The 57184-nt window shown below is 68.2% G+C and carries 50 protein-coding genes, 1 tRNA gene, 3 rRNA genes and 1 pseudogene (1 of these 55 cut by a window edge); 34 read left to right on the forward strand and 21 right to left on the reverse strand.

From position 1 onward, the window contains the following. Positions 1-272: 272 nt before the first annotated feature. On the forward strand, positions 273-506 hold the full coding sequence (locus JOD52_RS05805) for a MerR family transcriptional regulator (RefSeq protein ID WP_204409053.1): 234 nt from the start codon (positions 273-275) through the stop codon (positions 504-506). A gap of 11 nt (positions 507-517) precedes the next feature. Here the strand turns inward: JOD52_RS05805 and JOD52_RS05810 are convergent, their stop codons facing one another. The 5 genes from JOD52_RS05810 to JOD52_RS05825 form a co-directional block, all read right to left on the reverse strand. Further along, positions 518-1303, reverse strand: coding sequence for a hypothetical protein (locus JOD52_RS05810; protein WP_204409054.1), 786 nt, complete (start codon positions 1301-1303; stop codon positions 518-520). Beyond that, positions 1300-2253, reverse strand: a complete 954-nt coding sequence (locus JOD52_RS05815; protein ID WP_204409055.1) for a MarR family transcriptional regulator — start codon at positions 2251-2253, stop codon at positions 1300-1302. Before JOD52_RS05815 ends, JOD52_RS05810 begins: the two co-directional genes overlap by 4 nt. 414 nt (positions 2254-2667) lie before the next feature. Continuing rightward, complete coding sequence (locus tag JOD52_RS16950) at positions 2668-3291, reverse strand: HNH endonuclease (RefSeq protein ID WP_259884977.1); 624 nt, start codon at positions 3289-3291, stop codon at positions 2668-2670. A 33-nt stretch (positions 3292-3324) separates the two neighbouring features. After that, positions 3325-3861 (reverse strand): DUF262 domain-containing protein, encoded by a 537-nt coding sequence (locus JOD52_RS16955; protein WP_259884976.1) that lies wholly within the window; start codon positions 3859-3861, stop codon positions 3325-3327. Next, the gene (locus JOD52_RS05825) at positions 3858-4559 is read right to left on the reverse strand and encodes an adenine-specific methyltransferase EcoRI family protein (RefSeq protein ID WP_204409056.1); all 702 of its coding nucleotides are present in this window, start codon (positions 4557-4559) and stop codon (positions 3858-3860) included. The genes JOD52_RS16955 and JOD52_RS05825 overlap by 4 nt, the downstream gene beginning before the upstream one ends. A gap of 77 nt (positions 4560-4636) precedes the next feature. Here JOD52_RS05825 and JOD52_RS05830 point away from each other — a divergent pair, with 77 nt between their 5' ends. After that, positions 4637-5266, forward strand: coding sequence for a CPBP family intramembrane glutamic endopeptidase (locus JOD52_RS05830; RefSeq protein ID WP_239551806.1), 630 nt, complete (start codon positions 4637-4639; stop codon positions 5264-5266). 12 nt (positions 5267-5278) lie between these two features. Here JOD52_RS05830 and JOD52_RS05835 read toward each other — a convergent pair whose 3' ends face one another. From JOD52_RS05835 to JOD52_RS05860, 7 genes are all read right to left on the reverse strand, one after another. Continuing rightward, positions 5279-6859: a DUF1846 domain-containing protein gene (locus JOD52_RS05835; RefSeq protein WP_376983658.1), complete on the reverse strand. Its 1581-nt coding sequence runs from the start codon at positions 6857-6859 to the stop codon at positions 5279-5281. Between the two features lie 52 nt (positions 6860-6911). Further along, positions 6912-7274, reverse strand: a complete 363-nt coding sequence (locus tag JOD52_RS05840) for a hypothetical protein (protein WP_204409057.1) — start codon at positions 7272-7274, stop codon at positions 6912-6914. Further along, positions 7265-7396 (reverse strand): hypothetical protein, encoded by a 132-nt coding sequence (locus JOD52_RS17450; RefSeq protein WP_275579092.1) that lies wholly within the window; start codon positions 7394-7396, stop codon positions 7265-7267. The genes JOD52_RS05840 and JOD52_RS17450 overlap by 10 nt, the downstream gene beginning before the upstream one ends. A 4-nt stretch (positions 7397-7400) precedes the next feature. Then, positions 7401-8147, reverse strand: a complete 747-nt coding sequence (locus JOD52_RS05845) for an ATP-binding protein (protein WP_338124028.1) — start codon at positions 8145-8147, stop codon at positions 7401-7403. After that, positions 8144-9706, reverse strand: coding sequence for an IS21 family transposase (gene istA / locus JOD52_RS05850; protein ID WP_204408388.1), 1563 nt, complete (start codon positions 9704-9706; stop codon positions 8144-8146). Before istA ends, JOD52_RS05845 begins: the two co-directional genes overlap by 4 nt. Before the next feature lie 133 nt (positions 9707-9839). Then, positions 9840-10868 (reverse strand): acyltransferase family protein, encoded by a 1029-nt coding sequence (locus JOD52_RS05855; protein WP_239551807.1) that lies wholly within the window; start codon positions 10866-10868, stop codon positions 9840-9842. After that, on the reverse strand, positions 10865-11515 hold the full coding sequence (locus JOD52_RS05860; protein WP_204409058.1) for a 2'-5' RNA ligase family protein: 651 nt from the start codon (positions 11513-11515) through the stop codon (positions 10865-10867). The genes JOD52_RS05855 and JOD52_RS05860 overlap by 4 nt, the downstream gene beginning before the upstream one ends. A 131-nt stretch (positions 11516-11646) precedes the next feature. Between JOD52_RS05860 and JOD52_RS16960 the strand changes: the two are divergent. After that, positions 11647-12758 (forward strand): annotated as a pseudogene (locus tag JOD52_RS16960) (AI-2E family transporter). A gap of 50 nt (positions 12759-12808) precedes the next feature. On the opposite strand, the gene JOD52_RS05875 reads toward JOD52_RS16960, so the two are convergent. Both JOD52_RS05875 and JOD52_RS05880 read right to left on the reverse strand, forming a co-directional pair. Then, positions 12809-13102: a DUF3253 domain-containing protein gene (locus tag JOD52_RS05875; protein WP_204409061.1), complete on the reverse strand. Its 294-nt coding sequence runs from the start codon at positions 13100-13102 to the stop codon at positions 12809-12811. A 43-nt stretch (positions 13103-13145) separates the two neighbouring features. After that, positions 13146-13484 carry a hypothetical protein gene (locus tag JOD52_RS05880; RefSeq protein ID WP_204409062.1) on the reverse strand — a complete coding sequence of 113 codons (339 nt, stop codon included), beginning with the start codon at positions 13482-13484 and terminating at the stop codon, positions 13146-13148. A 41-nt stretch (positions 13485-13525) separates the two neighbouring features. On the opposite strand from JOD52_RS05880, the gene JOD52_RS05885 reads away from it, so the two are divergent. From JOD52_RS05885 to JOD52_RS05895, 3 genes are all read left to right on the forward strand, one after another. Continuing rightward, positions 13526-14287, forward strand: coding sequence for an alpha/beta fold hydrolase (locus tag JOD52_RS05885; protein WP_204409063.1), 762 nt, complete (start codon positions 13526-13528; stop codon positions 14285-14287). After that, positions 14284-14829, forward strand: a complete 546-nt coding sequence (locus tag JOD52_RS05890) for a LysR substrate-binding domain-containing protein (protein ID WP_017823851.1) — start codon at positions 14284-14286, stop codon at positions 14827-14829. Before JOD52_RS05885 ends, JOD52_RS05890 begins: the two co-directional genes overlap by 4 nt. Positions 14830-14912: 83 nt before the next feature. Continuing rightward, positions 14913-15383: an S-ribosylhomocysteine lyase gene (locus JOD52_RS05895; protein WP_204409064.1), complete on the forward strand. Its 471-nt coding sequence runs from the start codon at positions 14913-14915 to the stop codon at positions 15381-15383. A 6-nt stretch (positions 15384-15389) separates the two neighbouring features. On the opposite strand, the gene malQ is transcribed toward JOD52_RS05895, so the two are convergent. Both malQ and JOD52_RS05905 read right to left on the reverse strand, forming a co-directional pair. Further along, positions 15390-17510: a 4-alpha-glucanotransferase gene (gene malQ, locus JOD52_RS05900; protein WP_204409065.1), complete on the reverse strand. Its 2121-nt coding sequence runs from the start codon at positions 17508-17510 to the stop codon at positions 15390-15392. A 36-nt stretch (positions 17511-17546) separates the two neighbouring features. After that, a complete protein-coding gene (locus JOD52_RS05905) occupies positions 17547-19190 on the reverse strand; it encodes a phospholipid carrier-dependent glycosyltransferase (protein WP_204409066.1) in 1644 nt (547 codons plus the stop codon). A 72-nt stretch (positions 19191-19262) separates the two neighbouring features. Here JOD52_RS05905 and rsmI point away from each other — a divergent pair, with 72 nt between their 5' ends. Then, positions 19263-20114: a 16S rRNA (cytidine(1402)-2'-O)-methyltransferase gene (rsmI, locus tag JOD52_RS05910; protein ID WP_204409067.1), complete on the forward strand. Its 852-nt coding sequence runs from the start codon at positions 19263-19265 to the stop codon at positions 20112-20114. A 271-nt stretch (positions 20115-20385) separates the two neighbouring features. Here the strand turns inward: rsmI and rpmF are convergent, their stop codons facing one another. Next, positions 20386-20556, reverse strand: coding sequence for a 50S ribosomal protein L32 (rpmF, locus tag JOD52_RS05915; RefSeq protein ID WP_017823843.1), 171 nt, complete (start codon positions 20554-20556; stop codon positions 20386-20388). 252 nt (positions 20557-20808) lie between these two features. Here rpmF and JOD52_RS05920 point away from each other — a divergent pair, with 252 nt between their 5' ends. Genes JOD52_RS05920 through JOD52_RS05930 form a run of 3 tightly spaced genes read left to right on the forward strand, consistent with a single transcriptional unit; the run spans position 20809 to position 23650 of the window. Then, positions 20809-21750: a TatD family hydrolase gene (locus tag JOD52_RS05920; protein ID WP_204409068.1), complete on the forward strand. Its 942-nt coding sequence runs from the start codon at positions 20809-20811 to the stop codon at positions 21748-21750. After that, positions 21735-22718, forward strand: coding sequence for a 16S rRNA (adenine(1518)-N(6)/adenine(1519)-N(6))-dimethyltransferase RsmA (gene rsmA / locus JOD52_RS05925; RefSeq protein WP_204409069.1), 984 nt, complete (start codon positions 21735-21737; stop codon positions 22716-22718). Before JOD52_RS05920 ends, rsmA begins: the two co-directional genes overlap by 16 nt. After that, positions 22715-23650: a 4-(cytidine 5'-diphospho)-2-C-methyl-D-erythritol kinase gene (locus JOD52_RS05930; RefSeq protein ID WP_204409070.1), complete on the forward strand. Its 936-nt coding sequence runs from the start codon at positions 22715-22717 to the stop codon at positions 23648-23650. The genes rsmA and JOD52_RS05930 overlap by 4 nt, the downstream gene beginning before the upstream one ends. 54 nt (positions 23651-23704) lie before the next feature. Here JOD52_RS05930 and JOD52_RS05935 read toward each other — a convergent pair whose 3' ends face one another. The 3 genes from JOD52_RS05935 to JOD52_RS05945 all read right to left on the reverse strand — a co-directional run bounded on the left by JOD52_RS05935 (position 23705) and on the right by JOD52_RS05945 (position 26837). Then, positions 23705-25537: an ABC-F family ATP-binding cassette domain-containing protein gene (locus tag JOD52_RS05935; protein ID WP_204409071.1), complete on the reverse strand. Its 1833-nt coding sequence runs from the start codon at positions 25535-25537 to the stop codon at positions 23705-23707. Positions 25538-25617: 80 nt separating this feature from the next. After that, positions 25618-26154, reverse strand: coding sequence for a MarR family winged helix-turn-helix transcriptional regulator (locus tag JOD52_RS05940; RefSeq protein ID WP_204409072.1), 537 nt, complete (start codon positions 26152-26154; stop codon positions 25618-25620). Positions 26155-26189: 35 nt separating this feature from the next. Then, complete coding sequence (locus tag JOD52_RS05945) at positions 26190-26837, reverse strand: TetR/AcrR family transcriptional regulator (protein WP_031307184.1); 648 nt, start codon at positions 26835-26837, stop codon at positions 26190-26192. 81 nt (positions 26838-26918) lie between these two features. Here JOD52_RS05945 and JOD52_RS05950 point away from each other — a divergent pair. From JOD52_RS05950 to JOD52_RS06020, 15 genes are all read left to right on the forward strand, one after another. Then, positions 26919-26990, forward strand: a tRNA-Gln gene (locus JOD52_RS05950). Between the two features lie 69 nt (positions 26991-27059). Beyond that, positions 27060-28574 (forward strand): bifunctional UDP-N-acetylglucosamine diphosphorylase/glucosamine-1-phosphate N-acetyltransferase GlmU, encoded by a 1515-nt coding sequence (glmU, locus tag JOD52_RS05955; protein WP_204409073.1) that lies wholly within the window; start codon positions 27060-27062, stop codon positions 28572-28574. Beyond that, on the forward strand, positions 28571-29551 hold the full coding sequence (locus JOD52_RS05960) for a ribose-phosphate diphosphokinase (RefSeq protein ID WP_204409074.1): 981 nt from the start codon (positions 28571-28573) through the stop codon (positions 29549-29551). Before glmU ends, JOD52_RS05960 begins: the two co-directional genes overlap by 4 nt. A 318-nt stretch (positions 29552-29869) precedes the next feature. Further along, entirely contained in the window at positions 29870-30373 is a 504-nt protein-coding gene (locus tag JOD52_RS05965; protein WP_204409075.1) for a DoxX family protein, read from the forward strand. 329 nt (positions 30374-30702) lie between these two features. Then, the gene (locus JOD52_RS05970) at positions 30703-31350 is read left to right on the forward strand and encodes a 50S ribosomal protein L25/general stress protein Ctc (protein WP_204409076.1); all 648 of its coding nucleotides are present in this window, start codon (positions 30703-30705) and stop codon (positions 31348-31350) included. Between the two features lie 174 nt (positions 31351-31524). After that, positions 31525-32139 (forward strand): aminoacyl-tRNA hydrolase, encoded by a 615-nt coding sequence (gene pth / locus JOD52_RS05975; RefSeq protein WP_204409077.1) that lies wholly within the window; start codon positions 31525-31527, stop codon positions 32137-32139. Then, positions 32136-35714, forward strand: a complete 3579-nt coding sequence (mfd, locus tag JOD52_RS05980; RefSeq protein WP_204409078.1) for a transcription-repair coupling factor — start codon at positions 32136-32138, stop codon at positions 35712-35714. The genes pth and mfd overlap by 4 nt, the downstream gene beginning before the upstream one ends. Beyond that, positions 35711-36547, forward strand: a complete 837-nt coding sequence (locus tag JOD52_RS05985) for a MazG nucleotide pyrophosphohydrolase domain-containing protein (protein WP_017823830.1) — start codon at positions 35711-35713, stop codon at positions 36545-36547. Before mfd ends, JOD52_RS05985 begins: the two co-directional genes overlap by 4 nt. Positions 36548-36613: 66 nt before the next feature. Then, positions 36614-37897, forward strand: a complete 1284-nt coding sequence (gene eno / locus JOD52_RS05990) for a phosphopyruvate hydratase (protein ID WP_017823829.1) — start codon at positions 36614-36616, stop codon at positions 37895-37897. A 17-nt stretch (positions 37898-37914) separates the two neighbouring features. Beyond that, positions 37915-38571, forward strand: a complete 657-nt coding sequence (locus tag JOD52_RS16965) for an FtsB family cell division protein (protein ID WP_239551808.1) — start codon at positions 37915-37917, stop codon at positions 38569-38571. Next, complete coding sequence (locus tag JOD52_RS06000) at positions 38568-39146, forward strand: DUF501 domain-containing protein (RefSeq protein ID WP_017823826.1); 579 nt, start codon at positions 38568-38570, stop codon at positions 39144-39146. Before JOD52_RS16965 ends, JOD52_RS06000 begins: the two co-directional genes overlap by 4 nt. Next, positions 39143-40090, forward strand: a complete 948-nt coding sequence (locus JOD52_RS06005) for a Ppx/GppA phosphatase family protein (RefSeq protein WP_204409079.1) — start codon at positions 39143-39145, stop codon at positions 40088-40090. Before JOD52_RS06000 ends, JOD52_RS06005 begins: the two co-directional genes overlap by 4 nt. A 90-nt stretch (positions 40091-40180) precedes the next feature. Further along, a complete protein-coding gene (locus tag JOD52_RS06010) occupies positions 40181-41557 on the forward strand; it encodes an NAD(P)/FAD-dependent oxidoreductase (protein ID WP_204409080.1) in 1377 nt (458 codons plus the stop codon). Positions 41558-41777: 220 nt separating this feature from the next. Then, entirely contained in the window at positions 41778-42569 is a 792-nt protein-coding gene (gene nagB / locus JOD52_RS06015) for a glucosamine-6-phosphate deaminase (RefSeq protein WP_017823823.1), read from the forward strand. Positions 42570-42655: 86 nt separating this feature from the next. Further along, positions 42656-44224, forward strand: a complete 1569-nt coding sequence (locus tag JOD52_RS06020; protein ID WP_204409081.1) for an NCS2 family permease — start codon at positions 42656-42658, stop codon at positions 44222-44224. A 282-nt stretch (positions 44225-44506) separates the two neighbouring features. Here the strand turns inward: JOD52_RS06020 and serC are convergent, their stop codons facing one another. Continuing rightward, positions 44507-45700: a phosphoserine transaminase gene (serC, locus tag JOD52_RS06025; RefSeq protein WP_239551809.1), complete on the reverse strand. Its 1194-nt coding sequence runs from the start codon at positions 45698-45700 to the stop codon at positions 44507-44509. Between the two features lie 120 nt (positions 45701-45820). On the opposite strand from serC, the gene JOD52_RS06030 reads away from it, so the two are divergent. The 9 genes from JOD52_RS06030 to JOD52_RS06070 form a co-directional block, all read left to right on the forward strand. After that, positions 45821-46519 carry a demethylmenaquinone methyltransferase gene (locus JOD52_RS06030; protein ID WP_204409082.1) on the forward strand — a complete coding sequence of 233 codons (699 nt, stop codon included), beginning with the start codon at positions 45821-45823 and terminating at the stop codon, positions 46517-46519. A 440-nt stretch (positions 46520-46959) separates the two neighbouring features. Further along, positions 46960-48478, forward strand: a 16S ribosomal RNA gene (locus JOD52_RS06035). A 342-nt stretch (positions 48479-48820) separates the two neighbouring features. Next, a 23S ribosomal RNA gene (locus JOD52_RS06040) occupies positions 48821-51880 on the forward strand. Positions 51881-51999: 119 nt separating this feature from the next. Beyond that, a 5S ribosomal RNA gene (gene rrf, locus JOD52_RS06045) occupies positions 52000-52116 on the forward strand. The 16S, 23S and 5S rRNA genes sit together here, the layout of an rRNA operon. A gap of 1001 nt (positions 52117-53117) precedes the next feature. Then, complete coding sequence (locus JOD52_RS06050; RefSeq protein ID WP_204409083.1) at positions 53118-53285, forward strand: hypothetical protein; 168 nt, start codon at positions 53118-53120, stop codon at positions 53283-53285. A gap of 60 nt (positions 53286-53345) precedes the next feature. Next, positions 53346-53804 carry a hypothetical protein gene (locus JOD52_RS06055; RefSeq protein WP_204409084.1) on the forward strand — a complete coding sequence of 153 codons (459 nt, stop codon included), beginning with the start codon at positions 53346-53348 and terminating at the stop codon, positions 53802-53804. Beyond that, complete coding sequence (locus tag JOD52_RS06060; RefSeq protein WP_204409085.1) at positions 53747-54487, forward strand: hypothetical protein; 741 nt, start codon at positions 53747-53749, stop codon at positions 54485-54487. The genes JOD52_RS06055 and JOD52_RS06060 overlap by 58 nt, the downstream gene beginning before the upstream one ends. Before the next feature lie 132 nt (positions 54488-54619). Next, complete coding sequence (locus JOD52_RS16970) at positions 54620-56350, forward strand: hypothetical protein (RefSeq protein ID WP_239551810.1); 1731 nt, start codon at positions 54620-54622, stop codon at positions 56348-56350. Next, positions 56347-57184, forward strand: the 5' portion of a protein-coding gene (locus JOD52_RS06070) for an HAD-IIA family hydrolase (protein ID WP_204409086.1). It continues 179 nt past the right edge of the window; the window shows 838 of its 1017 coding nt (coding positions 1-838); its start codon is at positions 56347-56349; its stop codon lies beyond the right edge, outside the window. Before JOD52_RS16970 ends, JOD52_RS06070 begins: the two co-directional genes overlap by 4 nt.

The following is a 57184-nucleotide window of genomic DNA, read 5'->3' on the forward strand; positions in this document are numbered from 1 at the left end:
TGCACTGAGTTCTGCGGAATCACTCAGTTTGTCACTCAGTTGTTCGGGTTCTGTAGGGTTCGCTCCGTCGATCTGAGGCTCGGATCACATATGGCCCTTCACGAGGTGGTCGATTCGAGGCGCTCGGAGGGTGTGACCCTGATCACCTGCGATGAGGTCGTCGAGAGGAACTGAGTGACGTGGACGGCCCGGAGTCACTCAGTCGGGACGGCCCGTCCACAGTGCGCGGCGGCCGGGTGCCAGCTGCGACCGGCGCTCGTACGCTCGGCCCCATGAACCCCTCGGATCCACCTTCGCCACCCCGCCGCTTCGTGCCGCTCGAGCACATCATGGAGGAGCTCTCGATCTCCTACTCCCAGGCCCCCGCCCTCGTGCGCTCCGGGCAGCTGCGCGCGATCAAGGTCGGCGGCCGTGGCGTCTGGAGGGTCTCGCTGGACGCCTTCGAGGACTTCAGCGCCGAGCGCTACGCGGAGACCGCGGCGATGGTTGCCGAGAGCCAGACGTAGACCGAGGAGGGTCAGGGTGTCGCGACGTGCTTCACGAGGAGCGCGGCCATCCGGCTCCGATCGAGGTGCTTCGGCACGGGCATGAGCGAGGTCCGCTGCTGGAGTCGGCGGGGGAGCTGGCTGACCGCCCGCGCGGTGTCCAAGCGGACTCCCCTCAGATGCGTCTCTCCCAGCCTCCACGGGAGGTCAGGGTGAGCCTCGCGGATCTCGAGGAGCGTGTGCAGGTCCGCGAGGTCCCGGTCGTGCTGCAGGCCTCGTGCGGCCCACGCGTGGGCCTTGAGGATGAAGGCCCCCTCGAGCCCCGGGATCGGCACCCTGTAGGCGAGAGTCTCACCGGTGGTCAGGTGCGCGGTGACCGCTACGTGGATCGCCGGCTGCAGGAGGACGAAGGCGAGCTCGGGGAGGGTGTCGACCTGGCCGACACCATCGACCATCTGGGGCTTGATTCCCGTCGTGCTGCCCGTCCGCGGCAGCAGAAGGTTGATCTCGACCTGTCGCTCCTCGTCGACGGCCTTCGTGTACACGTTGCCGCGCTCCTGTACGAAGTCCTGGTCCTTCAGTCGGTCGACGATCGGTCCAACCACTTCGACATCGCTCACGGCGGCGTCCGCGTCGACCGTCGTGCGCTGCACCGCCAGTTCGGCGGGATGGGCGAGGAGCAGCAGGCGCACCATGTGGCCGCCGACGATCCGGTAGTCGGTCGTCTGGGCCGCTTCGGCGACGGCCTGCTGGCCGAGGTAGCCAAGGTCGTCGGCGTTGCTCCACGAGTGGGTCTCGAGCTCGATGCTCGCCGTCACTGCGCACCTCCCTCGAGAATCACCGTGCGGAGTGCCGCAGCTGCCTGGTCGCTGTCCGGATCGTCGCTGTGGAGCAGCTCCCAGAGGACCAGGACCGGATCGGCGACGAGATGCGGCACGCCGTCGGGACTCTCCCTACCCGTCACCCAGAGCGTCCGGTCGCGCGGAGTGCAGCAGATCAGCGTCGCTTCAGCCAGTGGAGCCGGCACGAAGCCCTCCCCGCCGAGATCCATCGGTCCGCGGAGGTAGATCCGGCTTCGCGTGGGGAGCTTCCACGGGGCATGGTGATCGGCGGCGACGTCGCCGCCGACGACCGGGTCGAGCTCGAGGCTGTGCGCCAGGGACACCGCGGTGCTCGTCTGCTGCGTCACGGGTTCCAGTCCGTACCAGCCGAACTCCTTGCCGCCCGGTCCCGGGTACTCCTCGAGGAACAGGTCCAGCCACCCCGCGGGATCCGCTGGACCCATGCCATTGAGCGTCCGAAGTGCTCGGGAGACCGCCTGTTGGGTGACTCCGAGTCGTGCGGCGAGTTCGGCCTGGTCTGGCAGCGATCCGCCGCGGATCAGCTCGCGCAAGAGCGCCCACCTCACCCAAGCCGGCCGACCCGCACGGCGGGGAGCTGAGAGGACGGGGGTCGGCTCCTCTGCGCGATAGGCGACCCCTTCGCGGTACAGACGCAGGGGGTTCTCGGTGAGGATGTCGATCTCGCCAGCTGCGGCGCGCTGCGTCACGTCTCGGGTGGCCCTGGAGCCGATCAGCAGCGTCCGGGCGTGCCCTGTGGTGGGACCCCTGCCGAGGCGTCTCACCGTCCGGGCGTCGAGCCTCTCGACAGGGTCCGTGGGAATGAACGCGAGCGTGCCGCCCGAGGCATCGCGCAGCATCCAGAGGTCATCCCCGGCCCCGTAGATCAGGTCCAGACCCAGCTCGCGCAGTACGCTCGCGACATCCATCGCGACCCCTCCTACCGTCGGCACAACAATCCTTGTCCCAATGTACGTGACAGAGGTTGTTTGACGGAGGAAGGTGTGATGGTGTAATCGAAACCTGCGCGTACATAGGTCCGTCCAAGGTGATCACGCACCAGTGGTGGTCCCTCGAGGACTCGGTGCTGGGCCACGCCTTCGTCGTTAAGGTTAACGCGCCCAGTGTCTGGGGCTCCCGGGATCAGACGACACCCCAGCCGCCCAACCCTTGTGACCCCGTGCCAACAGCGCAAGTCAGCCGACAGAACCACGTCCCTGACCCTGGTGACCACGATCCGCTGTCACCACCCTGTCCCCGGAGTGCGGGTCACCGGCGGGTATGAGGAGAGCCCCTCCGATCTCGTGATCGAAGGGGCCTTCTCGGTGCCGTCGGCAGTCGCCCTACTTGTTGCCCTTGGTCCGGTTGTGGGACTTGCAGAGCATCTCGCAGTTGGCGAGCGTCGAGAGGCCACCCTTCGTCCACGCCGTCACGTGGTCGGCCTCCATCTCCTTCGCGGTGTAGATCCTGCTGCGGTTCGCGTTGGTGCCGCTCGCGCACACAGGGCAGTTCGAGACGTCCTTCTTCTTCGCTTCGTCGGTCTGGCGCTTGTACGCGGCCGCCTTGGTCTTGGCGTCGAAGATCCGTACGTCCAGGAAGGTCTGATCGCTCTTGCCGCCGAGCAGGTACTCGTAGATCCCCTTGCGGGAGTTCACCGCGGGATCCTCGAGCAGCTCTGCCGCATCGGCCGTCATCTGGCTCGAGCGGTAGGACTGGTGCTTGTAGGTCTCGTAGAGCCGGCGCCACTCGAGTCCTTGCATCGACTTGTCCGGGGGAGCGGTGAAGATGCCGCCGACCCACTCGATGACGGTCTCGAAGTACGTGCGCAGTTCACGAGCATCGGAGTCATGACGGTGGACGGCCATGTACCCGTCGATCTTCTTCCCCTGGGCAGAAGCGGCCCAGTCGAGCGAGACCCACGACAGCGCGACCTCGAGGACCTCCTGGCGCTTCGGGTCGCCCTTCACGTACGCAGCCCACTTCTGCTGGACCGCGCTCTGCTAGTTCGAGAACACCTGCTTCGCCGCCGTGACGAAAGGGCCGGAGTAGATCGCGTTCCGCAGCTCCTGCGTCGTGAGCGGCACGTTCGCGATGTTGATCGTCTGGAACCACTCCTTGATCTCCGCCTCGGTGCCCTCACAGACGTAGACCAGCAGATCGCTCTGCAGGATCCTCTCCTGCTCCTCCGGCGGAAGCGAGGAGAAGGTCTGCTCGCGGCCGTCGCGCATGATGGCGAACTTCCCCGTCGTGAACCGACCGACCGAGGTGATCCGCTGCTGGCCGTCGAGCACCTCGAGGTGCGGTGCGGAGGTCGCTCCGGTGTCGACGAAGTAGATCAGGCCCAGCGGGTAGCCCTTCAGTAGCGAGTCAATGACTGCGACGTCCCGCTTCCCGTCACCGTAGATGTAGTGCCGCTGGTACTCGGGCTGGATCACGAGGTCGCCGCCCAGCCCGAAGAGGCCACGCCCCTCGAGCTCGTTGAAGATGAACCCCTCGAGAACCTCGGCGACGGTGTAGTGGCGGAGTTCGGTCTTCACGAGGCGATCTCCTCGGAGGCGACGTTGCGGTGACGGATCAGGATGCGCTTGCAAACCGCCTGCTTCGTACTCAAGATGCCAAGCTTGGTCCGTCCCTGGCTTCCGACGAACTCGGGTCCGAGGGGTGTGATGCCGAGATCCGCGCCCAGTCGCCCCTCGCTGTTACCGATGATCTCGAACTGGTCAGGATTGTACCTGTCAAGGAATGTGATGGGTACGCCCATCACGCCGGGGTAATCAGAGGGGATTGCGTCCGTGAACGGCACTTCGATCGCATCATAGTTGGCGTAGCGCTGATATTCCGTTTCGCCGTCAAGCTTCTTGATCAGCTTCTTGTTGAAGATCAGGTTGTCCTCCGTTGACATGAGCTGAAGGGGCTCATGTCGTCGGCCGTGATCGATGCTCGTGAACCAGCAGGCGTTGCCAAGACGCGTGTAGTCCCGCTCCTCGTCCGAGGGGTAGCCCAGCTTCTCCGCCTTCAAGCGATCCGACTCCGAGATAATCGACCCCTTGGGGACTCCGAACACCATGCCAGTGCTGTTGGCGGTAGCACCCTTCCAAAGCCTATTGGCCCTGATGTGCGGGAAGACCTCGGCATACGTGATCGCGTTATTGCTACCGACGATGGAGAACTTGGTGTTCCCATCGATAAGCCACGTGACGAAGTCTCGGAGCCACCCTGCTCGGTTACAGCGCACTGCTCATCCCCGGCCTGCTCCTGCTGGGGGTGTGCTTCTGGCTGGCCCGATCGGACCGGGACCCACTGCTGCGCATCATGGTGCTCATCCTCGGGTTCATCCTGATCCGCGATGCGATGACACCGACAGGATTGTGGGAGTTCGGTCTGGTGGACGGTGTCGTGCCGTGGCTGCGGATGCCCGACGACCCGCTGGTGCTGGTGGCCTTCGGTCTGGGCAGCATGATCCTGGTGCTGGCCACGCTGCAGGACCGCGGTCTCAAGGAACTCGTGCACTGGGGGACCTTCGACCTCCGTACCATCGGTCTGGGCATCCTGGGCGGGGTGCTGGCGGCGGCACCGATCCTGGCACTGTCTGCTGGTGCGCTGATCCAGGAGCGCGGAGGTGAGGTCGCCCTCGGTATCCTCCCTGCGCTGCTGTTCATGGCGCTGGCCGGGAACCTCGGTGAGGAAGTGTTCTTCCGCGGCTACCTACAGGGCCGCCTGGAGCAAGCTATGCCTGCCGTGCGGGCTGCGCTGCTGTCGGCCGTCCTCTTCGCGGCCTGCCACGCCTTCCTCGCCACCACCGTGACCGACGTGGGTTGGCCGCTGCTGGCGTTCACCCTGTGGGAAGGACTGATCTGCGCCTTCCTGCGGCTGCGCTGGGGCGTGATCCCGGCGGCGATCGCCCACGGGCTGGCGATCTTCCTGCTCAGCAGCGGGCTCTGAAGCAGGGCACGATCAACGCTTCTGGTACAGCGCCTTGCGCTGGAAGCGTGGCTCGGAGGTGACGTGGATGCCCAGCTGGCGGAAGATCCCCTCGTCCACCGACCCCAGGATGGTGGTGGTGTGCACGTCGCAGCCTTCCAGGCTGCGTAGCTGCGCGAGCGCCAGGCGGGCGTTCTCGTCGGTCGCGGCGGAGACCGACAGGGCGATCAGCACCTCGTCGGTGTGCAGGCGGGGGTTGCGTGATCCCAGGTGCTGGGTCTTCAGAGTCTGGATCGGCTCGATCGAGGCGGGGGAGAGCAGGTGCACCGCATCGTCGAGCCCCGCCAGGCGCTTCAGGGCGTTCAGCAGCATCGCAGCGGAGCACCCCAGCAGCGCGGAGGTCTTGCCGGTGATGATCGTGCCATCGGCCAGTTCGAGGGCGGAGCCGGGATGCCCGGTGGCCTCCTGGACGGCGAGCGCGGGAGCCACTACGGCGCGATCCTCGGTGCGGCAGCCTGCCTTGCTCATCACCATCGCCACCCGCTGGGACACGTCGTCCTCGCGATCGTGGATCCGCTCGTCCACCAGCACCTTGTAGTAGCGGCGGATGATCTCCTGCCGGGCGGCGTCACGGCACACCTCATCGTCGACGATGCCGCGGCCGGCCATGTTCACCCCCATCCCGGTGGGGGAGGCGTAGGGGGAGGTGCCGGTGAGCTCGGTGAGCAGGGAGCGCACCAGGGGGAACACGTCCACGTCACGGTTGTAGCTGGTGACCTGGGTGTCGTGGGCGGCCAGGTGGTACGGATCGATGAGGTTGCGGTCGTCCAGGTCCGCGGTGGCGGCCTCGTACGCGAGGTTCACCGGGTGCTCCAGCGGGAGGTCCCAGATCGGGAAGGTCTCGAACTTCGCGTAGCCGGAGCGGATGCCGCGACGGTGGTCGTGGTAGATCTGCGAGAGACAGGTGGCGAGCTTCCCGGAGCCGGGACCGGGGGCGGTGACCACGATCAGGTCCCGTGTGGTCTCGGAGTGCTCGTTGGCGCCCAGGCCCTGCTCGGAGACGATCCGGGTGGTGTCCTGCGGGTATCCGGGGATCACGCCGTGGCGCGCCACCTTGAGGCCCAGCCGCTCCAGGCGGGCGGCGAAGGCATGGGCCACATGGTTGGACTCCTCGAGCTGGGTGAGCACCACGTGCTCCACCAGGAACCCGCGCTCACGGAACACGTCCACCAGGCGCAGCAGATCGTCCTCGTAGGGGATGCCCAGGTCAGCGCGCACCTTCTGGCGCTGCAGGTCCTTGGCGTTCAGGCAGATCAGGATCTCCAGCTCGTCCCTGAGCCGTTCGAGCATGGCGATCTTGTTGTCCGGGGTGAAGCCTGGCAGCACGCGGGAGGCGTGCAGGTCGTCGAAGAGCTTCCCACCCATCTCGAGGTACAGCTTCCCGCCGATCTGCACACGCCGGGCCTGGATGTGCTGGGACTGCAGCTCGATGTACCGCTGCCGGTCGAAGCCCACCGGCCGCGGGTGCGCCGCGCCGCCAGGGTCGGTGCTCCCCGGGCCGCTCCCGGTCGGCGGAGTGGGCGGGACCGGGGCGGCGGGGGCGGTGTCAGTCACCCGGCCACGCTAGCAACGCCCCGGGGCCGACGGGGGCAGGCAGGGCTGCCTCTCATCCCACACTGCGATCCTCCGGGTCGCCGCCCGAGGAACGGTCGTCCGAGGAAGCGATGCCGGGGGAGCGAGGTCCGATGGGCATCCTCACCACCCCGAACCCGAGCAGCCCGGCCACCGGCAGCAGCGGCCACACCCAGTTGATCCCGTTGCTGCCCACCATCCCGGAGGTGGCCATCACCGCGAGTCCCGCGCACACCATCACCGCGGCCGTGAGGGGTCGCCACAGGGCCGGGGCCGGGCGGTCGTCCGGTTTCGGGTCCTCGAAGCGGCCCATCACCAGCACGATCACGCCGGTGATCGCCAGCAGCACCAGCGCCCACAGGGGGCGGCTGGCCCACCAGGCGCCGCTCAGCGGCACCGGCAGCAGTGGCTGAGTATTCGTAGTCGTGGGAGCCACCGAATCTTGCTCTTGGGGACCGCCGATCGTGCCGACGGGGGCCAGTAGCCGCCGCGGTGGGGACCACTGGCTCCCGCCGGCATCGGGTCACTGGGGCAGTGCGGTGTGTTCTCGCATGTTCCTGTCGCCGGTGTCGATCCAGATTGTGTTGTGCACGATGCGGTCCATGATCGCATCGGCGTGGACTGCTCCACCGAGCCGGGCGTGCCAGTCCTTCTTCGGGTACTGGGTGCAGAACACGGTCGAGCCGGTGTCATAGCGGCGCTCGAGCAGTTCCAGCAGCATCGAACGCATTCCCTCGTCAGGATGGTCCAGCAGCCACTCGTCGATCACCAGCAGCGAGAACGTGGAGTACTTCCGCAGGAACTTCGTCTGGCCCTGCGGCTTGTCCTTTGCCAGGGCCCAGGCCTCTTCGAGGTCGGGCATTCGGATGTAGTGGGCTCGGAGCCGGTGCTGGCAGGCCTGCTTCGCCAGCGCGCAGCCGAGGTAGGACTTCCCTGAGCCGGTGAAGCCCTGGAAGACCACGTTCTGTTGCCGCTGGATGAAGGAGCAGGTTGCCAGTTGCGCGATCACGTTCCGGTTCAGTCCCCGTTCCTCGACCAGATCCAGCCGCCGCAGGTCCGCTCCGGGATAACGCAGCCCCGCCCGGCGGATCAGACCCTCGACCTTTCCATGATTGAAGATGGAATGCGCCTCGTCCACGATCAGCTGGAGCCGTTCCTGGAACGACATCCCCAGCACGTGAGCCTCATCCTGGGCATCGATCGCGTCCAGCAGCGCGGTCGCGCCCATCTCGCGCAGCTTCCGCTTCGTGTCGTTATCGATCACGCTCACCGGACACCTCCGGCGTAGTAGTCGGCGCCACGGACGTATCCGCCGTCTTCCGCGGGTTCCTCGCGGGGTGGACGCAGGGCGGCGACCTTGTCCTGCCCGGTGGCCAAGATCGGGTGCAGATGCGCATAGCGCGGTGAACGGACCCGTCCCGTCAGCGCGAGTGCGCAGGCCGCCTCGACCCGATCTACGGAGAAGCGGCGAGAGAGCCGTAGCACCGCCAACGCGGGATCCAGGCCCTGTTCCACGATCGGCACGGACTCGAAGATCCGCTGGATCACGATCACCGTGGCCGGCCCGACCCGATCTGCCCACGCCCGCACCCTCTGCGCGTCCCAGGCCTGGAAACGCTCGCCCGCAGGTAGGTCCGCGTCGTTGGTGCGGTACTCATTGCTCGCGGTCTCCGGGAGCAGCAGGTGACTGGTCAGTCGCTGGCTGCCCTGATAGATCTCCAGCGTCCGGGCCGTGATGCGCAGATCGACCTTCGCGCCGATGTGCGCGAACGGCGCGGAGTAGAAGTTCCGCGCGAACGTGACGTGCCCGTTCCTGCCCACTCGTCGTCCGTAGTGCCATGTCGAGATCTCGTAGGGCACCGCCGGCAGCGGCGTCAGCAGCGGCCGCTCCTCCGCGTCGAACACGCTGGCGCGGGATCCGGGCCGCTTCTGGAACGGCTCCGCGTTATAGGCCTCCATCCGCTGCCCGATGGCGGCTGCAAGTTCGGGCAGGGACGTGAATCGCTGATCCCGCAGCCCGGCGATGACCCAGGTCGCGACGTGCGCGACGGTGTTCTCCACGCTCGCCTTGTCTTTCGGTTTCCGCACCCTCCCCGGGAGCACCGCCGCCGAGTAATGCGCTGCCATCTCGCGATACGCATCGTTCAGGACGATCTCGCCCTCGCGGGGGTGCTTCACCACACCGGTCTTGAGGTTGTCCGGAACGATCCTCGGGACCGTCCCGCCCAGCGCCTCGAACATCGCTACGTGCGCTCGCAGCCAGGACTCCTGGCGCATATCCAGCGCCGGGAAGCAGAACGCGTAACGAGAAAAAGGCAGGCAGGCAACGAACAAGAACACCTTCGAGACCTCGCCGGTGACCGGATCGGCCAGCTCCATCGTGGGGCCGGACCAGTCGACCTCCACGCTCTGGCCGGCCTTGTGACCGACTCTCGAAGCGGCACCGGTGACCATGACGTGGTGCTGGTAGGTGCGGCAAAACCGGTCATACCCCATCGCCGGATCCCCAGCCGCCGTGGTCGCGTCGAAGTACTCGCCGTGCAACAGCTTCAGCGTCACGCCGACCCTGGCCATCTCTCGATGGACCTGTTCCCAGTCCGGCTGTGCGAACACGCTCTCGTGCTCGCCCCGGCCCGGGAACAACCGGGCATACACCTGCTCATCGGCGACGTCCGCGATATCGCCCCACCCGATCCCTGCAGCGTCAGCGGCCTCGAACACCGCCCTCACGGACTTGCGGGACATGCCCTGCGAGGACGAAATCGCTCGCCCCGACAGACCTTCTGCGCGCAGCTGGAGCACCAGCTTCGCCCTGATCTTCCGTACCATTCCAGATTGCTCCTTCCGCCGCGTGCCCTATACACACGGCGGAAGGAGCGTAGACAGAGCGGCCCCAACGACACCACTGGTGGTCCCGAACGACGCCACCGCTACGGCAGCGACGTGGCACCCGAACCCTCGATCAGCGGACCCCAGCGAGGCGAATATTCAGTGACTTCGCATCCAGGGCGAGCAGGAGGTGTGCGAGGCCCACCATGGCGGTGAGGTGCCACAGGAACCAGGTCATGATGCGTCGGTTCACCATCACGGTCACCAGCCAGATCCGGGGACGGCGCAGCAGCGCGGTGAGCGGCCTCTCCGCGAGCAGCACCAGTCCGGCCTGCATCATGCCCAGGAACGCCATGGTGACCCGGGTGGGGTTGGAGTTGCTGATCGCGTCACTGCCGGCGGTGATCATCGAGACCGGATAGGGCCCAGGACCCACCAGCAGCAGCAGGCCCACCGCGCCCACGGCTGCCAGGGCCAACCGTCGGCCGGCCCCGGCGAGCTTTCCGTCCAGCCAGGCGTAGCCGAACTGGTGGAAGCTGGCCCACACCAGCACGTAGTTGGGGTAGCCCAGCAGCGGCTGCTGGGTTGCGATGCTGAGCGCATCCACCAGTCCGGCAATCACGATGCCGCCGATGATCGAGTACCAGCCGAACCTCTCCCACAGCACCAGGCACGGCGGGGCGATCACGATCACCAGCAGGTAGGAGGCCAGGAACCAGGTGGGGATCAGCGCCATCTGGGAGGCCAGCCGCATCGTGTCCGCCGGTGCACCGGCAGCGAGCGCCACGACGCAGATCACCAGCCAGGTCAGCAGCAGCGGCAGCAGGGGGATGCCCAGGCGCCGCAGGCGGGTGCGCAGCCAGGATGCGTACCCCTCACCGCGACGACGCGCGGAGCGCCAGGACAGGGCATTGGAGTAGCCGCCCACCAGGAAGAAGATCGGCATCACCTGGAACACCCAGGTCAGCGGATGGGTCCAGCGGGCCGCATCGAGCACGCCGTGGGGCTGCAGCCCGCCGTCGGGATGCACCGCCATGATCGTCCAGTGCCCCAGCACCACCACGGTGATCGCGGCCGCCCGCAGGAAGTCCACCACCCGGTTGCGGGTGGCTGGGGTAGCGGCGTCGACCTGCTCGGCGCGGCTGAGGGCCCGGGTGCTCATCGCCGGCCGACGCCTTCCTGCCTCAGTACGTCCCAGCGGTACTCGTGCTCATCGCGGCCCAGGCGCATCAGGGTCAGGGTGGGCGCGGCCTCGATGGCTGCAGGGGAGGCATCGGCCAGGGGTACGAGGGCGTGAGCGATCGGTCCGGGATCGTCATCGGCGTTCACGTAGGACAGGGACAGGTGCGGCCAGAAGCGGCCCCAGTCCTGCTCCCCGATCACCTCGTCCACGGCGGCGCGTTGGATCCGGGCGAGCTCCTCGAGCCACGGGGCGGGCTCGGCGATGAGCATCACCGACTCGTGGGCCACGAGAACCGAGGTGAAGCGGATGGTCGGTGCCGGGCCCTGGGCCGCCAGCCGCTCCCAGTGGTCGAACACGCGCTTCCCCACGTCGGCGAGCTGCTGCTGGGTGACCTCGTCCTCGAAGCCGATGCCGGTCATGGTCAGGTGCAGTCCCCGGTCCGGCACGACGTCCAAGGACGCGAATCCTCCGAGGACCTCCCGTGCCCGGCTCGCGAACTCCCGCACGGCGGGGGCCTGTTCCATCGTGAGATGGAAGGTGTGCATACGCCGGCCCTCGCGCCAGCCCGGCCGCCACCACCAGTGGTCCCGGATGCGGTCGAGGTCCTCGGCAACTCTCAGCTCCATCTGCACATCATCGCGCATACGATCACCCCATGACTGCAGCCTCGGACCCAGCGCCCCAGCCCCGGCCCGGGTTCCCACGCGCCGTGCTGATCCTGCTGGCGCTCGCCGCGGGGGTGGTGGTGCTGCTGGGGATGCAGGCGTTCGCCGGGCTGATCGTGCCGGTGTTCCTGGCACTGAACCTGATCATCGCGGTGCACCCGGTGGGGCGCGCGCTCACCCGGCGCGGCCTACCGCCGATCGTCGGATCCTTGGTGACGATGCTGATCGTGCTGCTGGCCCTGGTGGGGTTCTTCGTGGCGATCGCCTGGGCGGTGGCGCAGCTGATCCAGCAGCTGCCCCGCTACGCCGATCAGTTCAACTCCATGGTGGGAGAGGTGCTCACGCGCCTTGCGGAGCTGGGCATCGGCCAGGAGCAGATCGACACCTGGCTGGCCGACTTCAACTTCGCGAGCCTGTTCGGCCTGCTGAACAGCGCCGTCAGCTCGGTCGGTGCGATCGGCGCACTGCTGGCCGCCACTTTCGCGACCATCATCTTCTTCGGACTCGACGCAGCCGGCCTGCCGCAGCGCCTGGCCCTGGTGCGGAGCGAGCACGCCCCCACTCACCGGGCCCTGCTGGACTTCGCGCTCAGCGTGCGCACCTACTGGATCGTGACCACCGTGTTCGGCGCCGTGGTGGCGGTGATCGACGGCCTGGCCCTGTGGGCCCTCGGGGTGCCACTGCCTGCGGTGTGGGCGGTGCTGCTGTTCCTGTGCAACTACATCCCCAACATCGGCTTCATCTTCGCGATGATCCCACCCACCTGATGGCGCTGCTCGCCCAGGGGCCGTGGACCGCCGTGCTGGTGGTGGTCATCTGCACCACGGTGGCCATGCTGCTGCAGGGCCTGGTCCAACCCCGCGTCACCGGCCGCGCCGTGGGGGTCAGTGCGAGCGTGTCGTTCCTGTCGGTGCTGTTCTGGTCCTGGGTGCTGGGAGCTGCCGGTGCGCTGCTCTCGGTGCCGATGACCCTGCTCGTCAAGGAGCTGCTGGTCGACGCGGACCCGCGGGCACGCTGGGCCAATGCGTTCCTCGCCGACACGGTGGACGCGGCGGTGGAACCACCGGCGAACCGGGTCGGGACCGGGCCCTCGCCCACGGAGTCAGCGGCCGGCGTCGAAGCTCACCCGGGCGCGGTCGAGGCAGTTGCCGCGCCGTCGGGCGGAGATCCCGATGCGGACGAGCCGGGGCGGCCGGCGGAGTGATCCCCACCCGCCGTCTCCAGCACCTCTCAGGAGCAGGTGCGCGGGATCGCTCAGGAGGCGGGATCGGGGTCCGGTCGCTCGGGAGACCCGGCCCAGGCGGATCCCCGTCGCAGTCGTACTGGCCCCCGCGCAGTGGCGATGTCGACGACGGTGCCACCCTGGGTGACCTCGATGGTGCCGGCTGTCGCCAGCGACGCGGCCACCTCACGCACCGGATCCATCAGCTCTCGCCAATGCTCGGATTCGAGCTCTCGGGCGACCTCCGACGGGCAGATGCTGGAGTGAGCGTCGCGTGCTCCCAGAATATCGATGGTGGTGCGCTCGATGTCTTCGCGGCTGGTCATACCGTGAGGTTACGACGATCACGCGCTCACGGGGAAGTGCTGATCAGCCGGGCGGGATCGGTCGGAAGCGACCGCCCATCCCGCGGGTGAGCAGCACGGCGAACAGCGGAGCAATGGTCGCCGTCGTCCCCTCGAGGTGATCGATCACCACCCGCAGCGCCTGACGGGCCGTCGCGTCCTCGTCGGCCCACGTGCTCGAGTCCACTGCGAACCGCAGCACCACGCGGCCGATGCGCTTCCCACCGACCAGCGGCGCCTCCACATCCCGCTTCTCCACCACGTGCAGGGTCCCCAGTGCCAGCTCCGCCTGCTCCATCACCTCGGCAGGGGTGATGCCGGGGCGCATGTCCCCGATCGGCAGGTGCATGCGGTAGCTGGGCATCCATCCAGCGTAACGACCCGGGTACGGAGCATGATGGGGTCATGAGCTCCGAGGCAGTGGTGCTGGTGCACGGCACACGCACCTCCCACAGCCAGTGGGACCGTCAGATGCCGGCCCTGCGTGCCGCCGGGTACACCGTGGTGGCGCCGGATCTTCCGGGACACGGGACGCGGCGCGGGGAGCCCTTCACCCTCGATGCAGCCATCACCGCCATCACGGACGCGATCGCGCTCGGCGCCACCTTGACCGGCTCCGATGACGGGGCTGCGGAATGCCGGGTGCACCTGGTCGGATCCTCCGTGGGCGGGATGCTCGCGATCCATGCCGCCGCTGCGCGACCTGCGGCGCTCGCCTCCCTCACCGTGTGCGGCGGGACCGTGCAGCCCACCCCTCGGACCGCACGCCTCTACGGACGGCTCCTCGAACTGGTGGACAGCCTCCCCGGTGGGGCCGACGGCAGCTCCCGACTGTTCGAGCTTCTGCTGGGCCCCGACGGCACCCGGGCCTACCTGCGGGGAGGACGAGCGCCCGCCGAGGTGGCGATGCCGTCATTCGATGCGGTCGCCTCACTGGACCTGCGTGCAGACCTGGCCCGTATCGAGGTGGCAGTGACGTTCCTGCACGGCCGCTTCGACCAGATGAGGGTGCACGAGAGGAGCTTCGTCGCCTCCACACGCAAGGGGCGGCTGGTCGTTCTGCCCTACGGCACCCACATGGTGAACCTCAACATGCCCGAGCGCTTCAACGCCGACCTGCTGCGGGTGCTGGCCCGGGCCTCCGCACCACCTACCCTGGGATCATGACCACTTCCACCCTGCGGGTCGGCTTCGTCCCCGGCGTCGAACCCGACCGGTTCCTGCGCCGCTGGAAGGCACTGCGCAACGGCACCTGGCTGGAGTTGATCCCCGTGGCGCAGTCCCGACAGATCGACGCACTGACCGCGGGCGAGGTGGACATGTGCTTCGCACGCGATACCGACCCCGGCAACGCGTTCCATGCCGTCAGCCTGTGGGAGGAGCGCCCGGTCGTGGCGATGAGCACCGACCACGTGCTCTCCGTACTCGACGAGATCACCGAGGCGGACCTCGCCGAGGAGACCGAGATCCCCTCCCAGGGACCCGACGACGCCGCGGACCGGGTGGCCGTGGCCGCCACCGGGGTGGGGTACACCCGGGTGCCGATGTCACTGGCCCGCCTGCACCACCGCAAGGACGCCACCCATCGGCCCCTGCTGGATGCCGACCCCACGCGCATCATCCTGCTGTGGCCGCGCGACGCCGACGACGAGCTGCGCCAGCAGTTCGTCGGCGTGGTCCGCGGCCGCACGGTGCGATCCTCCCGCTGACCAGATCGCTCCCTGCCGGCCGCAGTACACCGCACCAGATGGACCACACGACCTTTCAACCCCGAACCGAAGGAGAACACCCCATGACCGAGCAGCCCCGCATGAACGTGGAGAGCTTCAATCTGGACCACCGCACCGTGGCCGCCCCCTACCTGCGCATCGCCGACCGCAAGGAGCTTCCCGGCGGGGACGTGCTGACCAAGTTCGACGTGCGCTTCACCCAGCCCAACACCGAACACCTGGACTCCGAGGCCGTACACTCCCTGGAGCACCTGATGGCCGAGCACATGCGCAACCACTCCGACCAGGTGATCGACGTGTCCCCGATGGGCTGCCGCACCGGCTTCTACGTGCTGCTGATCGGCGACCACACCGCCGAGGACTTCGCCCCCGTGCTGGAGGCCACCCTGAAGCACCTGCTCGCCGCGACCGAGGTGCCTGCCGCCAACGAGGTGCAGTGCGGCTGGGGCGCGCACCACACCATGGAGGGCGCGAAGACGGCAGCCCGCGCCTTCCTCGAGGCCCGCGACCAGTGGGGCCAGGTCACTGCCTGAGCCTGATCAGCTCCCGGCCAGGGCCTCGCGCACGGCGGTCAGCAGGCGTGCGGTGCGCGGATCGGTGGCCAGATCGTCGATGGTGACGGGCTGCTCCTGGTCATCGGCCAGCGGGATCCGCCAGTTCGGGTATTCCTCGTCGGTGCCCGGCTGGTTCTGGATCCGACGCTCGCCCACGCAGTCCACCAGGGACACCACCAGCAGCAGCGAGGGCGTGCGCGCCAGGTGGCGGTGCAGGGCGATCACGGTGTCCTCGATGTCCGCACCCGCGGCCAGCAGGCCCTCGGCACGCAGCACATCCAGCACCTCCTCGCGGCCGGCGGCATCGGTGGCCTGCTCCTCGGCGAGGTCCCGCTCCAGCAGGCCCAGCTGGTGGCGCAGCGTCACGTGGTCACCGGCCAGGTACCCGGCCGTGGGCGGCAGGTCATGGGTGTTGACCGAGGCCATGCACAGCTCCCGGTAGTGCTCCGGAGGCAGGGGCTTGCCATCGTGGTCGTACTCGAACCACAGGATCGAGGTGCCCAGGATCCCGCGGTCACTGAGGTAGTCGCGCACCCACGGCTCGAAGGTGCCCAGGTCCTCCCCCACCACCAGGGTGTTCGAGCGGTGGGCCTCCAGCGCCAGGATGCCCACCATGGCGTCGTGGTCGTAGAACACGTAGGCGCCGTCGGCGGCGATGTTGCCCTCGGGGATCCACCACAGGCGGAACAGGCCCAGCACATGGTCGATGCGCAGCGCACCGGCGTGCCGCATCAGCGAGCGCAGCATGTCCCGCCAGGGGCGGTAGGCGACGTCGCGCAGGCCCTCGGGGTGCCACGGCGGCTGGTCCCAGTTCTGGCCCTGCTGGTTGTACTGGTCAGCCGGTGCACCCACTCCCACGCCCGTGGCCAGGGCGTGCCGCAACCGCCACGAGTCGGCGCCCACCTGCTCCACACCCACGGCAAGATCGTGCATCACCCCGATCCGCATACCGGCATCGAGGGCCGCGGCCTGCGCGGCCGACTGCTGCTCGTCCAGCAGCCACTGCACCCAGGCGTGGAACTCGATCCGGTCGGCCAGCTCGATGCGGGCCTGCTCCACCGTGCGGTCATCCAGGTCCTTCAGCACCGCGTCCTGTGTGCCGCGCAGCTTCTCGGCGATGGCCGACCAGGTGGCGAAGTCCTCGAGCCCCTGTCCCTCCCGCAGGCGGTAGGCGTCGAACAGGGCCTGGCGGCCGGCGGTGCGAGGAACCGCGTACAGCTCCTCCAGCGCCTTCATCTTGGCGGTGAACACCTCATCGCGCTCGAGGCGGTCGGTGCGCTCGTTCCACGGCGCGACCTCGCTCCTGAGCAGGGCGATGCGCTGGCGGGCGAAGGGCGGCAGGTCCCGCATCTCCGGGACGTCCTCGATGCGCAGATACAGCGGGCTCATGAAGCGGCGCGTCACCGGCAGGTAGGGGGAGGGCTCCACCGGGGCGGTGGGGTAGGAGGCGTGCAGCGGGTTCACCAGCAGGAAGTCCGCACCGTGGCGGGCTCCGCTGATCGCGGCGAGGTCCCGCATGTCACCGAGGTCGCCGATGCCCCAGGAGCGGTCCGAGCGCACCGAGTACAGCTGGGCCTGCAGGCCGTAGGCGCGGCGCGATCCGAGCTGCTCGTGCACCCGCAGGCGGGCCGGGGTGACCACCACGTCGGCCTCCTCGATCCCGGCGGAGGTCTCGGCGACCACGCGGTGCCAGCCCAGCGGCAGGCCGGAAGGAAGGTGGAAGCGGGCGCGGCCGCGCAGGGTGCCGTCCAGGTCGAACGGCGGGGTGAAGTCGTCGATCTGGTGCAGGTCCCAGCGGGCCCCGCTCTCCAGGCGCAGGTGCACCGACACGCCGGTGCCGTGGTCCACGTGCACGGGGATGCTGGACTCGTGGTCCTCCCGCAGCACGGTCACCGGCGGCAGGGTGCGGCGCCACGGGGCGCGCTCCCGCTCGGCCCGCACCGCGGCGAGGTCCTCATCGGTCTCGACCCGGTGGCCGAGGGCGGCGACCACCTTGCGCAGGGTGTCGTCGGCGACGTTCTTCTGGGTGCCGTCGAACCCCCAGTAGTCGGTGCCGATGCCGAGGTCACGGGCAAGTTCGCGCAGGGCGGTGGTGTCCAGAGCCATGCCGACAATCGTAACGCCCCCGGGAGGAACCTCTGCTCAGGTCCAGCCGGGCAGCCACATGCGCCACTGCCATTGCTCGGTGTCGATCACCTGTCCGGTCCAGATCGGCCAGAAGAATGCCGAGACCAGCACGATGAGGGTGAGCAGACTGCCTGCGAACAGGCCCCCGGCCAGGCGTCTGTCGGGATCTGCGTCACGCTTGCCGATCACCAGGCCCAGCACGTACGCCAGGCACAGCACCAGCCACGGTTCGAACACCACGGCGTAGAAGGTGAAGATGGTGCGGTCGGCGTACAGCATCCACGGCAGGTACCCGGCGGCGATGCCCGCCAGGGCCGCCCAGGCGCGGCCGTCGCGGAACCGGATCGCTAGCATCACCGTGATCAGCAGCGCGAGCGTGCCCAGCCACCAGATCAGCGGGTTCCCCACCGACAGGATGTGGGAGGAGCAGTTCGCCACCTCGCAGCCCTGCTCGCCGTACTCGTAGCCGCGGTAGTAGAAGTTGGTGGGCCGCAGCATCAGCGTCCACCCCCAGGGATCGGCCATGTAGGGGTGCTCGGAGTCCAGTCCGATGTGGAAGTCGTAGGCCTGCCGGTGGTAGTGCCACAGTGACGCCAACGCGTCCAGCGGACCGAAACCGGTGCCGTGGCCCTCCTCGCTCGCCCAGTGGCGGTAGTAGCCCTTGTCCCCGGCGAACCAGCCGGCCCAGGAGGCCACGTACACCACCACGGCGGTGCCCACCATCGCGAAGAACGCAGGGATCGCATCGCGCACCAGACCCACCCACGCCCAGCTGCGCTGGCCGGCGGTGCGGCGGGCCCACCAGTCCCACAGCACCGTCATGATGCCGAACACCGCCAGAAAGTAGATCCCGGACCACTTCACCGAGCAGGCCAGCCCCAGCATCACCCCGGCCACCAGTCGCCACGGCCGCAGCCCCGCCCGATACGTGGTGCCCGGGTGAGGGATTGCTCGGGAACCGGTGGCGCTGCCCGTGGGCTGCGGGGTGACCGCGGCCAGGTGCAGGCGTGCCGTGTGCAGGGCCAGGCCCTCCCGGAAGTGGTCGCGGTCGATCAGCAGCGCGCCGAAGGCGGCCAGTGCGAAGAACATCAGCACCAGGTCCAGCAGGCTGGTGCGGGAGTGCACCAGGTGCATCCCGTCCACGGCCAGCAGCAGGCCGGCGATCAGCCCCACCGTGGTGGAGCGGAACAGGCGGCGGCCGATACGGGCCGTCATCAGCACGCTGAGCGAGCCCAGCACGGCCACCGAGATCCGCCAGCCCCAGGGGTTGTCGGCCCCGAGCAGCATCATCCCGGCGCCGATCACCCACTTGCCGGCGCTGGGATGGACCACGTAGGCGCCGCGGTCCTCGTAGGTGTCCACCTCGCCGCGCTCGAAGACCGCGTCGTGCTCGTCGGGCCAGGCCATCTCCACGCCCTCCTGGGTGAGGGCATAGCCGTCCTTGACGTAGTAGGTCTCGTCGAAGATCAGCTCCGTGATCGACCCCAGGCCCCACAGCCGCAGCACCAGCGCCAGTGCGAACACCGCCAGGGCGCCGGCCCACGCCGGCCTCGAGAAGGGGAGGTCCATCACCTTCAGCCGGGAGCGGTGGGAGTCGAGAACGGCCTCGTCCTCGACCTCGGCGACGGAACGTGGCCGCGCCCGCTCCTGGGTGTGCACCCGGTCATGCTAGGTCATCCAGCGGCGCCGCCCAGGATGTCTCCGCATGGCCCCACCGACAGCGTGGCTACGATGGCGGCCATGCTCGCCCCCGGTGTCCTCACCCTTGCCGCCACTCCCATCGGGAACCCGCTGGACGCCTCCGTGCGCCTGGTGCGGGCCCTGGAGCAGGCCGATCTGATCGCCGCGGAGGACACCCGGCGCCTGGCGCGCCTCGCGGCGGACCTCGAGGTGACGATCACCGCCACTGTGCTCTCCTACCACGAGCACAATGAGGCCGAGCGCACCCCCCGACTGCTGGAGGCCCTCGAGGCAGGGCAGCGCGTGCTGATCGTCACCGATGCGGGGATGCCGGTGGTCTCCGATCCCGGGTTCCGGGCCGTGCGCGCCGCGACCGACGCCGGCTACGGGACCACGGTGATCCCCGGCCCGTCCGCTGTGCTGACTGCACTGGCGGCTTCCGGGATCGCACCGGGCCGTTTCAGCTTCGAGGGGTTCCCGCCGCGGCGCGACGGCAAGCGCGCCTCCGTCTTCGAGCCCCTGGCCGACGAGGCCCGCACGCTGATCTTCTTCGAGTCGCCCCGCCGCACCGCCGCCACCCTGACCGCCATGCGGGAGGCGTTCGGGAAGGACCGGCAGGCAGCCGTGGCGCGTGAGCTCACCAAGACCCACGAGGAGGTGCTGCGCGGCACGTTGGCGGAGCTGGCCGACTGGGCGGCGAACACCGAGGTGCTGGGGGAGATCGTGATCGTGGTGGCCGGTGCGCAGCCACGCTCTGCCAGCGCCGAGGACCTGCTGGATGAGGTGCTGGAGCGCGCTGCGTCAGGGGAGCGGCTGAAGGACGCTGCGAAGGCCGTGGCCCGCGGCAGCCAGGGTGTCACGGCTCGAGAGCTGTACGACCTCGCGCTCGCTGCGCGGCGCTGAGCTCGGGACCCCTCGACCCTGCTCCAGGACACCCCCACTTTTGGGCGCCCAGCGTGAGCTGACCACCTCCCGAGGGCCATATCGGCGGTTCTGCGCCCAAACTTCGGGGTGGGTTGAGGGTAGGTGGGGCTGAGGGCTGGTGGGGGGGGTGAGGGCAGGGGAGTGTCCGGGCCCGGGCAGACGCACAAGAGCCCCGGCCGAGGCCGGGGCTCTTGTGGTGAGGTCAGTGGCGGGGATCAGTCCCGCGCCCTGTGATCGGTCGTCGACCAGATCAGTCGTCGATCTGCAGGAGACCGCGCTGGTAGGCCTTGGCCAGACGACGCGGCACCGCAGTGGTGCGACCGCGGACGGTGACCTGCTGCAGGTCGGCGTTGGACGCCTTCCAGTTCGCACGGCGGGACCGGGTGCGAGCCCGGGACATCTTGAACTTGGGCACTGCCATGGGACGCTCCTTGACGGTCCGGAGGATGGTCTGCTGTCGGTGTCCCCCGCGAGAACGGCCCGCCGCAGCGATCAGCCGAGCAGGCGCGCAGAGGGACACGCAACAGCCGATCATTCTGCCACAGGAGTGGGCATTCCCGCACCGGGGAGGCAGGTGACCTCCGCCACCGCGTACGGGTGATCGACGATGTGAGCCTACCCGAGGACACAGGAACGGGTATCTGAGGCGCCACCGGAACCTACGATGGGGCCCATGCCCGATGCCTCTCCGACACCCGTGCGCCGACGCGAGGAACTCGATCCTCGCCCCAGCTCGCGCGACCGTTCTTGGCCGCCCGCCCCCGGACCACTGCCGCTGCCGGTGATCGACAACCATTGCCACCTCGACTTCGCCGACGGCGACGAGGAGCTCACCGTCACCGGTCACGTGGAGCGCGCCGCCCAGGTGGGGATCGACGGGGTGATCACCATCGGCTCCGACATGGAGGCCGCCCGCTGGACCGCCCGTCTGATGGCTGACCCCGCTCGACCCGCCGCGCTGCGCGGCGGTGTCGCCGTGCACCCCAACGAGGCGGCCCTGCATGCCCGCAGTCACGGCCACGACGGTGAGCCCATGATCCCGCTGGACGAGGCGATCGCCGAGATCTCCCAGCTGATCCGCACCGACGGCATGGTCACCGTGGGGGAGACGGGCCTGGACTGGTTCCGCACCTCCCGCAAGGACGAGCAGGCCCGCGACGCCCAGTTCGAGGCGTTCCGCGCCCACATCGCGCTGGCCAAGGAGACCGGGCTGCCGATGCAGATCCACGACCGCGAGGCCCACCGCGACGTGCTCGAGGTGCTCGATGCCGATGGCGCCCCCGATCGCACCGTGCTGCACTGCTTCTCCGGGGACGCCGAGTTCGCCCGCGCGTGCGTGGACCGCGGCTTCTACCTCTCCTTCGCCGGGAACGTCACCTTCAAGAACGCCGAGAACCTGCGCGGTGCCCTGGCCGAGGTGGGCATCGACCGCGTGATGGTGGAGACCGACGCCCCGTTCCTCACCCCGGTGCCGTACCGGGGCCGCCCCAACTCCTCGTACCTGGTCCCGCTGACGATGGCGCAGATCGCCGAATCTGCCGGGGTGGACCTGGATGAGGCCTGCCGGCGGGTGGGGGAGACCACGCGTGAGGTGTACGGATGGCCCGTAGCATGAAGGGCATCGACCCTGCCGCCGACGGTCTGCTGCTGACCCCGCGCGACGTGCGCGAGCTGGCCTCCTTCGCGGGCATCCATCCCTCCAAGCAGCGCGGGCAGAACTTCGTGGTGGATCCCAACACGGTGCGCACCATCGTCGAGCGCGCCGGGATCCAGCCGGGCGAGGCCGTGCTCGAGGTGGGACCGGGCCTGGGGTCGCTGACCCTGGGCCTGCTGGAGGCGGGGGCGGACGTGGCCGCGATCGAGATCGACCGGGGGCTGGCCGAGCTGCTGCCGGCCACCCTGGCGGTTCGCGGCGTGGCCGAGGACCGCTGGACGCTGGTGCACGCCGACGCCCTCCAGGTCACCGAACTCCCTGTCCTGCCCGGTGAGGGACAGGCGGGCCGCCTGCCCACGCGTCTGGTGGCGAACCTGCCCTACAACGTGGCCACCCCCATCCTGCTCACCCACCTGCAGCGCTTCGACTCCCTGCGCTCCGCCCTGGTGATGGTGCAGTCCGAGGTGGTGGACCGCCTGGCCGCGGGCCCTGGTTCCCGCACCTACGGCGCACCCAGTGTGAAGACCTCCTGGTACGGGACCGCCCAGAAGGCCGGCACCATCTCCCGCCAGGTGTTCTGGCCGGTCCCGAACGTCGACTCCGCCCTGGTGGAGGTGACGCGTCATGCCGAGCCGATCGGCACGGAGGCGGAGCGCGAGCAGACCTTCGCCGTGATCGACGCCGCCTTCGCCCAGAGGCGCAAGACCCTCCGCGCGGCGCTGGCCACCTGGGCCGGCAGCGCCCCCCAAGCAGGCCGGATCCTCGAGGCCGCCGGCATCGACCCCGGCAGGCGAGGGGAGACCCTCGAGGTCGCCGAGTTCCTGTCCATCGCCCGCGCCCGCCCCACGGTCGACGGCTCGGCTGCCGACGACTCGGGTGCCGCCGACACGGCTGCCGACCGGACGAGCTTTACGGGGGAGGATCGATGACCCCCGCCCCGCACCGGGTGGTGGCCACCGCGCCCGGCAAGATCAACCTGTCCCTGCGCGTTGGCGGTGCCGACCATCGCGGCTACCATGCGCTGGCCACGGTGTTCCAGGCAGTGGACCTGCTGGAGACCGTCGAGGCCCGACTGCCCGAGCAGCCGGGCTCCCTGGCCCTCACGATCGACTCCCGTGTGCGCGGACACGTCCCGGTGGACTCCACCAACCTCGCCCTGCGCGCCGCCGAGCTGCTGCGCAGCGAGACCGGTACCCAGCACGGCGCGCACCTGCACATCACCAAGCAGGTGCCGATCGCCGGTGGCATGGGAGGCGGCTCGGCCGACGCCGCCGCCGCGCTGGTGGCCCTGAACCACCTGTGGCAGACGGGTCTGTCCCCCCAGGAGCTCATGCTGCTGGGATCACGGCTCGGCGCCGACGTGCCCTTCGCAGTGCTCGGGGGAACGGCGCTGGGCACCGGCAACGGCGACCAGCTCACCCCGGCCCCCGCGCCAGCGACGCTCACCTGGCTGCTGTGCGCCCCCGGTGGTCACCTCTCCACCCCCGAGGTGTTCCGGGTGTTCGACGAGCTGGCGGCCAGCTCCTCGGCGCCGCCACCGGTCACTCCGCAGCCCGACCACGAGCAGCTGAGAGCCCTCGCCGCCGGCGATGTGGAAGCGATAGCCGGCACCCTGGCCAACGAGCTCCACCATGCGGCGGTGCACCAGCGCCCGGACCTGCAGGACCTGCTGGACGCACTGCGGGAACGGGGAGCGCTGGCGGCGATCGTCTCCGGTTCCGGCCCCACTCTCGCCGCGCTGGTTCACGATGACGAGCACGGGCATCAGGTGAGCGAGCGCCTCCGTGCGGACCTCGGCGACCTGGACTGCGTGGTCGCACCCAGCACCCCGCACGGCGCGAGGATCATCGAGGCCGCCTGAGAGACCCGGTTCTCCAGCTGCTCGGCCGTCCAGCTCGCTCAGCTGTACAGCAGCTCAGCCGTCCAGTTCCATGGACAGCTCCAGCCAGCGCTCCTCTAGCTCGTCGGCCTCCGCCTCAGCGGCCCTGACCTTCTCCATGCGCCGCGACAACTCCTGGTAGTCCGCAGGATCCACCTCGGCCATGGCATGACGCGCCTTGTCGGCGTCCTTGCGCAGCTTCTGGACCTTCCGCTCCAGCGCACCCATCTCCTTCTCGGCGCTGCGTCGCTCGGCTCCACTGAGGCCGGATGCTCCACCGGCCCCGCCCGCATCGTCGGTGCCACTGCCGGAACCCGATGCTGTGGATCGCGCACCGGAACCGGCCGCGCCCACAGAGGACTGCTCCGCCTCGGCCCGCACCTGCAGGTACTGCTCCACGCCACCGGGCAGGTGGCGCACATGGCCGTCGAGGACCGCGTACTGGGAGTCGGTGACACGCTCGAGCAGGTACCGGTCATGGGAGACCACGATCAGCGGACCCGACCAGGTGTCCAGCAGGTCCTCCATTGCCGCCAGCATGTCGGTGTCCATGTCGTTGGTGGGCTCGTCCAGCACCAGCACATTGGGCTCCTCCAGCAGGGTCAGCAGCAGGTCCAGGCGTCGCTGCTGACCGCCGGAGAGCTCGTTGACCTGCACCTTCTGGTGGGCGGCAGTGAAACCCAGGCGCTCCAGCAGCTGCCCGGGGCTCACCTCGTCCTTCCCGGCCCGGTAGCTGGTGCGGTACCGGCCCACCACGTCGCTGATCCGCTGGTCGCCCAGCTCCTCCAGGCCCGCCATGCGCTGGGACACCTGGCGCACGGTGACCGTCTTGCCGCGCTTGACGTGCCCCGCCATCGGTGCCAGGTCGCCGGTGATCAGGGCCAGCAGGGTGGACTTGCCGGCACCGTTGGGGCCCAGTACACCGATGCGGTCGGCGGGACCGATGTGCAGGGTCACGTCCTGGATCACCGGGGTGCCGTCGTACCCGGCGTCCACGTCCAGCAGGTCCAGCACGTCCCGGCCCAGGCGGGTGGTGGCCAGGCGGGTCAGCTCCACGGTGTCGCGCACGGGGGGCTCCCCGGCGATCAGCTCGTTGGCGGCGTCGATCCGGAACTTCGGCTTGGAGGTGCGGGCCGGGGCGCCGCGGCGCAGCCACGCCAGTTCCTTGCGCATCAGGTTCTGCCGCTTGGACTCGATCGCGGCGGCCTGCCGGTCCCGCTCCACCCGTTGCAGCACGTAGGCGGCGTATCCGCCCTCGAAGGGGTCCACCACCCCGTCGTGCACCTCCCACATGCGGGTGCACACCTCGTCCAGGAACCAGCGGTCGTGGGTGATGACCACCAGGCCCCCGGAGCCGCGGCTCCACCGGGATCGCAGGTGCTGCGCCAGCCAGGCGATGCCCTCGACGTCCAGGTGGTTGGTGGGCTCGTCCAGCAGCAGCACGTCCCAGTCGCCCACCAGCAGCTCGGCCAGGTGCACGCGGCGCAGCTGACCACCGGAGAGGGAGTCCAGCTGGTCCTCCAGGTCGATCCCGCCCAGCAGTCCGCCCATCACGTCGCGGATCCGCGGGTCCGAGGCCCATTCATGATCGGGGCGGTCTCCCACCACCCGCTCGCGCACGGTGGCGCCGGCGGTGGCCTCGTCGCGCTGGTCCAGCACGCCCACCCGCACCCCGCCGCGCACGGTGACGCGGCCGGAGTGGGGCTCGGTCTGGCGGGCCAGCAGGCGCAGCAGGGTGGACTTGCCGTCACCGTTGCGGCCCACCACACCGATCCGGTCTCCCTCGTCGATGCCGAGGGTGATGGAGTCCAGCAGCACTCGGTCCGGCAGTGCGACATGGAGGGCTTGGGCGCCGAGCAGGTGGGCCATGCAGGAGGTTCCTTCGTTCAGAGCGGGTGGTGGTTCTGGGGTGCACGTCCGTTCCCGTGGGGCACGGGAGCCGGGACCGGTCAGGCGTCGTCGGAGCTCACGGGTTCGAAGCCCAGCGCGAGGGTGCGCAGCATCGAGGCGAGCGCTTCACGGTCGGCCTCGGCCAGAGGCTCGAGCAGGGCCTCCTCTGCCTCGAGCAGCCTCTCCATGGCGGCGTCCACCCGGGTGATGCCCTCGGCCAGCAGCCGCACCTCGACCGCGCGACCGTCGTGCGGGCTGCGGCTGCGGCTGACCAGCCCGCGGGCGGTCAGCTTGTCCAGCCGGGTGGTCATGGTGCCGCTGGTGACCAGGGTCTGCTGTGCGAGGGCGCCGGGGGAGAGAGCATCCTCCCCGCTGCGGCGAAGTGCGGAGAGCATGTCGAACTCCCAACCCTCCAGCCCCGCACCGGAGAAGGCCTCGCGGCGTGCACTCTCCAGGTGCCGGGACAGACGGGAGATGCGGGAGAACACCGCCAGGGGCGCGGTGTCGAGGTCGGTGCGTGCCCGGTGCCAGCCCGCGATGATGCGATCCACCTCGTCGCGACCGGGACCGGAGGTGGGACGGGGCGGGGGAGTCATGGTGCGAGTCTAGAGGCGCGGGCAGATCCGCATCCTCACCCGATGGGGCGACCGCTCAGCTCCGGCTTCTTCTCCAGCGCGCCCAGGCCGTGCCACGAGAGGTTCACCATCCGCGCGGCCACCACTTCCTTGGCGGGGCTGCGGGTCTCCAGCCACCACTGCCCGGTGTAGGCGACCATCCCCACCAGCATCTGGGCGTACAGCGGGGCGTCGCGCGTGGGGTAGGAGCGCAGGCGGAACTGGGCCACCAGGATGTGCTCGGTGCGCCTCGCCACATCGGTGAGCAGGGCGGAGAAGGTGCCGCCGGCCTGGGTCACGGGGGAGTCGCGCACCAGGATCCGGAAGCCGTCCTCGTGCTCGTCGATGTAGGAGAGGAACGCCATCGCCGCCTGCTCCATCAGCAGCCGGGGGTGGGTGCGCTGGTCCTGCAGCGAGGCCTCGAGCGCCGCGAGCAGGGTGGAGACCTCGCGGTCCACCACCACCGCGTACAGCCCCTCCTTGCCGCCGAAGTGCTCGTACACGATCGGCTTGGACACCTTGGCGCGGGCGGCGATCTCCTCGACGCTGGTGGCGTCGTAGCCCTTCTCGGCGAACAGTCGGCGCCCCACGGCGACCAGCTGTTCGCGCCTCTCGCGGCCGGTCATCCGGGCAGCGCGCACCCGGGGCGCATCCTTCTGGGACATGCGGGGAGTCTCCCACGGATAGGATCAAGGGCGCGTCCGGGCCGATGACGGAACCTCCCGCCACGGCCGCGTGGGCGCGGATCCGCCATGGTGTAATCGGCAACACCTCAGATTTTGGTTCTGAAGTTTCAGGTTCGAGTCCTGATGGCGGAACGACCAGCGTCGGTGCTCACCGGCAGCGCGCTGGCCTGACATCCGCTGTCGAACCGAGGAGCCGCCGACGTGGAAACGCCCGCATCCGCAGCAGTCGCACCCGCCGCCGTCATCGTCCTGGCCGCCGGTGCCGGGACCCGCATGAAGTCCCGCACCCCCAAGGTGCTGCACCCGATCGGGGGCCGGTCCCTGCTGGGCCACGCCATCACCGCCGCCGAGGGCACCGGCCCCGCGGACCTCGTGGTGGTGGTGCGGCACGAGCGCGAGAAGCTGATCCAGCACCTGACCGAGCACGCCTCCGAGGTGACCGTCGCCGACCAGGACGAGATCCCCGGCACCGGCCGTGCCGTGCAGTGCGGCCTGGAGAAGGTGAGCGCCACCTCCGGCACCGTGCTGGTCACGTACGGGGACGTGCCGCTGCTGGAGGCGGAGACCCTGCGCGAACTGGTGGTCGTCCACGAGCAGGCCGGCGCCGCGGCCACCGTGCTCAGCGCCCGCGTCGCGGACCCCACCGGCTACGGCCGCATCCTGCGCAGCCAGGACGGCAGCGAGGTCCTCGGCATCGTCGAGGAGAAGGACGCCACCGAGGACCAGCGCGCGATCGACGAGATCAACTCCGGCATCTACGCCTTCGACCTGGAGGTGCTGCGCGATGCCCTGGGGCGGATCGGCACCGACAACGCCCAGGGCGAGATGTACCTGACCGACGTGCTGGGCATCGCCCGTTCCGACGGCCGCACCGTGCGCGCCCTGGTCACCGATGACGCCATGATGGTCGAGGGCGCCAATGACCGGGTGCAGCTGGCCCAGTTGGGTGCCGAGATGAACCGACGCATCCTGGAGCGGCACATGCGCGCCGGCGTCACGATCGTGGATCCCGCCACCACCTGGATCGATGCCGATGTCTCGATCGGCACCGACGCCACGATCCTGCCCGGCGTGCAGCTGCACGGGGCCACCGACATCGGCGAGGACGCCGTGATCGGCCCGGACTGCACCCTGCGCGACACCGAAGTGGGGGCCCGTGCCGAGGTGGTGCGCACCCACTCCGTGCTGGCCGTGATCGGCGAGGAGGCCACCGTGGGGCCCTTCACCTACCTGCGCCCGGGCACCTCGCTGGGGCGCGGCGGCAAGATCGGCGGTTTCGTCGAGACCAAGAACGCCCAGATCGGTGACGGTGCCAAGGTGCCGCACCTGAGCTACGTGGGCGATGCCGAGATCGGGGAGGGCACCAACATCGGCGCCGCCACGATCTTCGCCAACTACGACGGGCAGAACAAGCACCGCACCACCATCGGCAAGCATGTGCGCGTGGGCTCGGACAGCGTGCTGGTGGCCCCGGTGACCATCGGCGACGGCGCTGCCACCGGTGCCGGCACCGTGGTGCGCAAGGACGTCCCGCCCGGCGCGCTGGCGGTGAACGCAGTGGGGCAGCGGAACGTGGAAGGATGGACCCTGAGGCGGCGCGCCGGGACGGCGGCCGAGGATGCGGCACGTGCCGCGCTCGAGGGCCGGCCCGAGAACGGAGCGACGCCCACTGCGGGACCGGACGCCGACGACAACAAGGAGCATCAGCAGCGATGAGCGGAATCGTCACCACGGGGGAGAAGCGACTGGTGCTCGCCAGCGGTCGCGCCCACCCGGAGCTTGCCCAGCAGGTCTCCGAGGAGCTCGGGGTCGAGGTGCTCCCGATGGATGCCTGGGACTTCGCCAACGGCGAGATCTACGTGCGCTACGGCGAGTCCGTGCGCGGCACCGACGCCTTCGTGCTGCAGTCCCACCCCGCGCCCATCAACACCTGGCTGATGGAGCACCTGATCATGATCGATGCGCTGAAGCGGGCCTCCGCCAAGCGCATCACCGCGATCGCGCCGAGCTTCCCCTACGCCCGGCAGGACAAGAAGCACCGTGGCCGTGAGCCCATCTCGGCGCGCCTGGTGGCGGACCTGTACGAGACCGCCGGCATCGACCGCATGATCTCGGTGGACCTGCACGCCCCGCAGGTCCAGGGCTACTTCAAGCAGCCCGTGGACCATCTGATGGCCCTGCCCATCCTCGCCGACTACGTCTCCGGCAAGTACGGCCAGGAGGACGTGGTGGTGGTCTCCCCGGATGCCGGCCGCATCCGCGTGGCGGAGCAGTGGGCCAAGAAGCTGGGCGGCGTGGGCCTGGCGTTCATCCACAAGTCCCGCGACATCAACCGGCCCAACCAGGCCGTGGCCAAGCGCGTGATCGGTGAGGTGGCCGGCAAGACCTGCATCCTGGTGGACGACATGGTCGACACCGGCGGCACCATCGTGCAGGCGGCGGATGCCCTGATGAACAACGGTGCCGACTCGGTGGTCATCGCCACCACCCACGGCATCCTCTCCGAGCCCGCCACCCAGCGCCTGCAGGACAGCTCGGTGCGCGAGGTGGTGTGCACCAACACCCTGCCGATCCCGGAGGAGAAGCAGTTCGACCGCCTCACCCAGCTGTCGATCGCCCCGCTGATCGCCCGCGCGATCCGTGCGGTGTTCGACGACGGCTCCGTCACCAGCCTGTTCGACGGCGAGGTCTGAGACCCGTCCGCCTGGCGGGTCCTCACTGCGTTCCTCCAGCGCCCGGTGCGCATCGCGGTTCCCCGACGGGGCCGAGGTGCGCGCTGGGCGTTCTTGCTGCGGGCCCGGACAGCTGGCGACAGCGAATGTGCGGACAGTGGGTGTGCTGTCTGCTCGTGCCTGAGCGAATCGGGGTGCAATGGATCACATTCGAGAAAAGACTCGGGGACGGACGTTTGTCCCTCCCTGACAAAATCTCGGATGGAAGACTTCACGGTGTCAGGAAGAGATCCTTCCCGACTCCCCGTTTAACTCCCCACAGCAAGGACGAAGACGACGATGTCTACCTCCACCGTCGCCGCCGACCGCACCGACACCACCCCTGCCGGCTCCCGCAATCCGCTGGTCCGGTTCCTCACCCTGGACTTCATGAACAAGCCCGAGCTGGTCGACGCCGGTCTGCTGGTCCTTCGCCTGTTCATGCTCCTGCTCTTCTTCCACGGGTACGCCAAGGCCACCGGCTACTCGGGCTTCGTGGGCATGATGTCGGAGGCGCCCGTGGGCAGCATCGCCCCCGCCCTGTTCGGCTTCATGGTCGTTGCCGGTCAGCTGCTGCTGGGCTTCGGTCTCGCTGTCGGCCTGATGACCCGCATCTGCGCCTTCCTGATGGCGCTCATGTTCCTGTTCATCATCGTCCTGTTCAACATCCCCGGTGGCTGGATCGGCGAGCACGGCGGCATCGCCTTCGAGTCGTCCCTGTACTACTTCGTGCCCGGCATCGTCCTGTTCCTGACCGGCCCCGGCCGCTACTCCCTGGACCACATCCTGTCGCGCAAGAAGTGATCCACTGATCACCTGATCACCTGATCACCTGATCACCTGATCACCTGAGCACCGACGGCAGCGCGCCGTCACCACCGGAAGCGGTGGAGCCACCCGGCTCCACCGCTCCCGTCGTCCCGGTGGGCCGCCGTCCCCGGTGAGCAAGATCGCAGGGCCGCATCCGACGCCTGCCTGTCACGCGGGACCCGGACGGGATATGGTGTGCGGGTACTTCGGCGAGGGAGCGGGCACCTGCCCGCTCCGTGATCGACGCGGTGCGGATGCTCGGGTCTGTGGCCCTGCGCCCTCGCGCCTCTCGCTGCTGAGAACCACCACCACAAGGAGTATCCATGGCTGAGAAGCTGAACGTCGAACTGCGCGAGGAGTTCGGCAAGGGCGCCGCGCGCCGCATCCGCCGCGAGAACAAGATCCCCGCCGTCCTGTACGGTCACGGCGAGGAAGTCCGTCACGTGGTCCTGCCCGGCCACGAGACCGCCCTGATCGCCCGTAACACCAACGCGCTGCTCGAGCTGTCCCTGGCCGACGGCCGCAGCGAGCTGGCCCTGATCAAGGACATCCAGCGCCACCCGCTCAAGCGCAACATCACCCACCTGGACCTGATCATCGTGCGCAAGGGCGAGAAGGTCGAGGTGGACATCCCTGTGGTGCTCGTGGGTGAGCCCACCGCCCCGGCCATCGCCGTGGTCGATGCCCAGACCCTGACCCTCTCCGCGGACGCCCTGCACGTGCCCGAGCAGATCGAGGTCGACGTCGAGGAGAAGGAGGAGGGCTTCCAGCTCTTCGCCGGCGACATTACCCTGCCCGAGGGCTCCGAGCTGGTCACCGATGCCGAGCTGCTCGTCGTCGCCGTGACCATCCCGCGCGTCGAGGAGGAGGACACCGAGGACGAGGACGCTGAGGGCACCGAGGGTGCCGAGGGCGAGCAGTCCGAGGACTCCGAGGGCGAGAACTCCGAGGAGTCCTCCGATCAGGAGTGACCCGTACCGGGTCCACGCTCGGTTCCTCACACACCCGGCCGGGGCGTCGCGCGCGAGCGCGGCGCCCCGGTACCGTTGCCGGGGCACTCCTGCCACGACGGGGCACCTCTGTGTCCACCTCCGCCAGAGCACCCCGCCCCGCACCACCTCCCGCCTGCCGCCAAGGAGCTGTGCATGAACTCGGCCGACCGCCTCACCGGCACCCACCTCGTGGTGGGCCTGGGCAACCCGGGAGCGAAGTACGCCGCCACCCGGCACAACGTGGGCCAGATGGTGCTGGACCACATCGCCGAGACCGCCGGGGGCAATTTCGGTGCGGCCCGCCGTGCGCAGGCCGTGGTGCTCGAAGGGCGCCTGGGAATCCCCGGAGCCGATGAGCGCGTGGTGCTGGCCAAGACCACCACCTACATGAACGTCTCCGGCGGCCCCGTCGCGGCACTGGCCGCCTACTACGACGTGCCGCCCGAGCGGGTCGTGGTGGTGCACGACGAGGTGGACATCCCCTTCGACACCATCCGCCTCAAGCGCGGCGGCGGCGAGGGCGGTCACAACGGTCTGCGCGACATCACCAAGGCCCTGGGCACCAAGGACTACCTGCGGGTGCGGGTGGGGGTGGGCCGCCCACCCGGCAACCGCGACACCGCGGACCACGTGCTCGCACCGTTCACCAGCACCGAGCGGAAGAGCCTGGAGATGATGATCGTCGACGCGGCCGATGCCGTGGAGGCCGTGGTCCTCGAAGGCCTCACCGCCGCCCAGCAGCGATTCCACTCCCGGGAGACCCGATGACCAGCACCGAAGCATCCACGACGCGCGCCGCCGCGCCGCTCGCGCCGCTGCTCGAGCGGCTTGCCTCCGGCCCCGACCTCACCGCCATCCGCTCCCTGGTCCAGGAGGGCTCCGCCAGCGGGGAGGGCGGCAGCATCGTCGCCGCAACGGGCCTGTTCCCCTTCGCGGTGGCGGAGCTGGCCCGCCACGCGGATGCCGAGCACCCGCTGGTGGTCATCACCCCCACCACCCGCTCAGCGGAGGACATCCGGGCGGCGATGAGTGCCCTGGTGGGCACCGAGCATCTGGCCGAGCTGCCCGCCTGGGAGACTCTCCCGCACGAGAAGCTCTCCCCGCGGGCCGACACCGTGGCCCGACGCCTGGCGACCCTGCGCCGCATCGCGCACCCTGAGGCCGAGCAGCCCGTGCACGTGCTGCTGATGCCGGTGCGCACCCTGCTGCAGCCCATCGCGAAGGGCCTGGGCGACCTGGTGCCGGTGCGGGCGAAGGTGGGGGAGGAGTTCCCCCTGGACGATCTGGTGCGTGCGCTGGTCGACGCCGCCTACGTACGCGTGGACATGGTGGAGAAGCGCGGCGAGTTCGCCGTGCGCGGCGGCATCCTGGACGTGTTCCCGCCCACCGAGCCGCACCCCGTGCGGGTGGACCTCTTCGGCGACGAGATCGACGAGGTGCGCTACTTCTCGGTGGCCGATCAGCGCTCCCTGGACACCGTGCCCCACGGCCTGGACGCCCCACCCTGCCGGGAGATCCTGCTGACCCCCGAGGTGCGCGAGCGGGCCCGTGCCATGGCCGAGCAGCTGCCCGGGGCCCGCGAGATCCTCCAGCGCATCGCCGCCGGCATCGCCGCCGAGGGCATGGAGTCCCTCAGCCCGGTGCTGGTCGAGGAGATGGAGCAGGTGGCCGATGCGCTGCCCGCCGGCGCCCGCTTCCTGGTGCTGGAACCGGAGAAGGTGCGCAGCCGCGCCAACGAACTGGTCTCCACCACCGAGGAGTTCCTGGCTGCGGCATGGTCCAGCGCCGCCGCGGGCGGCGGCCTGCCGATCGACGTGGGCGATGCCAGCTTCGTGACGCTGAACGAGGCCGTCGAGCACGCCACCGAGGGCGGGCGCCCCTGGTTCACCCTAGCCGCCTTCGGCCTGGACACCGACGTGGATGTCACCACTGCCTCCACCACCCATCCCGGCTACTCCGGCAAGCCCGGGGACGCCGCCAAGGACCTCGAGGCCCGCCGCAAGGACGGCTGGTCGGTGATCGCCACCATGATGGGCCCCGGCGGTGCCCGCCACGCCACGGAGAACCTGCGCGCCGAAGGCATGCCCGCCGTGTTCGCCGACCACCTGAACGGCCCCGTCGCCCCCGGCGAGGCCGTGGTCACCGTGGGCCCCTTCCCCCAAGGGCTCGTGGACGAGCAGGCGCGGATTATCCTCGCCTCCGAGCGGGACCTCACCGGCAAGTCCGGTGCCCGTCGCGGCGAGGAGCGCAAGATGCCCTCGCGGCGCCGCAACGTGGTGGACCCCCTGCAGCTGCGCCCCGGTGACCACGTGGTCCACGCCCACCACGGCGTGGGCCGCTTCGTGGAGATGACCAGCCGCACCGTGGGCACCGGCGCCAAGCGCACCACCCGCGAGTACCTGGTGATCGAGTACGCCGCCTCCAAGAAGGGTCAGCCCGGGGACCGGCTGTACGTTCCCAGCGACCAGCTGGACCAGGTCACCAAGTACGTCGGCGGTGAGGAGCCGTCGATCAACCGCATGGGCGGTGCGGACTGGGCCAAGACCAAGTCCCGTGCCCGCAAGGCGATCCGCGAGATCGCCGACGAGCTGGTGCGCCTGTACTCCGCCCGGCAGTCCGCCCCCGGTCACGCCTTCGCTCCCGACACCCCCTGGCAGCGTGAGCTGGAGGACGCCTTCGAGTTCGTGGAGACCCCCGACCAGCTCGTCACCATCGACGATGTCAAGGCCGACATGGAGAAGCCGGTCCCGATGGACCGCCTGATCCTGGGCGACGTGGGCTACGGGAAGACCGAGATCGCCGTGCGCGCCGCCTTCAAGGCCGTCCAGGACGGCAAGCAGGTGGCGGTGCTGGCTCCCACCACGCTGCTGGCGCAGCAGCATCTGGACACCTTCACCGAGCGCTACACCGGCTTCCCGGTGACCGTGCGGGGCCTGTCCCGCTTCCAGTCCCCGGCCGATTCGCAGGCCACCATCGAGGGCATCGCCGACGGCACCGTGGACGTCGTGATCGGCACCCACCGCCTGCTCACCGGCCAGGTGCGGTTCAAGGACCTGGGGCTGCTGATCGTGGACGAGGAGCAGCGCTTCGGCGTGGAGCACAAGGAGACCCTCAAGGCCCTGCGCACCAACGTGGACGTGCTGGCCATGAGCGCCACCCCCATCCCGCGCACCCTGGAGATGGCCGTCACCGGGATCCGAGAGATGTCGATCCTGGCCACCCCGCCGGAGGAGCGCCACCCCGTCCTGACCTACGTGGGCGTGCAGGACGACAAGCAGGTCACCGCCGCCATCCGCCGCGAGCTGCTGCGCGATGGCCAGGTGTTCTACATCCACAACCGGGTCGAGGACATCGACAAGGTGGCCCAGCACCTGCGCGAACTGGTGCCGGACGCCCGGGTCCAGGTGGCCCACGGCAAGATGAACGAGCACCAGCTGGAGAGCGTGATCATCGACTTCTGGGAGAAGGAGTTCGACGTGCTGGTGTGCACCACCATCGTCGAGACCGGCCTGGACATCGCCAACGCCAACACCCTGATCGTGGAGAACGCCGACAAGTTCGGGCTCAGTCAGCTGCACCAGCTGCGCGGTCGCGTGGGCCGCTCCTCCGAACGGGCCTACTCCTACTTCCTCTACGACGGCTCCAAGCCGCTGACTGAGCTGGCCCACGACCGTTTGACCACCCTGGCCACCAACACCGACCTCGGTGCCGGTATGCAGGTGGCGATGAAGGACCTGGAGATCCGTGGCGCCGGCAACCTGCTGGGCGGCGAGCAGTCCGGTCACATCGCCGGGGTGGGCTTCGACCTGTACGTGCGGATGGTGGGGGAGGCCGTGGCGGCCTTCCGAGGCGAGGGCGGCACCCCCGAGAAGGAGATCCGGGTGGAGCTCCCGCTGGACGCCCACATCCCGCACGACTACATCGGCTCCGAGCGGCTGCGCCTGGAGGCCTACTCCAAGCTGTCGGCCGTGCGGGAGGTGGCGGAGATCGAGCAGGTCCGTGCCGAGCTCACCGACCGCTACGGCGAACCGCCGGCCCCGGTGCAGGTGCTGCTGGACGTGGCCCGCTTCCGGATCGACGCCCGCGCCGCCGGTGTGGAGGAGGTCCAGGCCCAGGGCAAGATGATCCGCTTCGCGCACCTGGAGGTCCCCGACTCCGCCGCGATGCGGATGAAGCGCCTGTACCCCGGCACCCTGCTGAAGCCGGCCACCCGCCAGGTGCTGGTGCCCAGGCCCACCACGGCCCGCTTCGGCGGCACGGAGCTGCGCGACCACGAGCTGCTGGACTGGGCGCGTGAGGTGCTGGGCACGCTGGTGCCCTCCTCGGTAGCCTCGGCGTCGTGACCGCAGACCAGCCCGCCCCGTCCGCCCTGCCCGATCCCGCGCCGCGCGGCAGTGCCCTGCTGCGCGCCGTCGAGGTGATGGAGGCCCTGCGGGCACCGGATGGCGACGCCTGGACCCATCGGCAGACCCACGCCTCCCTGGCGCGATACCTGCTGGAGGAGTCCCACGAGGTGCTCGAGGTGATCGACGCGCCCCAGGAGCACGGCCCCACCGCCCTGGTGGACGAGCTGGGCGACCTGCTGTTCCAGATCCTGTTCCACGCCCGGATCGGACAGGAGCAGGAGCCGGCCTGGGACGTGGACGACGTGGCCCGCTCGTTCGTCGCCAAGATGGAGCGGCGCAACCCCCACATCTTCGGCGAGGACCGCGAGGGGGCACTGCGGGACCGCGACGACGTCGAGGAGATCATCGCCCAGTGGCATGCCGTCAAGGCTGCCGAGCGCGAAGCCGCCGGCACGGTGGACAAGGGCTGGTTCGACGGCATCCCGGCGGGCCTGCCCTCGCTGCAGGCCGCGGCCAAGGCCGTGCACCGTGCGCGCTCTGCCGGGCGCCTGGACGAACTGCTGGAATCGGCCGACGATGCCTCGACGGCGATGACCGCGGAGGACGCGGCCGCGTCCGAGGGTGCCCCTGATCCCGCTCCCGGTGGGATCACCGGTGCGGACAGGGGAGCGGACGTGGGCCGCGCCCTGCTGGACCTGGTGGTGGCCGCGGAATCGCGTGACGTGGACCCCGAGAGCGCCCTGCGTGCCCTGCTGGCCCGCATGCGCACCACGCCGGGCGCCACCCCGCAGGAATCCGAACCCTCGGACGTCCCGGGGGACTGCACCTAGACTGGTGGGTGGACGGTCAGCGTCGACCGGCCGTGACCGATCCTCACCCTTTGGAAGGAACAGCACATGGCAGCTTTCATCGATGCCGTCCACGCCCGCGAGATCCTGGACTCCCGCGGCAACCCCACCGTCGAGGTCGAGGTCCTGCTCGACGATGGCACCTTCGCCCGCGCGGAGGTCCCCTCCGGTGCCTCCACCGGCGCCTTCGAAGCCGTCGAGCGCCGTGACGGCGACAAGGGCCGCTACCTGGGCAAGGGTGTGCAGCAGGCCGTCGACGCCGTCATCGAGGAGATCGGCCCCAAGGTCGTCGATCTCAATGCCCAGGAGCAGCGCGCTCTCGATGCCACGATGATCGAGCTGGACGGCTCCAAGAACAAGGGCACCCTGGGCGCCAACGCCATCCTGGGTGTCTCCTTGGCCGTCGCCAAGGCAGCCGCCGAGTCCGCTGACCTCGAGCTGTATCGCTACCTGGGGGGCGGCAATGCGTACCTCCTGCCCGTGCCGATGATGAACATCCTCAACGGCGGCTCCCACGCGGACTCCAACGTGGACATCCAGGAGTTCATGATCGCCCCGATCGGCGCGGAGTCCTTCAAGGAGTCCGTGCGCATGGGCGCCGAGGTGTACCACGCACTGAAGGCCGTGCTCAAGGACCGTGGCCTGGCCACCGGCCTGGGCGACGAGGGCGGCTTCGCCCCCAACCTCGGCTCCAACCGCGAGGCCCTGGACCTGATCGTCGAGGCCATCGGCAAGGCCGGCTACAAGGCCGGCACCGACGTGGCACTGGCCCTGGACGTGGCCGCCTCGGAGTTCTTCGAGGACGGTTCCTACACCTTCGAGGGCGAGAAGAAGTCCGCCACCGAGATGATCGAGTACTACGCCGAGCTGGTGGACGCCTACCCGCTGGTCTCCATCGAGGACCCGCTGGACGAGGACGACTGGGAGGGCTGGAAGGCCATGACCGAGCGCCTCGGCGAGAAGGTGCAGCTGGTGGGCGATGACCTGTTCGTCACCAACCCGGAGCGCCTTGCGCGCGGCATCGCCGAGAAGTCCGCCAACGCGCTGCTGGTGAAGGTCAACCAGATCGGCTCGCTCACCGAGACCTTCGACGCGGTGGACCTCGCCCACCGCAGCGGCTTCCGCTGCATGATGTCCCACCGCTCCGGTGAGACCGAGGACACGATCATCGCCGACCTCGCCGTCGCCACCAACTGCGGCCAGATCAAGTCGGGCGCCCCCGCCCGCGGCGAGCGCGTCAACAAGTACAACCAGCTGATGCGCATCGAGGAGGATCTCGGCAGCGCCGGGAAGTACGCGGGGGCCGCGGCATTCCCTCGCTTCACCGCCTGAGGTTGTAGCCTTCGGGCATGACATCGAGACGACCGGGCGCCCCGCGATCAGCGAGGCGCCCGGTCGCGTCGTCCTCGGGGCGGCGCGGCCCGACGACCTCCGCCCCCCGCAAGCCCTCGACCTCCCGCCAGGCGCCCGGCTCACGCGCCCCATCCAGCCCGCGTGCGGGCTCGGCCTCACGTGGGCGCGGGCCGGCGAAGGCATCGCGGCCGCGCAGCACGGCCACGCAGCACCCCCCGAAGGACGGCGCCGGCCTCACCATCACCCGTCGCACACTGGTGCTGGTCTCCCTGATCGTGATCGCCCTGGCCGCACTGCTGCCCACCGTGAACTCCTATGTCACCCAGCGCCAGCAGCTGTCCGAGCTCCAGGCCGAGGTCGGGCAGAAGCAGCAGCAGGTCGATGAGCTTCAGGACCAGGTGGCCCGTTGGGAGGATCCGGCCTATGTGGCCGCCCAGGCCCGTGAGCGCCTCCTGTTCGCGATGCCGGGGGAGACCCAGTACCGCCTCACCGATACCTCCGGCCGCGAGGTGCCGCTGACCGAGGCCGAACAGGCTGCCGTCGAGGCCACCGAGGGCGAGTGGTTCTCGACCCTCTGGGAGAGCGTCGAGGGCTCCAGCCGCCCGACCGCCGAGGACATCCCCGACCCCACCGACGAGGACAACGCCGAGTGACCACCACTGCTCTTCCCCCGCTGCCCCCTCTTCCTCACGAGACCCCCGCCGACGCGGCCGACTTCGCGGTGATGCGCGAGCAGCTGGGCCGCGATATGCGCGGGGTGATCTCCATCGCTCGTCGCTGCTCCTGCGGACGCCCCGCCGTGGTCCGCACCGCGCCCCGCCTGGAGGACGGCACCCCGTTCCCCACCTCGCTCTACCTGACGCTGCCGTGGCTGGTGCTGGAGGTCTCCCGCATCGAGGCCACCGGCACCATGGCCGCGCTGACCGCCCGTCTGGGGCAGGAGCCGGAACTGGCCGCCGCCTACCAGGACGCCCACGAGCGCTACCTCGCTCGGCGCGCCGAGCTGGGGGAGGTCCCGGAGATCAGCGGCACCAGCGCCGGTGGCATGCCCGAGCGCGTGAAGTGCCTGCACGCCCTGGCCGGCCAGGCCCTCGCCGAAGGACCCGGGGTGAACCCCATCGCCGAGGAGGTGCTGGCGAGCATCGACGGAGCCTGGCCGGAGCTGGTGTGTCGTTGCGAGGAGCCCGCCGCGCAGGACGACCTCACCCCGGCAGGGGAGGGCCGATGAACCAGGACGCACCCGTCGCGGCCATCGACTGCGGCACCAACTCCATCCGCCTGCTGATCGCCCGCCCTGCTCCTGGTGGTGGCCTGACGGATCTCGAGCGGCACATGGAGATCGTGCGCCTGGGACAGGGCGTGGATCGCACAGGCCGCTTCGACCCGGCCGCCGTGGACCGCACCCTGGACGCGGCCCGCCGCTACGCCCGCCTGATCGAGCACCACGGCGCGGAGCGCCTGCGCTTCACCGCTACCTCCGCCACCCGGGATGCGAGCAACCGGGAGCTGTTCATCGCCGGCATCCGCGAGATCCTCGGGGTGGAGCCCGAGGTCATCAGCGGCGACGAGGAGGCCGAGCTCTCCTACCGCGGCGCCGTGACCACCCTGCGCGACCTGCCGGCGGGCCCGCGCCTGGTGGTGGACATCGGCGGCGGCTCCACCGAACTGGTGCTGGGCACCGACGCCCCGACCCACCGGATCAGCCTGGACATGGGATCGGTGCGGATGACCGAGCGCCACCTGGACTCCGACCCGCCGACGCCGGCCCAGATCGCCGCGGCTACCGCCGAAATCGACGCCCTGCTGGACCGGGCCCAGCAGCAGGTGCCGCTGGAGCGGACCGCCGTGCTGGTGGGCGTGGCCGGCACCGTCACCACCCTCACCGCCCTCGCCCTCGGGGTCACCGAGTACAGCCCCGAGGTGACCCACGGTGCGATGCTGGGGATCGATGAGACCGTGGAGCTGTGCGAGCGACTGCTCGCCATGCCTCGGGAGGATCGCGCTTCGCTCCCCGCCATCCACCCCGGTCGCATCGATGTCATCGGGGCGGGGGCCCTGATCTGGGCCCGTATCCTGCGTCGCCTCCAGGACCGCGCCCACCTGCAGGTCTCGCACACCAGTGAGCACGACATCCTCGACGGGATCGCGCTGAGCATGCTTCCCACCCAGTGAGTCCCCACCACTGGGATCGCGCCACAGTGTGATGGTGATGTCATAGGCGTTCTTTTGTGTGGCCCCGGCAACCCACCTACGCTGTACCCCATGAACAACACTCATGGCGGCAAGCCCCACGTCCTCGTCCTCGGCGGCGGGTCCGTCGGCCTCACCACGGCAGCGGATCTCCGCAAGACCCTGGGAACCGAGGTCGCGATCACGATCGTTGACTCGCGTCCCTACATGACCTACCAGCCCTTCCTCCCCGAGGTGGGCGCCGGTTCGATCGATCCCCGCAACGTGCTCGCGCCGCTGCGCAAGATCCTCGCCGGCACCAAGGTCGTCACCGGATCGGTCACCAAGATCCGCAGCGCCGAGAACGTCGTCGTGGTCGACACCGAGGACGATGTACAGCTGGAGATCTCCTACGACTACCTGGTCGTGGGTCTCGGTGCCGTGCCGCGCCTGCTGCCCATCCCGGGCCTGGCCGAGGCCGCCATCGGCTTCAAGTGGGTCGAGGAGGCCGTGGCCGTGCGCGACCGCATCCTGGCAAACCTCGCCGAGGCCGCGTCCACCAAGGATCCGAAGATCCGCAAGCGCCTGCTCACCTTCACCTTCGTCGGCGGCGGCTTCGCCGGCGGCGAGGCCATCGCCGAGACCGAGGACATGGTGCGGGACGCCCTGCGCTACTACCCGGACCTGCACGCCTCCGACATCCGCTTCGTGCTGATCGACGCGGCCCCGTTCATCTTCCCCGAGCTCACCGAGGACCAGCGCGCCTACGTGCTGAACCAGCTGCGTGAGCGCGGTATCGAGGTCAAGCTCGAGACCTTCCTGAACTCCGCCGAGGACGGCGTGGTCAAGACCAGCGACGGCGACGAGTTCGAGACCGACCTGCTGGTGTGGAACGCGGGCGTCAAGCCCAGCCCGATCCTGCTGGAGGAGGGCGCCTCCGACCTCCCGGTCATCACCGAGCGCGGCCCGCTGATGGGCAAGGTTGACACCCTGGCCGACCTCCGGGTCAACGGCGCCGACGGCCCGATCGACAACGTGTTCGCCGCCGGTGACTGCGCCGCGGTGCCGGACCTGGCCTCGGGCGAGGGCAAGTTCTGCCCGCCCAACGCCCAGCACGCCGTGCGTCAGGGCAAGCGGATCGCCGACAACATCGCGCGCTCCGTGCAGGGTCGCCCGCTGGTGGACTACTACCACAAGAACCTCGGCACCATGGCGACCCTGGGCATGTACAAGGGCGTGGGCCGCCTGCACGTGGCCGACAAGGAGTTCGACCTGCGCGGCCTGCCCGCATGGGCCGCCGCTCGCGCCTACCACGTGTACGCGATGCCCACCTTCGGCCGCAAGGTCGCCGTGGTGGCCGACTGGGTGACCAACATGATCTCCCGCCGCGACATCATCGGCATTCCGGAGCAGTCCAGCCCGCGCGCGGCCTTCGAGCTCGCCGCGAACACCTCCTCCAAGCCGAAGTGATCCGTTCCGGGCCCGGGCGATGAGTCCTGGGTCCGGCGGTCGATCAGGCGCCCCCGCTCTCCGGAGCGGGGGCGCTTCGCGTCGTGGAGGGCCCCGGGGATCCACCGCGCTGCGCGATAGACTGTGACCGAACGTGCGCGCCTTGGTCATGAGATGAGCGCGAACAGCCACGAACCGGGTGTCGGTCGCTCCGACGCCCCGAGCAGAAGGAGCAGGGCCCATGGAGGTCATCATCGTCGCGGACGCCGCCGAGGGTGCGCGCGAGGTAGCGGATGTCTTCGAGCGGGTGGTGCGCGATGCAGGCCCGGTGGTGCTGGGCCTTGCCACCGGGTCCTCCCCGATCGCCGCCTACCAGGAACTGATCCGCCGCCACCGCGAGGAGGGCCTGTCCTTCGCCGACGCCCGCGCCTTCCTCCTGGACGAGTACGTGGGCCTGCCCGCCGGTCACGAGCAGAGCTACCACCGCTTCATCCGCGAGAACTTCACCTCCCACATCGACATGGACGACGCACTGGTCCTCTCGCCCGACGGCGGAGCCGCCGATCCTGCCGCGGAGGCCGCCCGGTATGACCGCTCCATCGGTGAGGCCGGGGGAGTGGACCTGCAGATCCTGGGCATCGGCTCCAACGGCCACATCGCCTTCAACGAGCCCGGCAGCTCCTTGGCCTCCCGTACCCGGCCTGTCGTGCTGACCGAGTCCACCATCGCCGACAACGCACGCTTCTTCGCCTCCCGTGAGGACGTCCCCCAGCTGGCTCTCTCCCAGGGTCTGGGCACCGTGCGCGAGGCGCGGGAGATCGTGCTGACCGCCACCGGCGAGAACAAGGCGCGCGCCATCGCCCAGATGGTCGAGGGGCCGGTCAGTGCACGCTGGCCCGGCAGCGCCCTGCAGCTGCACCCCAAGGTGACCGTGGTGGTGGACGAGGCCGCGGGCTCCGAGCTCGAGCTGGCCGACTACTACCGCCACGTGCGTCGGGTGGCGACGGAGCAGTCCCTCACCCCCCGCAGCTGAGCCCGCGGGAGTATTAGCCCACAGTGCGCGTCCACGGACGCGCAGGCGCAGGGCGACGGGGCGCCAGGGCGGATACGATCGCCCCCATGCAGGTCGATCCCCCCTCCTCGTCCCCGTCCCCCTCTGACCCCTCCGGCGCCCCCTCCGCGGGCACGGTTCCCGCACCGCGGGACAGTGCCGCCGGCGGCACTGCCACGGCCACCCGCCCCGCCTCCGGGCTGGACCGCTTCTTCGGCATCACCGAGCGCGGCTCCACTGTTCCTCGCGAGATCCGCGGCGGCCTGGTCACCTTCTTCTCGATGTGCTACATCGTGGTGCTGAACCCCTTGATCATCGGCACCGTCCCGGACTCCACCGGCCAGTTCCTCGGCGGCGGCACCGAACCCAACCTTCCGGCGGTCGCGGCCGGGACCGCCCTCATCGCGGGTCTCCTGAGCATATTCATGGGCACCTGGGCGAAGTTCCCCCTCGCCCTAGCGGCGGGCCTTGGGCTGAACGCCTACGTCGCCTACTCGGTGGTCCCGCTTCCCGGCATGACCTGGGGTGGCGCCATGGGCCTGGTGCTGCTGGAGGGCGTGATCATCCTGCTGCTGGTGCTCACCGGCTTCCGCAAGGCCGTGTTCGATGCCGTGCCGCCGTTCCTGAAGACCGCGATCGCCGTGGGCATCGGCCTGTTCATCGCCTTCCTGGGCCTGTACAACGCCAAGTTCGTAACCACGGCCACCGGCACCCCGGTGCAGCTGGGCAACGACGGCTCCCTCACCGGGTGGCCCACCTTCGTCTTCGTCACCGGGCTGCTGCTGATGTTCGTGCTGTGGGTGCGCAAGGTGCCCGGCGCGATCCTCATCTCGATCGTCTTCGCCACGGTGCTGGCGATCGTGCTGGAGAGCGTGCTGAAGCTCGGTGCGTTCGCCCCGGCCGGTGCCGATGGTGAGGGCAACCCCGGTGGCTGGGCCATGAACGTGCCCACCATCAGCGAGTTCCCGATCCAGGTGCCGGACTTCGCCACCCTGTTCACCGTTGATCCGATCGGTGGCATCACCGCGGCCGGCGTGATCGGTGCGACCGTGATCGTGTTCTCGCTGCTGCTGGCGGACTTCTTCGACACCATGGGCACCATGGTGGGCGTGGCCTCCGGTGCAGGCCTGGTCGACGAGACCGGTGACATCCCCCGCTCCCAGCGCATCCTGGTGGTCGACTCGGTGGGCGCGATCGCCGGCGGCATCGGCGGCGTCTCCTCCAACACCAGCTTCGTGGAGTCCACCTCCGGTGTCGCCGAGGGTGCGCGCACGGGCCTCGCCTCCGTGGTGGTGGGCATCGCCTTCCTGCTGACCACGTTCCTGTCACCGCTGGTGGCCCTGGTGCCCTACGAGGCAGCCACGCCGGCCCTGGTGATGGTGGGCTTCCTGATGATGACCCAGGTCACCGACATCGACTTCACCGATGTCGAGGTGGCGGTGCCGGCGTTCTTGACCATCATCCTGATGCCCTTCGCCTACTCGATCACCGTGGGCATGGGCGCCGGGTTCATCATGTTCGTGCTGATCCGCGTGATCCGCGGTCGCGCGAAGGACGTGCACTGGCTGATGTACCTGGTGGCCGCGCTGTTCATCGCCTACTTCCTGCGCGGGGGCATCGAGAGCCTGCTGCTGTGACCGCAGCCGCCTGACGGGGGGCCAGGCACCTGCCCGCGGCAGGGGGACGTCTCCTGCCCCCCCCCGCAGGCGGGCTGGACGGCGGAGAGAGCGGACCGGCTGGCAGCAGTGGATGCGCTTCTCGAACACGGGACTGCGCTGCGCGGTCATGATCGCCTTCGAGAGAACTCTCGACGCCCACGGGATCGAGATCCCCGTGTAGCGGTTGGCCTTCGCCACCGAGGTGGAGCCCCCATCTTCGTCACCGACCCGGGGACGGAACCTGCCAGGGCGACGCTCTGACTAGCCGATGGCATCCAGGACGTGGTCCAGGGTTGCGATGAGCGCCTGGACGTCCTGCGGTGGGACTGCCGGGAACGTTGCGATGCGCAGCTGATTGCGACCCAGCTTGCGGTAGGGCTCGATGTCCACCACCCCGTGAGAGCGCAGCAGAGCGGTGATCGCGGTGGCGTCGATGTGCTCGGCCACGTCCAGGGTGACGACCACCTGGGAACGGGCGGCAGGGTCGGTGACGAACGCGGTGATCTCCTCGCGCCGATCTGCCCACGCGTACAGCAGGCCGCTGGTCTCCCGGGTGCGAGCGTCGGCCCAGGCCAGGCCACCCTGCCGGTTCATCCATTCGATCTGCTCAGCCATCAGCACCAGGGTCGCCACCGCGGGGGTGTTGAGGGTCTGGTCCTTGCGAGAGTTCTCGAGCGCCGTGGTCAGCGAGAGGATGGAGGGGATCCAATGGGATCCTTCGGTCGCGATCCGCTCTGCGCGCTGGATCGCGGCGGGGGAGAGGACCGCGAGCCACAGACCGCCGTCGGAGGCGAAGGCCTTCTGCGGGGCGAAGTAGTACGCATCCGCCTGCGTGGGGTCGAACATCACCCCGCCGGCCGCGGAGGTGGCATCGATCAGCACCAGCTGGTCGTTCCCCGCATCTCCGGGACGACGCACGGGAGCCATCACCCCGGTCGAGGTCTCGTTCTGCGCCCAGGCATAGGCATCCACGTCGTCCCTGGGCACTGGTTCGGGCAGCTGCCCGGGCTCAGCACGGATGACCTCGGGCTCCTGCAGGTGAGGCGCCGCCGCGACCTCGTTCGCGAACTTCTGGGAGAACTCGCCACACACCAGGTGCTCAGAGCGCCGTTGCACGAGGCACAGTGCAGCGATGTCCCAGAAGGCGGTGGACCCGCCGTTGCCGAGCACCACCTCGTACCCCTCAGGCAGGGAGAACAGATCTCCGAGTCCCTCTCGTACACGGCCGACCACGTGCTTCACCGGTGCCTGACGGTGAGAGGTTCCCAGGATGGTGGTCGCCCCGGCAGCGAGTGCCTGAACCTGTTCGGCGCGCACGCGGGACGGGCCGGAGCCGAACCGGCCGTCCGCAGGCAGCAATGAGCGGGGGAGCTCCAGCTCACGGATCCTGGCCGAGACGGCCTCACGACGATCCCGAGCGCTGTGATCGGTAAGAGCAGTGGTGATGTCGGACATCGTGTCCTACTCGCGGTCCAGGGGCCGGCCCGTGCCGGTTGCCGCTCCATGGTGCCAGCACCGGTGTCGATGGCACGTCCTGGTCCGGGTGCTGGGCGTATCTCTGGCAGGATCGGGGGTATGAGTCGTGCCGATCTGGACAAGAAGCCGTATGACGTCGCCGGGATGTTCGATGCCGTAGCGCGCCGCTACGACCTGATGAACGATGTCGCCGCTCTGGGCCAGGTGGGGATGTGGCGTGACAAGATGGTCGACGGCCTCGAGCTGGCGCCCGGGCAGACGGTGCTCGACCTCGCGGCCGGCACCGGTACATCTTCCGCCGCAATCGCGCGCGCGGGAGCTCGCGTGGTGGCTGCCGACTTCTCCCTGGGAATGATGACCGAGGGCAGGCGTCGAGGGGCGCCGGTGCCGTTCGTCGGTGCAGACGCACAGCACTTGCCCTTCCAGGACGATTCCTTCGATGCCGCCGTGATCAGCTTCGGGCTGCGCAATGTGCACGACCCCCGCCGCGGGCTGCAGGAGATGACCCGGGTTGTGCGCCCCGGCGGCACAGTGGTGGTGTGCGAGTTCTCCACTCCCACCAGCCCCCTGTTCCGCACCGTGTACGAGCGGTACCTGCTGCGGGCGATGCCCGCGGCCGCCCGGGCGTTCTCCTCGAACGCTGATGCCTACGACTACTTGGCGGAATCGATCATCGACTGGCCCTCCCAGGAGGAGCTCCGTGGATGGTTCCTCGAGGCCGGTCTGGTGCACTGCCAGTACCAGAACCTGTCCGGAGGGATCGTGGCGCTGCATCGAGGCAGGGTCCCGTCAGTCTGAAAGTGCAGGTCAAACCCCGTTTCGCCGTCTCGCCGATGTTGATGTGGCCGAGGCCACGCCGAAAATGGCCTTCTCGGCTTGACGGGGCGAGCAGAGGCCCGTAATGTTTTTCCTCGTGCCCGGCTGAACGGCACGGCGAGAGACCAGCACTGGATCACCCGCCGAATCGCTCACCACCAGGCACAACGGCCCACCTCCAGGGCCAGCGAGGCGCGGATCACACCGCACCGAGTTGACATGGAGGAGCCGGTCCCCTAAGTTATAGGGGTTGCCCCGGAACGGAAGAGCCCAAGGGTTCGGAAGTCCGAGTGCGCGTGTTGCTTGATATCTCAATAGCGTGTCTGTTTGTTGATGCCATTATTTTGAATGGCATTTTTCGGATGATTAGCAGATATGAATTTGCTGGTTGTTTGTTTGAATGCTGGGATTTTTTCTATGTTTTCATGGAGAGTTTGATCCTGGCTCAGGACGAACGCTGGCGGCGTGCTTAACACATGCAAGTCGAACGATGACGACAGGGCTTGCCTTGTCTGATTAGTGGCGAACGGGTGAGTAACACGTGAGTAACCTGCCCCCCTCTTCGGGATAACCTCGGGAAATCGGGGCTAATACCGGATATGACTTCGCACCGCATGGTGTGTTGTGGAAAGTTTTTCGGTGGGGGATGGACTCGCGGCCTATCAGTTTGTTGGTGAGGTAATGGCTCACCAAGGCGATGACGGGTAGCCGGCCTGAGAGGGCGACCGGCCACACTGGGACTGAGACACGGCCCAGACTCCTACGGGAGGCAGCAGTGGGGAATATTGCACAATGGGCGAAAGCCTGATGCAGCGACGCCGCGTGGGGGATGACGGCCTTCGGGTTGTAAACCTCTTTCAGTAGGGAAGAAGCGAAAGTGACGGTACCTGCAGAAGAAGCGCCGGCTAACTACGTGCCAGCAGCCGCGGTAATACGTAGGGCGCAAGCGTTGTCCGGAATTATTGGGCGTAAAGAGCTTGTAGGTGGCTTGTCGCGTCTGCCGTGAAAACCCGAGGCTCAACCTCGGGCGTGCGGTGGGTACGGGCAGGCTAGAGTGTGGTAGGGGAGACTGGAACTCCTGGTGTAGCGGTGATATGCGCAGATATCAGGAAGAACACCGATGGCGAAGGCAGGTCTCTGGGCCATTACTGACACTGAGAAGCGAAAGCATGGGGAGCGAACAGGATTAGATACCCTGGTAGTCCATGCCGTAAACGTTGGGCACTAGGTGTGGGGAACATTCCACGTTTTCCGCGCCGTAGCTAACGCATTAAGTGCCCCGCCTGGGGAGTACGGCCGCAAGGCTAAAACTCAAAGGAATTGACGGGGGCCCGCACAAGCGGCGGAGCATGCGGATTAATTCGATGCAACGCGAAGAACCTTACCAAGGCTTGACATGCACCGGACGACTCCAGAGATGGGGTTTTCTTCGGACTGGTGCACAGGTGGTGCATGGTTGTCGTCAGCTCGTGTCGTGAGATGTTGGGTTAAGTCCCGCAACGAGCGCAACCCTCGTTCCATGTTGCCAGCGCGTTATGGCGGGGACTCATGGGAGACTGCCGGGGTCAACTCGGAGGAAGGTGGGGACGACGTCAAATCATCATGCCCCTTATGTCTTGGGCTTCACGCATGCTACAATGGCCGGTACAATGGGTTGCGAAACTGTGAGGTGGAGCGAATCCCAAAAAGCCGGTCTCAGTTCGGATTGGGGTCTGCAACTCGACCCCATGAAGTCGGAGTCGCTAGTAATCGCAGATCAGCAACGCTGCGGTGAATACGTTCCCGGGCCTTGTACACACCGCCCGTCAAGTCACGAAAGTCGGTAACACCCGAAGCCAGTGGCCTATCCTCGTGAGGGAGCTGTCGAAGGTGGGATTGGCGATTGGGACTAAGTCGTAACAAGGTAGCCGTACCGGAAGGTGCGGCTGGATCACCTCCTTTCTAAGGAGCATCACCAATTTTGGTGGCCATCTGCTCACCCGCGTGTGGTGGGGGTGGTTGCTCAAGGGTGGAACATCAACGAATGGGCGCTTCGCTGCAGTCATTGTCCTAGTACGGCCCTTTGGGGTGTGGAACGGGTGGTGGGTGTGGTTTGAGGTGGAGACACGCTATTGGGTTGTGAGGCTGCACGCGGCCCCTGCTTTGTGTGGGGGTGTGTGGCTGGTCCTCCCTGCTTCCTGTTGCCGGTATCGGCTCAGGTGGTGGTGTGGGGTTGTTTCTTGAGAACTGCATAGTGGACGCGAGCATCTTGTAAGCAATTTATATGAGTGTCTTTGTAGTGTTTGCCAAGTCTTTAAGGGCGTACGGTGGATGCCTGGGCACGAGGAGCCGATGAAGGACGTAGGAGTCTGCGATAAGCCTCGGGGAGGTGACAACCGACCTGTGATCCGAGGATGTCCGAATGGGGAAACCCACCGCGAGTCATGTCGCGGTACCCGCCACCGAATGTATAGGTGGTGTGGAGGGAACGCGGGGAAGTGAAACATCTCAGTACCCGCAGGAAGAGAAAACAAATAGTGATTCCGTGAGTAGTGGCGAGCGAAAGCGGAAGTGGCTAAACCTGGTCTGTGTGATACCCGGCAGGGGTTGCAGGTTGGGGGTTGTGGGACGTATCTGGATTGTCTGCCGGCGATCCGACGTGGACGTGCATTGGTAGTCGAAGTCGTGGTGAGTGCGACGGCGTAGAGGGTGTGACCCCCGTAGACGAAACTGTTGTGCGGCGTGATGCTGTTCCCGAGTAGCACCGGGCCCGTGAAATCCGGTGTGAATCTGCCAGGACCACCTGGTAAGCCTGAATACTACCTCGTGACCGATAGCGGACAAGTACCGTGAGGGAAAGGTGAAAAGCACCCCGGGAGGGGAGTGAAATAGTACCTGAAACCGTGCGCTTACAATCCGTCGGAGCCTTACGGGGTGACGGCGTGCCTTTTGAAGAATGAGCCTGCGAGTTAGTGGTCGGTGGCGAGGTTAACCCGTGTGGGGTAGCCGTAGCGAAAGCGAGTCTGAACGGGGCGTTCAGTCGCCGGCTCTAGACCCGAAGCGAAGTGATCTATCCATGGGCAGTGTGAAGCGCGGGTAAGACCGCGTGGAGGCGCGAACCCACTTCAGTTGAAAATGGAGGGGATGACCTGTGGATAGGGGTGAAAGGCCAATCAAACTTCGTGATAGCTGGTTCTCCCCGAAATGCATTTAGGTGCAGCGTTGCGTGTTTCGTGCCGGAGGTAGAGCACTGGATAGGCGATGGGCCCCACCGGGTTACTGACCTTAGCCAAACTCCGAATGCCGGTACGTGAGAGCGCAGCAGTGAGACTGTGGGGGATAAGCTTCATAGTCGAGAGGGAAACAGCCCAGAACATCAGCTAAGGCCCCTAAGCGTGTGCTAAGTGGAAAAGGATGTGGAGTTGCTGAGACAACCAGGAGGTTGGCTTAGAAGCAGCCACCCTTGAAAGAGTGCGTAATAGCTCACTGGTCAAGTGATTCCGCGCCGACAATGTAGCGGGGCTCAAGTACACCGCCGAAGCTGTGTCATTTCACTTTATTGTGGGATGGGTAGGGGAGCGTCGTGCAGACAGCGAAGCCGCGGGGTGACCCAGTGGTTGAGTCTGTACGAGTGAGAATGCAGGCATGAGTAGCGAAAGACGGGTGAGAAACCCGTCCGCCGATTGATCAAGGGTTCCAGGGCCAGGTTAATCCGCCCTGGGTTAGTCGGGACCTAAGGCGAGGCCGACAGGCGTAGTCGATGGACATCGGGTTGATATTCCCGAACCGATCGTAGGAGGACCCATACCGAGGCATCTGATGCTAACCACCCGAGCTTGCCTCGTGCCCTTCGGGGTGCGTGCGTGAGTGAGGCTGGGAACCAAGGGTGTAGTAGGTCAGCGCGAGGGATGACGCAGAGAGGTAGCTTCCGCGGACTTAATGGAATAGTCCGTCTAAGCGTGCAGCCCGGTCACGGTAATGCGTGGCCATGAGGGTGAGACGTGATGGGGATCCCGTATGGGCGTAGGTGAGTGATCCTGTACTGCCGAGAAAAGTTCCAGCGTGACGAATACGGTCGCCCGTACCCTAAACCGACTCAGGTGATCAGGTAGAGAATACCGAGGCGTTCGAGAGAATCGTGGTTAAGGAACTCGGCAAAATGCCCCCGTAACTTCGGGAGAAGGGGGGCCCAAGGAGTGAGAGCTCTGAGGGCCGCAGAGACCAGGGAGAAGCGACTGTTTACTAAAAACACAGGTCCGTGCGAAGTCGTAAGACGCTGTATACGGACTGACGCCTGCCCGGTGCTGGAAGGTTAAGAGGACGGGTCAGCTCTTCGGAGCGAAGCTCAGAATTTAAGCCCCAGTAAACGGCGGTGGTAACTATAACCATCCTAAGGTAGCGAAATTCCTTGTCGGGTAAGTTCCGACCTGCACGAATGGCGTAACGACTTCTCCACTGTCTCAACCGCGAACTCGGCGAAATTGCATTACGAGTAAAGATGCTCGTTACGCGCAGCAGGACGGAAAGACCCCGGGACCTTTACTATAGTTTGGTATTGGTGTTCGGGACGGCTTGTGTAGGATAGGTGGGAGACTGGGAAGCATTCACGCCAGTGAGTGTGGAGTCGTTGTTGAAATACCACTCTGGTCGTTCTGGATTCCTAACCTCGGTCCGTGATCCGGATCAGGGACAGTGCCTGATGGGTAGTTTAACTGGGGCGGTTGCCTCCTAAAGAGTAACGGAGGCGCTCAAAGGTTCCCTCAGCCTGGTTGGCAATCAGGTGTTGAGTGTAAGTGCACAAGGGAGCTTGACTGCGAGACAGACATGTCGGGCAGGTGCGAAAGCAGGAACTAGTGATCCGGCACCTCATTGTGGAATGGGTGTCGCTCAACGGATAAAAGGTACCCCGGGGATAACAGGCTGATCTTGCCCAAGAGCTCATATCGACGGCATGGTTTGGCACCTCGATGTCGGCTCGTCGCATCCTGGGGCTGGAGTTGGTCCCAAGGGTTAGGCTGTTCGCCTATTAAAGCGGTACGCGAGCTGGGTTTAGAACGTCGTGAGACAGTTCGGTCCCTATCCGCTGCGCGCGTTGGATATTTGAGAAGGCCTGTCCCTAGTACGAGAGGACCGGGATGGACTGACCTCTGGTGTGCCAGTTGTTCTGCCAAGGGCATGGCTGGTTGGCTACGTCGGGAAGGGATAACCGCTGAAAGCATCTAAGCGGGAAGCCTGCTTCAAGATTAGATATCCATGCACTTTTAGTGTGAGAGGCCCCCAGTAGATGACTGGGTTGATAGGCCAGATGTGGAAGCATGGCAACGTGTGGAGCTGACTGGTACTAATGGCTGATGACTTACTCAAACACTTCACTTGTGTGATTGTTTGTCTGTGTGTTCGCGTCCACTGTGTGGTTCTTGGGAAACAACTGCTTGCATGGCCCCTAGTGGGTTGTGTTGGGGGCTGGTTGGGTCTCGTTGTGTTACGGCGGTCATAGCGTCGAGGAAACGCCCGGTTCCATTCCGAACCCGGAAGCTAAGCTCGATTGCGCCGATGGTACTGCACTCGGGAGGGTGTGGGAGAGTAGGTCGCCGCCGGACATCTTCATTCGGGAAGGGATGAAGGAGTTGTAGCATTACCTGTTTGGGTGTGCTCCTCCTTCGTCCCTTCCCCTTTTTCATGCCCAAAAGCAGTTGTGTACTGTGCCTTACGGACGGGGCTTGTGGACGGATAGTGGAATCGGCCTAGTTTTCGTGCTGCCGCTGTGGCCGGTGTCGGCGCCATAGCCCGCCCTGGCTCCAACAGCTGGAAGTCTGGGCAGGCCCAACGATCGAAAATGGAAAAGGAGCGGTTCTGGGAGGGCAACTAGATCTTTCGCTCGCATTTCGTTTTCCTGGCGGGGAGCTCGACCTTGCAACCGCTGATCCTCGCGGTCATCCAGGAGATGAGAGCGACGGCTACGCAATCGAGCGGGTGCTCTATCCTGCGCCGGCACGTCCGGATCGTTGTAGACGCCTCTCTATCGCCGCACCGCTATCGACTCTGGGAGCGCATGACCCGCATCGCTTAGCGCACCGGCACAGAACCGCTCGTCAAGGGCAAGGCCCACGGCGGGCTGCAGGGTCAACGAGGATGCCGGGCGGGTCCAGACGACGCCTGAGGGCCTTTACGCACCACGGAAGAGGGTCGCCATACTCCGTCTGCAGGGTGGCCTCGCCTATACCTCCCGGGGGGCCTGACACGATGGCGATTGTGGGACCACGGATATCTGGCATCGCAGCGTCCCGTACTCGATACGGAGCAGGGAGCACGGAGCGCTGGTAGCCGGCGCGATGCTCGATCAGTCGCTGCTCACGCGGCCCCGGGGGTCCAAGTGACCGTGCCGTTCCACACGTTCGACATCGCGGTGGCGGGAAACTCTGGGTGGCCGTGCGAGATCTTGCGCTCGATGCGTGCGAAGGGCCCGTGCCCACCGCGGGAATCGCTGCTGTGCATAGGGCGGCCAGCAGAAGTATCTCCGCCAGCTTTACCGCGGGGGCGCTGTCCACCTCGTCCAGAACCCCAAACGCTGTGATGGCACCCAGGGCCTCGGCTGAGGGTCATGCCGGATGTGCCGCGCTTCTACATCCCGATCGGCGCGAAAGACCTGGTCGCGGTGATCGCGGTGGGGAGCCTGCCGGACGTGGACCGCGTGACCGGCCGGATCCAGAAGATCCCCGGTGTCCTGCGCAGAGAGACGAGCCTGCTGCTGCGCAATGTCCTGGCCTGAGTCGCGACCTGATCGTCCCGGTCCGGTCGGCCCGCCCGCTCTGCTGTCACACTGGTGACCATGCCGTCCCAGGCCACCAGCCGCCCCCGGATCCTCAGCGCCGTTCGCCTGGAGAACACCTCCTTGCTGCTCGGCCTGCTCGGCCTCGCCGTCGGCGCTGCGGTGGGTGTGAGCGGACTGTCGGAGACCAGGCCGCTGTTCGGCAACGATTCCATCGGGAACATGGCGGCCCTGGCCGCACTGGTCGCGGCCGTGGTGTCCGGGCTCATCACCCTGACCTGGGTGACCCCCGTCAACCGCCCGTGGTTCCGCAGCCTGCGCTGGTGGCGACTGCTGCTGAACGTCCTGGGGCTGACACTGCTGCACGCGATGCTCGCACTGCTCACGACGCTGGCGGCCTTCGCCGTCTTCCAGAACGCCTTCGAGGGGTGGCACTGGACCGCTGGGCCGGAGCGTTCTGGGTGGCGGCCGCCGGCGGGCTGTGGGGGTACATCACTGCCTCCAGCGCCATGTCGCTGACCACCCACTCGCTCTCGGTGCTGCTTCTGTTTCTCCTGGGAGCCGGCGCACTGTCCAGTGCGTCCAGTGCCTCGGAACCTCGCTGGTGGGACCTGCACTTCTCGGCACTGGGCACCTCCTCGGACTTCTCCGGCCTCACCTTCAACATGACCCTGCTGGTCACCGGTATCGCCCTGACCACTGTCGGCGACTTCCTGGCGCACGACCTCGGTGTGTGGGCGGTCGGCGCCGGAGAACGCGCCTGGAAGGTGACGGCGGTACGAGCCGCGATGCTCTCGTTCGGGGTGCTGGTGGCGCTGGTGGCTCTGATCCCGGTGGACGTGAACAAGGAATGGCATGACACCGCCGCGCAGTCCCTGGTGCTGGTGTTCGCCGTGGCCCTGGTGTCGTTCCCGATCATGTTCCGGCGCATGACCGGCAGCTTCCAGGCGGTCACGCTGGTGATCGCGGCCCTGCTGGTGATGCTGCTGGTCCTGTACGAGGGCGTGGACTACCTCAACACCACCGCCTTCGAGATGGGGGCGGGGGCAGCGGTGTTCCTGTGGCTGCTGCTGTTCATCCGAACGGTGACCGCTGCGGTGGAGGAACTGCCGCACACGACGTCCGAGGTGGCACGGGCCCCCGGAGCCGAGGCGGTCGAGCCGGTGCCGTCGACCGACCGAGCTGTTACGTCCGAATCCTGATGAACCTCGGTGCGGTCGCCTACAGCGAGCCGTGAGTGCAGTCACGGAAGGGGCGGTTACCGACCCGTACGGGGGTAGGGGTCACTTATCGTTGTCGATCGATACCACCCACAGAGACGACGGATGTGCTACGTGGCTGAGAACAGCAAGAGCGACAGCGGCCAGGGGGGCGGCGAGAAGCGCGCCGACGACGATCGATACGCTGATCGCCCGCGCGCTCGACAGGGCGAGTACCAGCGCCGTGACAGCGGCGACAGGGCGCGCAGGGACGACCGGACACCGAGGTCCGGCAATCGGGGAAAGGACGGCGAGCGCAAGCAGTACGGCGCCCGCGATCGAGATCGCAAGCCCTACGGTGACCGCAAGCCCTACGGTGACCGCAGCAATGAGGGTGGCCGGAAGTCCTACGGGGACCGCAGCACTGACAGCGATCGCAAGCCTTATGGCGATCGGAAGTCCTACGGTGACCGCAAGCCCTACGGCGACCGCAGCGACGAGGGTGGCCGGAAGTCCTACGGCGAACGCCGCGGGGGTACCGGATCCAGCAACTGGGGCCCTCGTTCGGCGCGTGAGGACCGCCCGCGGTCGGTGGGGGATCACCCCGGCACTGCGCGCCACCGTGACTACCAGCCCACGGACGGCTCTCGCCCGCGCCGGGACGGCGCAGCGCAGCGTGGCGAGCGCCGCTTTGATGACCGTCCACGGCGCGATGGCGGCGACAAGCGTCGCTTCGACCGCAAGAACGACCGCGGCCCGGACCGCGGTCGTCGGGACGACGACGGTCGAGGACGCTTCGACCGTCGGGACGACCGTGGTCAGGACCGACGCCGGGACGACCGAGGCGCCGACCGACGCCGGGACGACCGAGGCGCCGACCGACGCCGGGACGACCGAGGCGCGGACCGTCGTCGCGACGAGGACCGCCGCTCCTACCGCCCGGGTGAGCCGGAGCGCTCGACCCGTCCGTTTGAGCCGCAGATCCCTGCGGGGATCACCGGCCGGGAGCTGGACGTCGATGCCCTCGACGAGCTGAAGGGCCTGAACCGTGAGACGGCCGAACGGGTCGCCAAGCACATGGTCGCCGCCTTCGCCCTGGAGGCGGAGAACCCGGAGGCGTCGCAGAACCATGCCAAGTACGCCGCCCGTATCGGAGGGCGCATCGGCGTGGTCCGCGAGACCTACGGGATCCTGGCCTACCGCGCCGGCGACTACGCCACCGCGGTCCGTGAGCTGCGGACCGCGCTGCGGATCACCGGACGCTGCGACGTGCTGCCGATGATCGCCGATTCCGAGCGCGGGCTGGGTCGTCCCGAACGGGCTCTCGACCTCGCCGCGTCCGACGATGCCTCGGGGATGGGGGCCGATGCCGCGATCGAACTGATGATCGTGGTGGCCGGCGCCTACGCCGACACCGGAGACATCCAGACCGCGCTGCGCACCCTGGAGATCCCGGCACTGCGGCACAAGGTGGACGGCCGCTGGCAGGTGCGGCTCTGGGTCGCTTACGCCGACCTGCTGGAGCGAGCGGACCGCACCGACGAGGCGCGCCGCTGGCTGACCCTGGCCGCCGACACCGATACCGAGGGACTCACCGACGCTGCAGAGCGGCTTGGCCGGCCCACCCCGTCCCAGGCCCCCGAGCCCTCATGGGAGGACGACGAGCAGATCCTCGTGGTCGATGCCTTCGAGGAGGAGATCGATGAGGGGCAGGAGCCCGAGACCCAGGATCCTTCAGAGCAGGAGCCCGGAGACGAGCAGGAGCCCGAGCCCAAGGAGCCCTCAGAGACCGAGGACGGTGACGAGCCGCAGGCTGAGCCCGAGCTGGTGACCACCCCTGATTCTGCTGCGGAGGATGCTCGATGATCCGCCGTCCGGAACCATCCCTGCTGGACCTTCACGACGCCCTGCTGCTCGATCTTGACGGCACCCTCATGCACGGCTCGCGGCCGATCCCCTTCGCCGCAGAGGCGGTCACGACCGCTCGCTCCCGCGGGCTGCACGTCGTGTTCGCCACCAACAACGCCTCCCGCACCCCGCAGCAGGCCGCCGAGCACCTGGCGACCGTGGGCGTCGATGCCCAGCCTGGGGAGTTCGTGACCTCCCCGCAGGTGGCATCACGACTGCTCGCAGAGCGTCTCGAACCCGGCGCCGAGGTGCTCGTGGTGGGCGGCCCCAGCCTCGCCGACGAGATCCGCACCGCGGGCCTTCGCCCGGTGGATGTCGACTCCGATTCGGTCGTCGCGGTGGTGCAGGGCTGGTCGCCCGACCTCGACTGGCCGCGACTGGCCGAAGGCGCGTACGCCATCCGCCGCGACGCCCTGTGGATGGCCACCAACGTCGATGCCACCCTGCCCACCGAGCGCGGCCTGGCCCCCGGCAACGGGTCCATGGTGGCGGCGCTGCGGCACGCCACCGGTGTGAACCCTGACGTGGCGGGCAAGCCCGAACCGGGCATGTTCACCGTCGCCGCGAACGACGTCGGCTCGCGCAGCCCCCTGGTGGTGGGGGACCGCCTGGACACCGACATCGAGGGAGCGAACCGCGCGGGCATGGACTCCCTGCTGGTGCTGACCGGCGTGGACTCAGTCGCCACAGCCCTGCACGCCGACCCGGTGCGACGCCCCACCCACATCTTCGCCGACCTGTCCCACCTGACGGATCCCTGCCCGCTGCCGGTGGTCACCGACACCGAGGCCC

The sequence above is a fragment of the Brachybacterium muris genome, assembly GCF_016907455.1.
Taxonomy (GTDB): Bacteria; Actinomycetota; Actinomycetes; order Actinomycetales; family Dermabacteraceae; genus Brachybacterium; species Brachybacterium muris.

Excerpts from the sequence above, each read along its gene's own strand:
- JOD52_RS05805 (WP_204409053.1), top strand. The coding sequence starts at position 273 with ATGAACCCCTCGGATCCACCTTCGCCACCCCGCCGCTTCGTGCCGCTC.
- JOD52_RS05815 (WP_204409055.1), bottom strand. The coding sequence starts at position 2,253 with ATGGATGTCGCGAGCGTACTGCGCGAGCTGGGTCTGGACCTGATCTAC.
- JOD52_RS05830 (WP_239551806.1), top strand. The coding sequence starts at position 4,637 with ATGGTGCTCATCCTCGGGTTCATCCTGATCCGCGATGCGATGACACCG.
- JOD52_RS17450 (WP_275579092.1), bottom strand. The coding sequence starts at position 7,396 with ATGCCGGCGGGAGCCAGTGGTCCCCACCGCGGCGGCTACTGGCCCCCG.
- istA (WP_204408388.1), bottom strand. The coding sequence starts at position 9,706 with ATGGTACGGAAGATCAGGGCGAAGCTGGTGCTCCAGCTGCGCGCAGAA.
- JOD52_RS05855 (WP_239551807.1), bottom strand. The coding sequence starts at position 10,868 with ATGAGCACCCGGGCCCTCAGCCGCGCCGAGCAGGTCGACGCCGCTACC.
- JOD52_RS05860 (WP_204409058.1), bottom strand. The coding sequence starts at position 11,515 with ATGGAGCTGAGAGTTGCCGAGGACCTCGACCGCATCCGGGACCACTGG.
- JOD52_RS05875 (WP_204409061.1), bottom strand. The coding sequence starts at position 13,102 with ATGACCAGCCGCGAAGACATCGAGCGCACCACCATCGATATTCTGGGA.
- JOD52_RS05880 (WP_204409062.1), bottom strand. The coding sequence starts at position 13,484 with ATGCCCAGCTACCGCATGCACCTGCCGATCGGGGACATGCGCCCCGGC.
- JOD52_RS05885 (WP_204409063.1), top strand. The coding sequence starts at position 13,526 with ATGAGCTCCGAGGCAGTGGTGCTGGTGCACGGCACACGCACCTCCCAC.
- JOD52_RS05890 (WP_017823851.1), top strand. The coding sequence starts at position 14,284 with ATGACCACTTCCACCCTGCGGGTCGGCTTCGTCCCCGGCGTCGAACCC.
- JOD52_RS05895 (WP_204409064.1), top strand. The coding sequence starts at position 14,913 with ATGACCGAGCAGCCCCGCATGAACGTGGAGAGCTTCAATCTGGACCAC.
- malQ (WP_204409065.1), bottom strand. The coding sequence starts at position 17,510 with ATGGCTCTGGACACCACCGCCCTGCGCGAACTTGCCCGTGACCTCGGC.
- rsmI (WP_204409067.1), top strand. The coding sequence starts at position 19,263 with ATGGCGGCCATGCTCGCCCCCGGTGTCCTCACCCTTGCCGCCACTCCC.
- rpmF (WP_017823843.1), bottom strand. The coding sequence starts at position 20,556 with ATGGCAGTGCCCAAGTTCAAGATGTCCCGGGCTCGCACCCGGTCCCGC.
- JOD52_RS05920 (WP_204409068.1), top strand. The coding sequence starts at position 20,809 with ATGCCCGATGCCTCTCCGACACCCGTGCGCCGACGCGAGGAACTCGAT.
- rsmA (WP_204409069.1), top strand. The coding sequence starts at position 21,735 with ATGGCCCGTAGCATGAAGGGCATCGACCCTGCCGCCGACGGTCTGCTG.
- JOD52_RS05930 (WP_204409070.1), top strand. The coding sequence starts at position 22,715 with ATGACCCCCGCCCCGCACCGGGTGGTGGCCACCGCGCCCGGCAAGATC.
- JOD52_RS05935 (WP_204409071.1), bottom strand. The coding sequence starts at position 25,537 with ATGGCCCACCTGCTCGGCGCCCAAGCCCTCCATGTCGCACTGCCGGAC.
- JOD52_RS05940 (WP_204409072.1), bottom strand. The coding sequence starts at position 26,154 with ATGACTCCCCCGCCCCGTCCCACCTCCGGTCCCGGTCGCGACGAGGTG.
- JOD52_RS05945 (WP_031307184.1), bottom strand. The coding sequence starts at position 26,837 with ATGTCCCAGAAGGATGCGCCCCGGGTGCGCGCTGCCCGGATGACCGGC.
- JOD52_RS05960 (WP_204409074.1), top strand. The coding sequence starts at position 28,571 with ATGAGCGGAATCGTCACCACGGGGGAGAAGCGACTGGTGCTCGCCAGC.
- JOD52_RS05965 (WP_204409075.1), top strand. The coding sequence starts at position 29,870 with ATGTCTACCTCCACCGTCGCCGCCGACCGCACCGACACCACCCCTGCC.
- JOD52_RS05970 (WP_204409076.1), top strand. The coding sequence starts at position 30,703 with ATGGCTGAGAAGCTGAACGTCGAACTGCGCGAGGAGTTCGGCAAGGGC.
- pth (WP_204409077.1), top strand. The coding sequence starts at position 31,525 with ATGAACTCGGCCGACCGCCTCACCGGCACCCACCTCGTGGTGGGCCTG.
- mfd (WP_204409078.1), top strand. The coding sequence starts at position 32,136 with ATGACCAGCACCGAAGCATCCACGACGCGCGCCGCCGCGCCGCTCGCG.
- eno (WP_017823829.1), top strand. The coding sequence starts at position 36,614 with ATGGCAGCTTTCATCGATGCCGTCCACGCCCGCGAGATCCTGGACTCC.
- JOD52_RS16965 (WP_239551808.1), top strand. The coding sequence starts at position 37,915 with ATGACATCGAGACGACCGGGCGCCCCGCGATCAGCGAGGCGCCCGGTC.
- JOD52_RS06005 (WP_204409079.1), top strand. The coding sequence starts at position 39,143 with ATGAACCAGGACGCACCCGTCGCGGCCATCGACTGCGGCACCAACTCC.
- JOD52_RS06010 (WP_204409080.1), top strand. The coding sequence starts at position 40,181 with ATGAACAACACTCATGGCGGCAAGCCCCACGTCCTCGTCCTCGGCGGC.
- nagB (WP_017823823.1), top strand. The coding sequence starts at position 41,778 with ATGGAGGTCATCATCGTCGCGGACGCCGCCGAGGGTGCGCGCGAGGTA.
- JOD52_RS06020 (WP_204409081.1), top strand. The coding sequence starts at position 42,656 with ATGCAGGTCGATCCCCCCTCCTCGTCCCCGTCCCCCTCTGACCCCTCC.
- serC (WP_239551809.1), bottom strand. The coding sequence starts at position 45,700 with ATGTCCGACATCACCACTGCTCTTACCGATCACAGCGCTCGGGATCGT.
- JOD52_RS06030 (WP_204409082.1), top strand. The coding sequence starts at position 45,821 with ATGAGTCGTGCCGATCTGGACAAGAAGCCGTATGACGTCGCCGGGATG.
- JOD52_RS06050 (WP_204409083.1), top strand. The coding sequence starts at position 53,118 with ATGCCGGATGTGCCGCGCTTCTACATCCCGATCGGCGCGAAAGACCTG.
- JOD52_RS06055 (WP_204409084.1), top strand. The coding sequence starts at position 53,346 with ATGCCGTCCCAGGCCACCAGCCGCCCCCGGATCCTCAGCGCCGTTCGC.